A 57,671-nucleotide genomic window follows, 5' to 3' on the forward strand; every position below is an offset into this window, starting at 1 on the left:
GTAAACGGAGATTATGGGACACATCATCGAACTTTAGCAAATAATGCGCCAGTTGATTGGCTTTTTCGTTTAGTTCTTTATAGCTTAATTCGTTGTTTTCGAATACAACGGCAATATTATTTGGGGTTTCCTCTGCTTGTTGTTCGAATAAATCGATTATGGTTTTATCCTGCGGATAATCTACCTTCGTGTTGTTGAAGCCATTTAAAAGTTCTTCTTTTTCTACAGCTGTCAGGTAATCTGCCTGCTGAATTGGCTTGCCCGGATCCTGCATGAATACAGTGAGAAGGTTTTCAAAATGGGCAAAGATTCTCTCTATTAGGTACTGATCATAAATATCAGTATTGTACTCAATACTCAGGCTTAATACCGATGTTTCCACAAAAGTAAAACTTATATCAAGCTGAGAACTTTCGCTTTTAAATGCATAATCACTAATCTCAATATCCGAAAGGACTTGAGGTTTAAAGCGGTTTAACTGGCTCTGGTTCTGTAATACCACCAAAACATCAAACAACGCCGAACGGCTTGTATCGCGCTTTAAATTCAGCTTCCCTACTAAAGCATCAAAGGGGTAATTTTGATGATCGTATGCTTCTAATAAAGTTTTTTTCTGAGATTTTAATACATCTACAAAATTACTTTCTTTATTTATTCGGCTGCGAATGGCCAATGTGTTAAGGTATAAACCAATCTGGTTTTCTAACTCTGGATGTTCCCTTCCTGCTATTGGGGTTCCAATAATGATATCATCTTGTCCGGTGTAACGAAACAACAAACTGTTAACTGCACTCATTAAAAGCATAAAAAGAGTAAGGTCCTGTTGTTGTGAAAACTCCTTTAGCTTTGTTAGAAATTCTTTTGTAAAAGTGTGGCTGATTGTATTTCCGTTGTAGGTTTGAACAAAGGGACGTGTTTTAAAGCCAGGGAGATTTAGTACTGGAATTTCTCCTGAAAATTGCGCTAACCAGTATTTTTCAGACACTTTGTGTCCTTCCTTTTCTAACTCATCATTAAGCCATACAGCATAATCTTTATACTGAATACTTAATTTAGCCAAGTCAATTTCCTTACCTTGTTTGAGGGAATTGTAGATTTGTATAATCTCTGAGATTAATATTTCTATCGACCAGCCATCTCCAATGATATGGTGCAGGGAAAGGAAAAAAACGTATTGATTTTCTTTATACTTAATTAAAGATGCTCTTATAAGATTTCCTTGTTCCAGATTGAAAACCTCATTGTTTTTTTGCTGTAAATATTTTAAAATCCCCTCTTGTGGATTCTCAATACCTGACAAATCTTTTTGGTCAATCCTAAAATTAGTTTGTTCAGTCTCTAAAATATATTGACGGATTTCACCTTGCTGGTTTATTTTAAAACTGGTTCTTAAAATTTCATGACGATCAATCAGTAATCTGAAAGATTCCTCAAATAGCATGGCATCAATTATTCCTTCTAACTTAACTGCAGCAGGCATATTATAAGCCAGGGATCCTCCCTCTAATTGACTCAAAAGCCATAATCGGCTTTGGGATGCTGTTAAGGGGTACGAAGTTGTTAATAAACATTTTGGAATACTTTCATATCCACTATCTTCTAATTGTAAACTTATACCTGATATGGTTGGGTTTGCAAAAAAGTTCTTAAACGAAACTGTTCTGCCAAGATTCTTATGTATGGTATTGATAACTTGGGTAATCGAAAGACTGTGGCCTCCCAGTTCAAAAAAATTATCAGTAGTGCCTATTTTCTCTATTCCAAGTACTTCTTCCCAAATAATAACAAGCTCTTTTTCCAGTGCAGTGGCCGCAGACACGTATTGCCTCTTTATAAGATCGTCATTCGTAATGTCATTAAGGGCTTTACGGTCTATTTTGCCATTTGGGGTAAGGGGTAATTTATCCAGCAATACATAAAATGCCGGAACCATATAATCCGGTAATCGTGTCAGTAAAAAATCCCTCAGGTCTGATTTATCAATAGCTGATTTACAAACCAGATACGCCACCAGTACTTTCTGCTGGTTGTTTTCTTTTACCTCTACCGCCAATTGCTGAATGTCATGACCGTATTGCAATATCGTATTTTCAATCTCTCCCAGTTCAATCCTGTAACCGCGAATCTTGACCTGTTGGTCCTTTCGTCCCAAAAACTCAATATTGCCATCAGCCTGCCAGCAGCCTAAATCTCCGGTATCGTAAAGCAGGGAATCCGCATTGAAGGGATTGAAAATAAATTTCTCGCGCGTTAATGCCTCCTTGTTCAGGTAACCGCGTCCTACCCCGGCACCACCCACATATAATTTTCCTGCAACTCCTACAGGCAAAGGCTGCAGTGAATCGTCTAAGATGTAAATCTGGGTATTGGCTATAGGACGTCCAATGGGAATGGCCGATTTCTCAGCATCTTTTTCACTTACTTTATAAACCGAAACACAAACTGCGCATTCGGTAGGTCCGTAAGCATTGAAATAGGATATGCCTGCCTTGGTAATGGACAGTGCATGCGCCGCATTGGCCGGTTCTCCTGCCGTAATAATACATCGAAGTCCCAAAAGGTCATCCCCGGTCATCAATCCAAGGTAACTTGGAGGAAAGGTCACTACGCTGGAGTGGCTTTCTTTTAAGAAAACCGTAAATTTATCTTTGTCTTTTATGGTATCTTCATCGGGAATGCATAATGCCGCCCCGCTGTAAAGGCTCATCATGATCTCTGAGATCGAAGCGTCAAAAGCCACTGAGGCAAACCATACGATCCTGTCTTTTGGGGTGATCCCAAAGCTGCGGATCTGGTCCAGGGACATATTTATATTACTCGTGTGGGCAATCATGGCTCCTTTGGGCTGTCCGGTAGAACCTGAGGTATAAATTACATATGCCAGATCATGGGCATGAATGTTTTTATTGATATTGGCAATCTCTTGTGAATCAACCTCTGCGTTTTCCAAAAACAGTACCTGAACACCGGATCCAAAAGAATGGCTGTAAGAAGTGCTGCTGATCAAAAATTTAAGTCCGCTGTCCTGTATCAGGTAATCGATTCGTTCTGCGGGATAATTAGGATCGATGGGAAGATAAACCCCGCCCAGCTTGACTATCGCCAAAAGTGAGATAACACCATTGGCTGATTTAGGCAAAAGAACTCCAACGATATCCCCTGTCTCAATAGCATGGGTGTGGGAAATATAACGCGCCAGCTGATTGGCTTTCTCGTTGAGTTCCCTGTAAGTTAACTGGGTGCTTTTAAATATTAAGGCTATATTATCCGGAATTCTCGCCGCCTGATGTTCAAAAAGGCTAACTATGGTGGCATCGGTCGGATAAGATATCGCTGTGTCGTTAAAGTCGTATAAAACCTGCTGTTTTTCATGTTGGGACAGCAAGGGAAATTCTGATAAAATGCACTGCACGTTGGCTTCGAGATTAAGGATAAAATTCCTCATACAGTCCGCAAGGCGCTCTACAAGTCCTTTATGTACAAAATCTTCCAAATAGTAAAACTGAAGTTCCAAATCTCCGCCTGCACTGATTGCCGCATTCAGGGTGATGCCTCTGCAGGATGTATCTAGCGAGTTAAAATTGATTCGGTAAGGGGACAAATGCTCAAAACCTCCTGCAAATGAGCTTCCCGAAAGATTGGCGTGCTGCAGGCTTTCAAGTACTTCTTTTCTGGAATATTGAAGGTAGTCCTTAAAAGATGGATTAAGGTCGGTTGAAAAAAGAAGCAGCAGCGAAGCATAATCACATCCATACCCCAAGACCATAAAACCGTCAAAGTCTGAAGTGAGTCTTTTTAATAAAAAACTATAAACTGAACTTACAACGGTAAACTGTGCAAGCTCATTATTACCGGTAAGTTTATGAAAATATGCCCGCGTTTTAAACAATTTACGTACAAAACCTTTTCAATATTNGCCTGTAACGTATCCAAACGGTCAATATGAATATTTAGGAATTACGGTTCCCACAAATGAGTTAAATGGAATTTTTCCGGAGAACTATAAAGAGTTATTAAAATTAAAAGGTGTTGGCAAACCGTCAAAGTCTGAAGTGAGTCTTTTTAATAAAAAACTATAAACTGAACTTACAACGGTAAACTGTGCAAGCTCATTATTACCGGTAAGTTTATGAAAATAACCTAAATTACTAAAATCAATACCCGAAGACATAAAAGATAAAACAGCATGCTGCTCATGTGGTAAATCCTCTCGACCAAAGGTTTTTTTTATCCAATATTTCGAAACCACATTAATAGTACTAGAAACACCCTCTTTATTCATAAATTTAAAATTCTCATTTTGGCCATTACCAACAGTGTAAATAAAATAGCAAGTACAAAAGAGGAGCGTTTTTTTTAATTTTAAATAAATTTTAAATACGCTGTTATCTCCTCTAAATCCTTTATCATACTTATTCTATGGAGCCAAAATAAGAACAAAAACATTTTAAAAGTTACGGTGTTTTATCGTAAAAATTACGGTATTTGTATGAAAATTACAACATAGTAAAAAAGCAATGTGCAAAATTGCCTCTTATTTTTATGCTTTGAGATTTGAAAACTGCTTTAACATGCTTTCACACTAAAACAAAAACAAACTGCAATTTTAATTATGCATGATCATTTTGTAAAACAAAATAAGCTGCAGAAAATTTCCGCAGCTTATTTTGTTGATAGTAAAAAAATAAATTTAATTCTTTTTTTTAAGACAGGACTTCAGATATTACATTACGGTCTTTTAAATCAAAAAGCAAAAGTGAAATAATTTCATTAGCTACAGCTTCTATCGATTTTCCTTCAGTACTAACTGAAATATCCATATTTTCAGGTTCTTCATAAGGATATTCATCATGAAGTCCTATCATGTTGGTAATAGAACCTTCTAAAGATTTTTTATACAGTCCTTTTACATCCCTTTCCATACAGGTATTCAGCGATGTTGAAATATACAACAGAGTAAATTGCTCTTCGCCTATAATGTTTTTTACTTCTTCGCGGATTTCTGAATACGGAGAAATTACAGGAACCAATATATAATCATACGCTTTAAGGTAATCTGCACATAAATTAGCAATAAGAGTATTATTTTCTCTTATTTCATCTTTAGTAAATTTGTTTTTACTCTTTGTTTTTTCCCTTACATCATCTCCGTCAATTATTTTTACTGTATAGCCTGCTTCCCTTAATTTTGTCTGAAGAAATTCTGCTATACTTGTTTTTCCTGCTCCGGAAAGACCTGTAAACCAAATTACTTTTGAATTAGATTCTTCTTCAACAAAAACTGTTTCTTTTTCTAAAATTATTTCAGAGATTTCAGAACGAATTAGCCAATCTGGAGGAAGCTGTTTGTTTTTTATCATATCCCTTATAACAGTTGCCGATATATCTTTTTTATGACTTCCGCTTATATCTTCACTTGAATGTGTATTACTTTCAGGATAATAGGCAACATCAGAATATTTAATTATTTTTATTCCGATATCCGGAATCTTTTCAAAAATATCATGAGAAGCCAGATTTTGATAATAATTGCCTACACCGGTATGATCTCTACCTACAATAAAATGATTGCACCCATAGTTTTTACGACAAATAGCGGTAAAAACTGCTTCACGCGGTCCTGAATATCGGGGATAAGTAGCCAAAACACCAAACAAAACTTTTTCTTTTGGATAAAAAGTATTGATTAGTTTTTCGTACGTTTCAACAATAATTTCAGACAAAAAATCGCCTGTCTTTTTCTTACCGGTTACGGGCTGAATAAAAAGACCATCACAATCATATTTTTGAAGAGCATCTAACTGAACATGTTCATGCCCGCGATGAGGAACGTTTCTGGTATGAAACCCAACAATATTTCTCCAGCCTCTTTCATCAAAAATTCGTCTTGTCTGCATAGGTGTTAACTCATGCTCTTTCAGCTTATTTTCGCTGCGTTTTAAAAGATGAATCTCTCCACCAATAAAGGTATTCTCCATTTTTTCGACCATCAAAACGCCCGGATGATGAATATCATCGGTACCAAACCATTTTACTTGCGTTTCTTTCTTGTCATAGACATAAATATCCTCAACTTTAATTAAACCAACTATTCCGCTGTCACCTTCTAATGCAATGGTTTCTCCAACATTAATCTCATCTGCTGTTTTTTTATCAATATCCAATACAATAGGAATTGTCCATACTGTTTTTTTATCTGAAAGGGTCATATTATCCAGCACACTATCAAAGTCGGCTTTATTCATGAAACCTTTTAAAGGGCTATATCCACCAACTGCAATCTGCTCGAGATCCATTTGCTTGGATGAATCTATTTTTATTTTTTTCAGAGAATTTACATATTTCTCATTGGTTTCGATAATTTTATTGATCAGTTTACCTCCGTGCGGTTTAATCAATAAACTAAAGTTGTAATCGTCGTTCAGATAATTATCAGTTATCAGTTTTTCATAGGCATTATTGCAAAAACTTTTCCCTACAAATTCGTCTAATGAGCTTGCTTCATTGATCATCTTCGAAAGTGTGTTGATAGCCTCTATCGGGTATTTTCCAATTGCTGTTTCTGCACATAAAGCCAAACCGGAAGCGCCATCAAGTAATGATGTCATGACATCATTTAGCTCTGCCCTTGTTGGTTTACTATTAAAAATCATTGATTCAAGCAAGTTGGTCGCTATAAAAGCCGGTGTATTAAGTTCATTTGCCTTTTTTAATACTAATTTCTGAATAAGCGGAATTTTCTCTAATGGAATTTCTTTACTTAAATCTCCTCTGTCGATCAATATAGCATCAGACTTTGTGATAATGGAATCTAAATTTTTTAATGCATCACTGGTTTCTATTTTCGAAATGATTTGCATACGTCCTTTAGTTCTTTCACGTACATATTCTACTTCTTGGGCATTGTGCACAAAAGATGCAGCAATATATTCTACTCCATGCTGTAATGCCAAATCAATCGCACTAATATCTTTTTCTGATAAGATTGAAAGTGAAAAATCTGATTTTTCGGTTTGATTTATTACTGCAGATTTATTTCTTCCCAGACTTCCGGATGTTACCACTTTTGCAGTTATAAACCCTTCTTTTGTCAGGGTATCCAGATTATCAATGCGTAACATTAAAGAGTTAAAATCTAAAAAGACCAAATCTCCTCTTTTTAGTTTCTCAACAACATTATGCGGCTTGAAATTTATATTATTCTGATCTCCAATAACTTCCTTATTCCAAAGCTTAACAATAGTTCCCTGTTCAATAAAAACACTTTCCTGACTAAGATTTCCTGTACGAATTTGAGAGCCTTCTGTATCTAATATAAATGGTATATCGTATTTTTTGGCTAATACTATCGTTCTTTCTAATTCCTCCAGTCCTGCATGAGACATATTTACACGAACAAAACTCGTATCTGTACTGCAGATCTTACGAAAAACCTCTTCGGACCTGGTGGTTGGTCCTATCGTTACAATAATTTTTTTCATTTTCAGTTTGTGTTATTTGATTTTATTTCTAATATAATAGTTCCGTATCATGACCCCTAAGGATAAATTCCCGATTTTTAATTTCTTCAAGAAATCGTTATTTTTTTTAAATCGGATAACATCTTCATTAAAACTTTCTCCATACTGGGCTGTTAAAGTCTCAAATCTGCGCAAAGCATATTCATGAAATTTAATGTCCAAATGATTGGTTTCACGAATTGTGTCTTTGACCTCTTGTGTAATTTTAATGTCTTTAGAATTTCTACCTTGATTTTGTATACTATAATAAGGTGTAGGAAAATTATAATATTTACTAAGTACCAACAGGGATTCATCATATTTATCAGTCAATCCAAATACAGGATAATACTTTTCTAAATTATCTATTGCTTTTTCAAGCATTTCTTCATTACATTTTCCAGGTTTAACTCCTTTTATTCCTGAAATTTGTCTCACTTGTGCATTATCAAATTCTGCACTTAATTTTAATTTTAAAAAACTATTTATATCTAATCGATTGTCGTTTACAGTTTTATAGAGATAATGCTTTTCATTATTCGAAATAATTCCGTAATAAGATGCAATCCTGCTTATTGGGTTTCTAAAAAAAGTAAGATAGGTACAAGGCTGTTCATAATATTCATGAAGCCCAAAATTGATGTGTCCTGTTAAAAATAAAAACTTATCTTTTTCTGCCTGTGGCATCTTATCAAATAAGGCTAAGGGTATTTGTGTTGTACCATAATAATCTGCTATTTCGAACTCTAATTGCTGTGACAATGGAAAATTATTTTTGAATATTCCATTCAATGTAATACCTCCACTTCTTGGGACGTGAGTAAAAATTATAGGATAGTTTATCTTATTCATCTTTAATACATTTATTATTGATACTTTCAAAAATTTCAGCAAGCTCAATTGAGCTGTCTCTTAATAGAAAATGACCTGCTCCTTTTATTTCTATCAATTCTACTGTCTGGGCATATTCACGCCATCTTTTGTATTTTCTTTTGTATCCTTTGGTGACAGGATCTTTGGTTCCAGTTAAAAAATAAAAAGGAACTCCAAATTTTGTAAAATTAGATTTTCGAACAGCATGTAGATAATAATTTAATCCTGAATAGGCAAAATCGCTATCATACCTGAAATTTCTATAAAACGTTTTCCTGTCAGAATCATTTTCAGGAATATTTCCATTTATTCTTGTTAAAAACTTAACGATCTCTTCGTCTGACTGATTTCCAAATGTGATCACTTTTTCTGTTGGAAAAAATGAACTAATACAAATAGCTCTCAGGTCTACAGCATCTTCTTTTTGAAGAAGTTCTATCGTTTTCATTATAAGTACACTTCCTTTACAATGACCAAATAAGATAAGCGGACCTTTTACTTTTCTCTTGATTTCAGCATATAATATTTCACTCAGGTTATCTATAGCTACATCCATAGTCTCATTCTCTTTTGGATCTATTCTAGGAAGATCAACGCAATAGAAATTAAATTCTGTTTCTTTTTTCCCTAATTCTATGCCTAGATCTTTAAAATTAATAGGTTCTCCTCCAGAATTAGGAACTCCAATTACAGAAACTGCCTGCTCATTTTTAGCTTTTAAAAGATGAATTAAAATACTTCCATCACTTACTACCTTATTCATTTTTATAAAATCTGCCATCGTTTTGATAGTAGTATTATTATAGAAATCAATGATAGAAAATCCATATTTACTCTTTGATACTAATCTGATAGCTTTAAAAGAATCACCTCCTAAATCAAAAAAATCGTCATCGACATCTATATCATCTCTTCCTAATACTTCTTTCCATTCTTCAAGCAGCTCTAGCTCTAAAGGACTATAGTTTTTTGTAGTCGTCTCTTTTTTCTCAGAAGTTTGTATTTTCCAATTTCTTAATTCATTTCGATTAATTTTTCCATTTGAACTTAGCGAGAACTTCTCCAGCTCAATAAAAACACTTGGCACCATATATACCGGCAGTAATTTCTTGAGTACTTTTTTAAGTTCCTGCTCAGTAATTTTATTTTTTACAGTATAAAAGGCCGCCAGAAAGGTTTCTTTCTTTTCATTCTTCAAATCAAGTACAATTGCTTCTTTTATTTCCGGAATGAGATTGAGTTTTGTTTCTATCTCGAGTAACTCAACACGGTGCCCGCCTACTTTTATCTGATAATCTTTTCTACCCAAAAACTCTAAAGTACCATCATGGCTGTACCTTCCTAAATCACCTGTACGATAAATTCTTTTTTTCTGTGTAAGTCCTTCTATAGGTCCCTGAAGGAAAACCTTATTGGTTCTTTCCTTATCATTTAAATATCCTCTTCCAACTCCCTGTCCTGCTATAATAATTTCACCGGTTACTCCTATTGGAACTCTCTTTAAAAAAGGATCTACAACATGTATTTCTAAATTTTGAATTGGACGTTTCCCTACAGGCGTAGTTTCTGATGTAATACTTTCTTTAATAATAAAATGAGATAAATCATCTGATGTTTCTGTTATTCCGTATGTATTAACAATAGGAATATTTGGATACAATTTTATCCATTGATTAACTACTGAAGGAAATAAGGTTTCTGCATTTAAAATAAGAATATCCAGATCTTCTAATGGAAGAATGTCACTATACTTATCAAGATAATATAACATTTCTGAAAAATAAGAAGGAACAAGTTCCAGAACTTTAATTTTATCTTCCTGAATAGCATTACAAAATTTAGGTATATCTAAAATAGTATTATAGTCGTAAATAACCGTTGTACCTCCTGTAACAAGTGCCGAGAACATTTGCCAAACAGAAATATCAAAAGTATGGGGGGCATTCTGAGCAACTATACTGTTTTCATCCATGCCCATCTCTACTATTTTTGATCCAATATGGTTCAGCATTCCCCAATGTTCAAGCATAGCCCCTTTTGGTACACCTGTTGATCCCGAAGTGTAGATTACATAGGCAAGAGAAGAAAGGCTAATAGATACTGGACAGTATTCATTATAGATATCTTTATTCTTAATAATAATATCCGCATTAATGACAGGAATTATTTTAGACAATTCATCAGCAATAGTATCATCAATATCTGAATCAATGAATAAAGCTTTTAAATTAGAATTAGTGATAATTTGTAAAATACGTTCCATTGGATAATTTTTATCGATTGGAACATAAGCTGTTCCCGATTTCCAAACACCCAGTATCGTTTCACACATTGTTACAGACCTGTCCATCATAACTCCGTAAAGATTATCAGGTGCCGGAACAAACTTATTCATTATGTAGTTCGATAATCGATTACTCGATAAATCAAGTTCTTTGTAGGTCAGTTGTCTTTTACTGTCTTTTACTGCGATCTTATCTTCTTGTTTTTTTACCTTTTCGCGGAAAAGACTAACAATATCCCTGTTTAGATCAAAATAAGGCTTTACATCATTAAAACTATCCAATACATTTAATTCTTCTAAATCCATGTATTTGATTTCTTTCATTGCAATATGAGGAAAGTCAATAAAGGATTTTAGTATAGAAAAATAAATAGAGGAAAGTTTTGCTAATGAAATATCTCCTTTTAAACTACGGGTAAGACGCAAGCTTACTTTAAAATCCTGATTTCCGGTATTAATATCGATATCTAAATAAGAGTTCGAAAATGCTTTGGCTGCGCCTTTTTCTATATTTTCTAATTCTTCTTTGTCTTGAAAATCATCTATTTCTATATCTTCCAGTATATGGAAATCTATAAAATTGAATGCCGCATTAAAAAGAAGAGTTGTGTTTTTTGACTCTTTTCCTGCCACCAAAGCAGATATATCAGGCAAAGACATTTGGTCTGGTCCTTTAAGCAAAGTCATTTTATCCTGAACGGCTCTAATAAAATCAATTATTTTGGCATCTTCGCTTGAAGGAGTATTGATTTTAAAGGGAGTTGCCGTTAAAAAGCATCCTAATAGCTGTTCTGAGTCATCTGCAACTGGTCTATTACTGCCAACCAGTCCCAACACAACTTCATTATCATAATTTAAGAGCCATAACAAATAAGAAAAAACACCCAATGATATAGCTTTTATGCTTATACCCGATTCGGTTGAAAGTACTCTCAAACGATCCTGATAGTTTTTTTCAAGCGTATTAGTTAATTCTTCGTATATGTTTTCTCCTAATTCATCAAAAATATCGAGCCTTGTATAATCCAAAAGTTCTTTTCTCCAAAATTCCTGAACTGTAATGTCGTTTTGAACTATATCATTTTGAATGATATAATCTTTATAATCAGATTTCAGGGGTGAAGGAATATAATTTGGATTTTTATTTAACTCACTATAAGTATTGTTAAGTTCTGTAATAAAAGAGGCATTGCTCCAACCATCAAGAATACTATGGTGAAACTGCCAAATAAACGAATAACAATTCTCATTTTCCTTAAATATTGCCATTCTCCATAATGGCGCAGCATAAAGATCAAAAGGTATTTCCAGTTCTATAGACAGATATTTTTCTAAATAAACTGTTTGTTGTTTTTTATCAAAAGAAGAGATATCCTCATAAGATATCGTGGCAGGAATTTGTTTGCGTATAATTCTAACTTCAGATCCAAAATCCTTAACGTTATATTCCGTACGAAGTACATTGTGCTTTGTAATCAATAAACTTAAAGCTTTTTTAAATACCTCAATTTTAAAATTATCAAATTCGCGACGGTATAAGGATTGATGATGAACTCCTGTAAGATCAGGGTAACGAAGGGAGGTATACACCATTCCTGTTTCGATAGGACTCATTGGATAAATATCTTCAATATTTTCCTTTTCAAAAAGTTTATCTGAAAGTAAAATTTCATCTTTCAACTTAGTGAACTTGTCCAGAACCATATTTCTTCTTTCGTCTCCGGCAAAATTATAATCATCAGAACGCGCTATATTTAATAATGCCGACAGTTTTTCTATCGTATAGTTATTATACACGTCGCTTACGGAAATCATTATATTCCAATGCTTATTAATCCTGTTGACTACTTTTAGTACACGAATAGAATCTCCACCAATAATGAAAAAATTATCAGTAATACTTATTTTATCTATTACTAAAACTTCCTGCCAGATATCTGCTAATTTCTGCTCAGTATCATTTCTTGGAAGCAAAAATTCTGTTCTTATTAAATCTTTCTCAATAACATCCGGCAGTGCATTATAATCAACCTTACCATTCGAATTTAGTGGGATATGCTCTAATTCAACAAAAAAAGCAGGTACCATATATTCCGGAAGCTTCGTCAGTAAATATTTTCTAATCGAATCCTTCTCTATAGCTTCTGTTTTGTCTGTAGTATAATACGCTATTAATATTTTATTACCTTCTACATCCTTAGCAGTTGCAATAACATTTTTGATACCACTATTAAATTGTGCAAAATGAGTTTCGATTTCTCCCAATTCTATACGATATCCCCTTACCTTAACCTGAAAATCTTTTCGACCAAGAAATTCTATTGTACCATCAGGCAGCCATCTGGCTAAATCGCCTGTATCGTACATTTTTGAGTTCTCTATAAACGGATTAACTACAAACTTTTCTGCTGTTAACCCGGGCTTGTTGAGGTAACCGCGAGATAATCCTGTTCCGGAGATATATAATTTTCCAATACTTCCAATTGATGCTAATTGTAAATTTTGATCCAGTATATAAACTTCGGTATTAGCAATTGGGCGCCCTATAGAGATTTTACCTTCTGAATAAAGTAACTCAATTGATGTTACTGTTGTTTCTGTAGGTCCATATTCATTATAAAAAGAAAATTTTTGATTTTTAAATTTGTTTGCTAGTGTTTGTGTACAGATATCGCCCCCTGAAACTAATCTTTTCAAAGAGAAATTATCATCAAAATCAAGCTGTTCTAAAATGCTTGGTACAGCATGAAAATGGGTAATCTTATTCTCTTGCAGATAATTTTTAAGAGTATTATGATCACCAATAATACTTTTTGACGTAATATGTAAAGTAGCCCCGTTTAAAAGTGTCAAAAATATTTGTTCTACAGATGCATCAAAAGTATAATTAGAGAATAACAAAACAGATTCATTCTCTCTAAATTTAAATTCTTCGGTTTGCGCTAAAACCAAATTCACTACACTTTTATTTTCAATCATCACACCTTTGGGCTGTCCTGTAGTTCCAGAAGTGTAGATGATATACGCCAGACTTTCTGGTGCATTAATTTGAATTAAATTGGTATTGGGATAATTTTCTTTTGTATTTGTAAACCCTTCTAAAAATGATTCATCAATTATAATCCTGGCTTTAAGATCATCCTGTATATATGCTATTCTTTCCTTTGGATATTCAGGATCGATAGGTACATATGCAGCCCCAGATTTAAGAACTGCTAATATTGCTATTAATACTTTCTCGCTTCGATCAAGTTTAATAGCAATCAGATCGTCAGATTGTATTTTATATGCAGATCGCAAATGATGACCTAACTGGTTTGTAAGCTCATTTATTGCTTTGTAAGTTAATTGCGTGTTTTCAAAAATAACTGCGACATTATCCGGTGTTTTCGCAGCCTGCTCTTCAAAAAGATTTATAATTGTTTTGCCTTTTCCCTTTTCAGTCTCGATTTTTGTATTGTTGAAATCTGATAAAAGCTGTATTTTTTCTTTTTCTGTTATGAATACAAGATCTTCAATAGCTGTATTTTCATTTTCAATAGCTAAACTAACGAGGCTTTCAAAATGATTAAACATTCTGGTTATCAAAAATTCATCATAAATATCAGTATTGTATTCAATCGTCAATGCTAATTTTTCTGCTTCTTCCTTAAACGAAAAAGTAACATCAAATTGAGATGTCTGTTTGTCAATTTTTTCGAATTCAATAGAAAGTTCCGCTACATTTTTAGTTTCCGTTTTGATGTGATTTTGGTTTTGAAAAACAACTAAAACATCAAACAATAAAGATCTTGAAAGATCATAATTTAAATTAAGATTATTAATCAATTCATCAAAAGGATAAATTTGATGTTGATAAGCTGATAAAAACGAATCAGTTTCTTTTTTAATTATAGTCGAAAATGTGTTTCTATCTTCAAAAACAGTTCTTAAGGGAAGCGTGTTAATAAATAATCCTAATTGATTTTCTAAGTCAGGATGCTCTCTTCCTGCTACGGGAGTACCAACAACAATATCATTTTGATTAGAATATCTGTACAATAATGATTTAACACCGGCTTCTAAAACTGTAAATACCGATGTATGATATTTTAAAGAAAAATTTCTAATTTTATCAAAAAATTCTAACGAAAATTCTTTTTGAAGGCATTTACCATTGTAGGTTTTAATTTCAGGTCTTCTTTTAAAGGATGGGAGTTCTAACACAGGTGGTATGGTAGTAAATTGACCTAACCAAAAATCCTGTGCTTTTTTATATTTGCTACCATATTTTTCTTCCTGAAGCCATACTGCATAATCTTTATATTGAAAAGGTATTAATCTATTTGAAAATGAATTATTTAGTATATCAAAATAAATAGTAAATACCTCTGATGCCATTAAATTTGTCGACCATCCGTCGCTAATTATATGATGCATAGAAATATAAAACAAATGAACCTCTTCTTCTGTTTGAATTAAAGATATTCTAAACAACGAAGGTTTTTCCAGATTAAAAGTATAAACATGCTGCTTGTCTATATAATCTTGAATTTTTTGTTGCTTATTATCATCCAGAGAATAATCTAGGAACGAAAAATCTAATTTCGACTCTTCAGAAGAAACTACAAATTGCTTAACCGATTCTGTAAGCTGATCAAACATAAAGTAAGTCCGTAATATTTCATAACGATTTACCAAAATTTGAAATGCCTGCATTAAAGCATCAATTTCAAGAGGTCCGGAAATTTTGGCCGAAAAAGAAATATTATAAGCCGAAGACACATTATCCAACTGACTCAGCATCCACATTCTGTATTGTGATGAAGTAACAGGATAACCTTCCTCTGATTTATTGACAGGAATAATAAATCTGTTTCCTGACAAGTAATCTAACAAATCTTTTTTCTTTTCTTTTATTGATTGTATAAGATCCTGAGTTGGCAAGTTTTCATTTTCATACTTCAATGATAAATCACTGCCTTTAATGGATATCTCGATACCATGATTTAATAATTCTTCTATAAATTCTTTCATTTATTAATTTACTTACTTTAAATTAAAATCTTTTTTCAGCCTTTTTTATAAAATTAAATACCTGTAATTTTACTTGTAAATATTGTTTACATATACACCACCACCATCCGGAGATATAAAAACGATATTTTTATTGCTAAGTTTTTCAGGATACTGCTCATTATATTTAATAACTGCCTGATAACATGCACCAGAAGATCCTCCCAAGAAAAAACCTTTTGCTAAAAGAGACTGACAGCCTTCAATAATTTCCTTTTCATCTAATATTATGAAGTCATCTATATCACCGAGCTCTAGAAAATCTGATTCTTTACTGGCTCCAATTCCGGGAATATTCCTGCTGCATTTTTCAGTAGAAAAAATCATAGAGCCACGTATATCAACAGCAATAATTTTAATATTCTTATTTATTGCTTTAATGATGGTTGAAACCCCTTTAATTGTTCCTGTTGTACTAACAGCTACAAAAATGTAATCGACATCCTTAACGCTTTCAATGATCTCATTTGTAAGTTCTGAATATGCCAGATAATTATTAACATTAGCATATTGATTTGTCCAGAAATAATTTTCATTCTGGCTTACTAAACTTTTTACAATTTTAATCCTGTTAAGCAGGTATCCCCCAGTTTCGTCTTTCTCAGTAATTTGAATTACATCGTGGCATAATGATTTAAGTTTTTCATACATAATCGTATTAATATTTAAATCTACTACCGCAATAAATTTAATTCCGAGATACTTGCAATGAAGAGCTGCAGAATAGGCAAAATTTCCTGAACTGGATTCTATAATTACAGTATCTGAATTAATTTTATTTTCAAGAATTCCTTTTTCTAAAATATGATTCACTGCTCTATCTTTTACACTTCCGGATAGATTATACTGCTCCAGTTTTATGTATAAATTAAATTCATCTTTCTCTAATTTAATAATAGGTGTATTACCAATTAAAGTTTTCAATTGTAAATTTTTTGTAATCACTTTTTTAATATGTATAAAATTATTTAGTCGTAATTTGTAAAGGAACTTCGTTATTTTTAGTTTCTTTCTCTGATATAAAATAAAACCAATATCCTGATATCAATGATGTTATAATTGAAGTAATAACCAGTGTGGTAAAGAATATTTCATTAATAATTCCTGCATCAAATGCAATCGTTGCCAACACTATACCGGGACCGCCCCTGGTATTCATTGCAATCGAAAAATTCATTGAGGTTTTTATATTGAACTTCAGGAAGGTCGAACAAACGTAGATACAGAAAATTTTAATGAATGAACTCATCGCTAAAAATCCAAGAAAATAGTAGAGATCAAAATTGTGTATCAGGTTAAGTTTGTAACCTACAATTCCAAAATAAAGTGGTATAAATGAGTTTAATGCAATTTTTTTTAAATGCTTTTTGAATGTCGTAAGTTTAGCTCCAAATAGATTATTTACAATTACTCCTGCCAAAAAAGCCGATAAAATTTTATTGGTATTAAAAAGATAAACAATAACCCCAATTATATAAAAACTTTGTATCAGGATTAAAAACAACAAATTCTTATTTACCACAGTCTTTCTATTTTTTAATAGTACAGATAATCGTGGCAAAACAAATAATATCCCAAATAATAATAACGGTGTTACTATTACTACCTGAATAATATTCGAATATAGAGAAGACAATCTATTTGTTAACGTTGCCAGCATAATCCATAAAATCATATCCTGAATTGTAGCTGTAGTGATAACTGTTGTCGAAAATCTGGTATGCAACAAGTTAAGATCTAAAAAAATTCGTGATATAACCGGTATCGACGTTACGGATACAGCAATTGCAAAAACAAGTTTTAGTGAAAAAAGATCTCCCTTTACACCTATAATTTGTTGAAATCCATAAAAATTTATAGCAAAGAAACCCAAAACAAAAGCTACTAAAGTACCTGCAAGTAAATAAGAAACTATAGCTCTCTCTTTACTTTTATAGGTTGTTTTTGTTTCCATTCCTGAAATAAACATTAATATGATTAATCCCAAATTATAAACAACATCAAGAGCCGGTTTTTGATTAGCTTTTAGCATGAAATGATTTTCGAAAATTTCCGGAAAAAAGATTGCTAATACAGTTGGCCCTAATAATAGCCCACCTAATATCTCACCTATAACTTGAGGAAATTTTATTAATCGTGATACTTCACGCATTAGCAATGAAGAAGCAAGTATTGAAAATAGTATAATTGTCAGTGAAAGCATTTGATTATATATTTATTGTTTATAATGATTACTACCCGGAAATTAAATCTTGAACAGCCATCAGATTATAATTTCATTTTTATTACTTGTTTTTTGTTCATTTTGTATTAATTGAGATAATTTATTTATAGAACTGTTTTTAAAGAAATCCAATATATTGATCTCAATATCATAGTTATAGTATAGTCTAGATAAGATCTGGGTTGACAATAATGAATTACCTCCCATTTCAGAAAAATCACTTTCTGTATCAATAAATTTATCTCCCAGAATATTGATATACATTTGAGTTAGGATATCTGCCCATTCCATATTTTTATTGTCATACTGCGATATAATATGCTCTTTGCAGAAATAAGAAAGATTGGAAACTTGTAATGCTCTATACACGTTTGAATGGAGCATTTTGGACTTATCATATTCTAAAATATCGATCCATTCTAAATCTTCAAGATCTGCTATTTTTTGAGAATCACTAACAACATTTGAAAAATGTTCGTTTACAGTAAAATCCAGAGTTATAGATAAATCATTATTTGATGCTTTTTTTAAATCGATACTATGATTCGTATCATTTACCAGCTTGTAATCTCCCAAATCTTTGTATCCCAGCAGCACAAAATTTTCCTTAGCTTTTGATAGATTATTTGTTAAAATTTCTATACTCCTATAAGTATTTTTTACTGCCGAAAAATCAAAATCAACATCTTCTAATAACTCAATTATACCAATATTTTGAACATATAGAAATATTACTTTTTTATTATTAAATAAAATAGCAGCTCGCGAAGATCTGATAACATCATAAGCAATATTGTTGTTGGTAAAAAATTGTAATGTTTTATCAATATTTTTTATTCTGTAACAAATATGATAAGGCAAACCACTAACCGTTTTAATTCCTTCAATAATGTCAGTATCATAACCTTGTACAAGTTCGATATCATTATAATTTTCATGTTTCCCTATTGTTAAATAACAATTTTGTAAAGGATCAAAAACTACTTCATTAAAAGTAAATCCCATAGAAGCATAATTTACTTTCGATTCTTCTATATTTTTTACTGCAACTCCTGTGTGATCAAAATAAAAATCGATAATATCTTTTTTAGGAATATCTTCTTCAAGATACACTGTGATATCGTTGTTTAGTTTTGTTTTTTCAAGACTTAATTCATAAATGTTTATATTATCTTTTTCGTAAAATGTTACATCTGCTCTTTTTGCCAAAAATTCCTGGAAATAATCATTCTTAAGCGTTTTTTCAAAATTTAAGATTACCCCTCTTTTGGTGCTTTTTTTAGCAACATTTTTGATGCATTCCAGTATGCAATTTTCAATTTCTTTCCCTAATATTCTGCAGCTTAAATTGAAACTTTCAACGATTAAATTATCATTAGTTTCATCAAAAATGACGATGCCTGTTAAACCATAATCCCCAAATCTGTCACTTACATGAATAACATAACAGTAGTTTTGGGCAATTTTATTAGAAACATCACTATTATTTTTGGCAACTTTATTTAGAACAAATTGATTCGTTCTGATTAAAAGCTGATATACTCGCTCTGTTTCTTCTTTTTTTGCCAATCTAAAGATTACCTTTAAATTAAGACCTTTAATAAATTCTTTTTTACTTGTATTAGCCGAAAATATTTTTCTCTCATGTTCTTTTTTATAAAGAATTGTTCTTTGTCTGTCTTCCTCCGATATCTGAATTTTATCAAATGCTATAACTCTGGCTAAAAACTGGCCAAACAAAACTTCTTTCTCCGGCAATAAAAGTGTTAAAACTTCCGGATTTTCAACCATCATTTGCTGACACTCCCAAGGGTTATCATCAATAAATATAAAACTGTTGACATTTAAATTTAATTCTTCTGCTATCTCAATTATATTTTCGGATTTACTGTTCCAATTAATTCTTGAAGTCAGAATATGTTCCCTTTTTAGAATCATATTCGGGTGATTATCAAGAACATTAAAAACGTCTTCTTCATTATTTTTACTAATAAGTACAACAAGAAATCCTTCTTTATATTTTTGCAGCACAAACTCCTGTAGATGTTTGTAGCCTCCTTCAATAATAATCTCATTAAGAGTAGATTCTCCACAAATTCCTTTCCATAGCGTATTATCACAATCCAGGGCTATCACCTTTAAAGGATTTGTATTTCTAAGTGTCAAAGCAGTACGCACAACCTGAAGAGATATGATATGAAAAAATTCGTCTGTAAAGGGTATATGTGCCAAATCATTTTTATAATCATCAAAAAGACTGATGTTTGGATATACATTTTTTGTATTACGAAAATCTAGTACAAAACTATTTGGTATTCTTTTTATTTCATTAATTGTCGACTCATTGTATTTTTCTATAATTGAATGAGATTTTTTATTTTCATCAGCAGGAAAAATACCTATAAGCTTAACAAGGTTTTCAGGTAGTTCTTTTAATTTGGTTAAAAAGATATTTTGAATATAAATGATATTTTCTTCGTCATAACTTTCATTTTTATTCCAATAATCTTCATATCTGTTAAAAACAATTAAATAGTCTAACTGATCTGAATTTAATGTTTCTTGTGATAGTTCGTTTATTATTTGATTATAAGCCCCAAAAGAAACTGTACTTTTAATATTAAAAGTTTCAAAAGTTTTTATAAACTGATCCTTAATCTGTTCGCTTGTAAAAGAGGAAATTATTTTTGCCTTTATTTTATCATTCGAAACAACTGGCAATGAAGTTAAAATATCAATAGATTTTCTTGGCTCTATTTTTCTTTCACGAGTTAATCGATTTTTAGCGTCCGCCATTGTAAGTCCGAAATCATCTGATACATGATTCAGTAAAAACATTAAATTTTGTGATAAAGTCTCGATTGTAGCAGCCTTAAATAAATCAGTATTATACTCAATAGTTACAAAAGCTTTGTCGTTTGCAAAATTAATATCGAACTTAATGTCTAGTTTTGATTGGTAATCATTAGTTAAAGAAACATTGTATTCTTCTATTTGTATTTCATCCACATTTTTAAGGTGGTCATCATTGTTCTCATCTTGATGAAATACAATTATTATATCAAAAATGGGATTCTTTAAATTATCATCAATTTTAATAAAGTTTTCGACCATTAAATCATAAGGGTAATTTTGATTATTATAGCAATCAATTAACCCTAGTTTTAAATCTGAAAAAAAGTTTTTTAATGACTCATTTTCTTTTAAATTAATAGTAATTGGTATGTAGTTTATAAAAGAACCAACTATATTTTCAAGATTTAAATGATTGCGGCCAGATGTTATTGTCCCAATTGTTACGCTGCTTTGATTTGTGTATAGATTTAATAATATGCCTACAGCTCCTATAAAATAATCCGTTAAACTGATGTTTACTTTTGTAGCCTCAAATTTGAGTTGATTTAGGTGATGGGCCTCGATAGTTGTTTGAAATAAAGTTCCTTTTTTGGTTGTCGTTTTAGATCGAGGAAAATCCAGAGGAAAATCCAGAGGTGCATATTGATTATCAAAAAATGATTTCCAAAATACTTCCTGCTCTGTTAACTTTGTTTCATGCCAGTATACATAATCTTTATAGCTTAGCTCTAAGGGATCTATATCATAATTTTCTTTTTGTATCAATTTCTCATAAATAGAAACGATATCCTTAAATATAATACCTTTTGACCAGCCATCATAAGCAATATGATGAATGATAATTACTAATATATCATCTGAATTGTTTTCGCTTTTCAGCAATTTAATCCGAATAGGAATCTCTGTTTCTAAATTAAATCCTATATTAATTTCCCGTTGGATATAAGCATCAATATCAGCACAATCCTCTATAACATCCATTACATTTTGCACACTATCCATGGGTTTTACATACTGATAGAGCGCTCCTTTTTCAAACTTAAATTGTGTTCTTAATACGTCGTGTTTTTCAAGCAAAACTTTAAAAGTTTCATGAAGTACATTAATATCAATTTTACCTTTTAATTTAAAATGAATAGGAACATTATATAAACTTGAATTTTCTTCTTTAAGAGAAACCAACCACATTCTTTTTTGAGAATTAGAGCACAAATAACTTTCCTGATGCGCTCTTTTTACGATGCCCTCAAAATACTGTACCTTTTCATTATCTAAAAATGCTGCAAATTGCTCAATTGTAGGATAACTGTAAATATCATTTAAGCTGCATTGGACATTAAATTCTTTGCTTATTTTATTAAGTAGTTTAAATGCTTTGATACTATGGCCACCCATAGAGAAAAAATTATCTCTGATACTTATTTTATTCCATTCCAGTATAAGTGTCCAGATAGTCAGTAATCTTTCTTCTGTGATGTTAGAAGGTGCAATTATTTCCTTTTTTTCTGAAATGTAATATTCAATATTACGTTTTAGATGATCCACATCTATTTTACCATTGGCATTGGTAGGAAAATTTTCTATTTTAATAATAAGAGGTTGCTCATAAACGCTAAGGAATTTAATACAATGTTGTTTCAAATCTTCTTCTGAGAGTATCTGAGACGAAAAGAAACAAATTAACCTGCTATCATTATTTTGCTCATAGAGAACGCATTTGACCATTTCAACTCCTTCAAAATCAAATATTGTGCTTTCTATAGAATTTATATCAACCCTTACTCCATTTATCTTTGTTTCACCATCTTCTCTTCCAATAATTATTAAATTTCTTTCATCATCATATCTTCCTAAATCACCTGTATCATAAATTATATCTTTATCTGTATTTAACGGATTTTGAATAAATTTTTTGTTGGTGTTTTCTAAATCACCAAAATATCCTTTTGAAAGAAATGGCGTTTTTATGTAAACTCTTCCTTTTTCATTGATTTTACACAACGATCCTTCTTCATTTAATATTAATATTAATGTGTTTGATATAGGATGTCCAACCGGAATGTCATCATAATTAAGCAGCTCAGCGTGTCTTTCTATTTTATAAAATGTTTTAACCAGTGTTGATTCTGTAGCACCGTATAAATTATAGAAAACAGTAGTGTTTCCAAATAATTTTCTCCATGTAACAATGTCTTTGGCATACAGTTTTTCTCCAGCAAGTAAAATATACTTTAAGTCTATTAAATTGATGCTTTCAGTATCTGAATACTCCTTTGCATTCATAATCAATCTTAATACTGTTGGTACACAATGCAGCAGGTTAATTTTTTTATGAGATAACCAATCTGCTAATATATTTGGATTTTCTCTTGTAGCCTGATCTGGAATACATAATGTGCCTGCGGTTATAAATGCTACAAAAATATCCCTAAGAGAGGCATCAAAAGAAAGAGAGGTAATTTGCGACACGCGAATAGGATCAACGATATCGAGTTCTTTTATTTCCCAATGTATAAAATGACTTAAACTAATATGACTTCCTAAAACTGCTTTTGGTTTGCCTGTAGTTCCTGATGTGAAAAATATATAATTTGAATCAGTATTTTCAATCTCTATATTTACATTTTCATCGTATGTATCCTCAGCTTTCAAAATTCTTGAATCATCACTATCCATAAAAAATTCTGAAAAACAGAACTGAGAATTAATCATTTCCAGAATTATAACTTTTGGTGAATCTGTCTCAAATAAAGAGTGGTGTTTTTTTAATTCAGATATATATTCTCTGCTTACAAAAAACACTTTCGGTTTTATTCTATCAAGCAGCACATCCCAGTGATTCTGTCCAAATTTAGTGTCAAATGGCAAATAGATATTCCCTGACTTAAAAATACCAAGCAAAGAAAATATCTGTTGCATTTTATCATTTAAAAATACCGTAATAACAGATCCTTTTTCTAATTGTAAGGAAAGCAGTAAATTAGCAATATAATTAGCCTTATTATTTAGCTCTTGATAAGAAATCGATTTTTCATCACATTCTATAGCAATTCTAGAAGGGTTATTAATTACAACGTTTTCTAATATATTTGTTAAAATTCTACCGCTCATTTTCAACTGTATTATAAATTAAATCAATAACTTCACCTACCAAAAGATCTACAACATCTATATAAGGGATGTTTATCTTTTTATTTGCCATTCCAAATTGAGTTTCCGTACAGGCCCCAATAATTAAGTCTGCACCAAGATCAATTAATTTATCTACCGCATCAGAAAACAATTCATGAGCTTCAGCAGTGGTATGAGAAGATTTAAAACCTCCATTCATGTAGACAGATTTCATGAACTTCTCTTCCTGATAATAACCGTCGAGAGTAATTATTTCAAATGGCAGGTCTTCAAATACCCTTTCAAACATCTTTGATTTTAATGTTCCGGTAGTGGCCAGTAAGCCTATTTTTTGAACTTTGGGAAAATTATTTTTTAATTGTTCTATTATCAATTCAAAAGGATTGATCAGGTTTCCGCTATAACTATCCTCAATCTGGTTTAAAAAATGATACGATGTTATGCAGGTCGATACGATATAATCTACTCTGTAATCTGAAATTAAACTCAGGGATCTTCGTAGTTCATCTATTGGTGATGGCCCAATATTTAATATCGATTTTGTTCTATCCGGAATACTGCTGTTATTATGAAAAATAAATTCCGGAAAATCCTGATCATTATCTGCACTTATCCTGGAAATAAATTTATTCAAAAATTCAAGTCCAGCCTTAGTTCCCATTCCTGATATAATACCTATTTTCTTCATTTTTATTAAAAGTCTGTATCAATTATATTATTTAAACTTTTCAAAAAATTATTGTGTTCTTTCGTCACACTTTCATCTGTTATAGAATCGATGCACGTTGCTACACTATCAGCTATCTGAATGTTTTGAATTAAAAAAATAATTTCGTTAAAAAATGATTCTATCGATTCCTTGCTAAAAATGTCAGTGTTGTAATCCAGATTGCATAACAATTCATCGCCTCTGACTAAAAAGTTAAATGACAAGTCGTATTTGTTTTGTTCGTTCTGTACAAATGGATCTGAAAATAATTGGTTTGGAGTAAACGTATACTCTGTGTCCAAATCTTCTAATAAAATGACAGATACATCAAAAAATGAGCTTCGGGAAGGGCTTGTAACATAACCTATGTCTTTTTTTAAGCTTTCTAAAGAAAAAAATGAGTTTTCAAAACTTTCAAAAATGTCATTCCTTACCTTATTGAGTAAATCCGAATACTTAAAATCATCCTCGATATTGATCTTTAAAGGAACTGTATTTACGAAACACCCAATTTGATTTTCCAGATCTGAAGATTCTCTTCCGGAAATCGGACAACCAATAATAATTTCTTTCTGTAATGAGTTCTTGTACAGAGCCAAAGAAATAATAGTAAGCAAATTAGAATATAAAGTGCTGTTTGTTTTTTCTGTAAGATTTTGAAGTTTTTTTAAAACTGATTTTTCAATTTTATTACAAATAGCAGCTCCATTATAGGTTTTAATTACGGGTCTTTTTCCTGCAAATGTTAGTTCTAATTTTGGTATAACATCCCCGGATCTAAATTTTTCTTTCCAGTAATCTTGGTGTTTTTCATGCATCTTATTTTGATACATGATTGTTACATAATCTTTAAACTGCCAGGCAAGATCGTTGGCAACTATTTCCTGTCCTTTACTTAATAATGTATAATAATGAAAAAGCTTTTTCTTTAGGATACCTAATGAAAGTCCGTCACAAATTATATGATGAATACTAAAATACAGGAAGAACTTGTTCTCGCTGATTTTAAACAATATACATTTAAATAGCGGTCCCGCAGCTAAATCAAAACGTGTATTTTTATCATCATCCAGATATTGTGTTATGAACTGGTAAGGATCATTTTTCTGGCTATAATCAATTTCTATTATTTTTGAAATTGAATTTGTTTTATTATTAAGCCACTGCTGTACTCTACCCTCTTCATCTTCCTTAAAAGTTGTTCTAAATACTTCATACTGATCCACAATAAGCTCGTAAGCTTTTTTAAAGAGTACTACATCTATATTTATTTCTTCAAAAAAAGAAAGCTGAAAAACTTTAGAATTTACATACTTATCAATCTCCCACATGCTTTTTTGTGTTGGAGTTACAGGATAATAAGGCTGGTTGGAAACTTTTTTAATTTCAAAATTATTTTCGCTTCCGTCTTGTATCAGTTTGATATGTTTGGTTATATCTGCATTTTTATATAGTTTGCTTATTGCGATGTCTGCATTAAAAACTTGTCTGTATTTATTAGACAAACTGATCAATTTTAAGCTGTTACCACCTAATTCAAAAAAATTATCATTAAGTCCAATTTGGTCAACGCTTAATACCTCTTCCCAAATATTCGCCAGCTGCTGCTCTGTTTTGTTTCTTGGCGCGCTGTATTCTTTTTTTATAACATCTTGCTCTTTTACTTCCGGCAATCCTCTGCGGAATATTTTTCCATTGGCTGTTAAGGGAATAGCATCTAATTCTACAAAAAAACCGGGAACCATGTATTCCGGAAGTTTCGTTGCTAAATAATCTCTCAACTCCGTCTTATTTATAGCATCTTTTTTGTTAGTGGTATAATACAATACCAAAACCTTATCATCATTTATTTTTTTAGCATCTGCTACTACTTGTACTATATCAATACTGTATCCTAATGAATGGGTTTCTATTTCTCCTAATTCTATTCGATATCCTCGTATTTTTACCTGAAAATCTTCTCTTCCTATAAACTCTATATTTCCATCCGGCAGCCATCTCACAATATCACCGCTGTCATACATCTTCGTGTTTTCTGCAAATGGATTATTTATAAATTTCTGCTCTGATAATTCTGGTTTATTCAAATACCCTCTGGAAAGCCCGGAACCGGATAAGAAAAGCTTTCCGCTTACACCAATAGGTACCAGTGATAAATTTTCATCCAATACATAACCTTGTGTGTTGGCAACTGCCTGACCAATTGGAAGAAATGGAGTATTTGGTTTTTCGTCTATCTTAAAAAAAGTAGACCATATTGTATTTTCAGTCGGACCATAACCATTTATAACTTCGGCAGTTTTCAAGAAAAATTCAATAAGTCTGTACGGAATAGGCTCCACACCTATCAGCAATTTTTTAATTTGGTCATAACCGCTATTGTTCAATTCAGTACCAATGATTTCTAAATGCATTGGATGAATATAGCAACTTGTAATTTTATTTTTTATAATGTATCTGGCATAATCCAACGGAGACAAAATGGTCTCGTAAGTAGGTATAAATAATTTTGATCCTGACAGGATTGCGTTAAATATTTCCAACACAGAAACATCAAAATTATAATTACATGTCAAAGCTGTGTTATGCACTTCGAAGCGTGGATTGTAAGTACAAAGAAGGTTTATGAAACTTTTATTTTCAATCATTACCCCTTTTGGCTGCCCGGTAGTTCCGGAAGTATACATTACATAAGCCAAATTTTCAGCCTTAGTTATTGATATGATATTTTCTGTCGAATAATCTTTTTTTACGGTTTCAAACATCGCTAAAAAGGCATCGTCTATCGTTAATTTAGCCTTTGTGTCGTTTGTCATGTAAGCTATCCTTTCTTCTGGAAACGCAGGATCGACAGGTACATATGCTGCTCCGGATTTTAATATACCCAAGATGGTCAATACTAATTTCTCACTTCTGCCAAGTTTTATAAGTATGAGATCTTCCGGCTCAATATTATGGTTAAGACGAAGAAAATAACCTAATTGATTTGCCTGTTCATTTAGTTCTTTATAACTAAGAGATATATCTTCAAAAACAATGGCAATGCTCTCAGGCGATTTTTTTACCTGTTCTTCAAAAAGATCAATTATGGTTTTATCTGTCGGATATTCTGCTTTATTATTATTGAACTCATACAACAGCTCGTCACGCTCGGTCTGAGTTAAAATATCAATTTTATTTACTGTAGTATCAGGAAACAATACTACCTGCTCTAAAATAGCGTTTAGATGTTTCGCTGCCTTATTGGCAAAAAAGTCATCATAAATATCACTATTATAAGTAAGATCTAATAACAGCTTTCCTTCTTCTACATAAAAATTAAATAATAAATCGAACTTACTGGTCTGATCTTTAAAGTCTACTTTTTTGAAAATCAGATTATCCAGATTTGAAATACCGCTATCTGATTTTCCCTGTAAAGAAATCATAATATCAAATAATGGATTACGGCTTAAATCTGATTGAAGATTTAAATTAAAAACCAATTCATCAAATGGGTAAGATTGATTTTTATAAGCTTCTAACAGTTGACTGCGATTGTAATTTAGTACCTCCAGAAACGTTTTGTCCGACTCGATCCTTGTTCGAAGAGCCAGCGTATTAGCATAAAATCCTATTTGATTTTCTAATTCGAAATACTCTCTGTTCGCAATCGGAGTTCCAATAGTAAAATCATTTTGCCGGGAATATTTGAATAATAAAATATCTACCAAAGATTTTATACCCATAAACAACGTTGCTTTGTTTTGGGAGCATAAATCTGAAATCTTTGATAATTTTTGCCTGTCAAATTCAAAACTTAATGTCTTTCCGTTTCCAGTTCTGTATTTGGGTCTTTTTTTATAAGAAGGAAGTTCAAGAACCGGGATTTCATCCGAGAAAACAGAAAGCCAATATTCTTTAGCTTTTATAATTTCTTCACTTGTTCCTGTTCCCTGTTGCCAGACTGCGTAATCTTTGTATTGAATTGACAGCTTTTCTAAATGATTTGCATCATTATCAGGATTACTGTAAATTTTAAAAAAATCTTGTGCCAGAATTTCAATAGACCATCCATCACTAATAATATGATGCATAGCTATTAATAGCAAATGTTTATCTTCGGCTATTTTAATAAGGGTAACTCTTAGAAGGAAATCCTTAGAAAGGTCAAATGATTTAGTTACAAACGACTCAATTTCTTTTTGATATAATTTTTCTTGAAAAATTTCTTTATAATCTATTTTAAACAATGGGATATCCTCAATATCTATAATAATTTGGACAGGATTTCCGTCGTTATCAACGCGAAAAATTGTTCTCAAAGATTCATGACGTTTCAATAAAGATTCAAAAGTTTTTTGCATCTTTTGCACTGTAATATTTCCTTGAATTTCGAATAAAACAGGAATATTATAAGCTGTATTTTCTGGATTCATCTGATCAATTAGCCACAATCTTTTTTGAGCAGAAGAAAGTGGGTAATGGTCACATACTGCCGTTTTTACAATTGATTGTACCGGAGTAAGGCTTTTTAAATAAGAAACAAGTTCAATTTTATTGTTTTTAATTTCTTCTAAAATAACTGTTGTAACAGCTCCCTTAGGAGCCTTTATATCCAAATTATCGTTATTAAGAATTAACTTTATATTGAGTTGGTTTAATTTTTCTAAAAATTGATTCATAGAATAAAATAGTTTGTGGTTCTGCACACTTTTTTTCCGGACTTTTTAAGGAAACCAAAAAAATTGAATTGATAATTATTAGGGGGATAATTTTTCAATCAACTTCATTATTATTAAGCTCAAAATCTCATCTATAATATTTCACAGCAAAATGATAAATACATACTTATTTAATCAATAACCCATTATTCATAAAAAATATATTAATAATGTGCTAACTTTATTAAGATCTTTCACAAAAATAGTATAGACTTCAATAAATAATTACGGACTTTTTACGTAAAATTTACGGCTTCTTATAACTCTGTTAACATAATCCAGAATTGGGATTAAAGACGTATTGAGATTAAAACAGAGATTATATTTCAATTAATACCTGATAAACTATAGCGATACAGTAATCTTGATGTATTAAAAATGGTTACGGAAAAGATTTCAAAGGAAGAAAGACGACTATTTTTTTGGATAGAATACATTATTTTTTGCCAGACATCTTTTCAAAATAACCTATTTAGAAAAACTATAACTTCTGGCAGTGCAGAAGTTACAGTTGAATATGATAAAATTTCTTTATGCAAAAAATCCCCAATAATAAAAATAAACACAAATAACAAACAACGAAAACAAAATTGTTCCCATAATACTTGCATTAGAAAGTGATTTAATGGTAAATGCGAAAAAAACCAGGGAGATAATCGTTAGCGCTATAAATACCCATTGTGCCATAAACAAGAAATCAAAACTGGCCGGCAATCCAAAGGCTAGTATGTAAAAATTATCCTGAACAGTTGAGTTAATTGCATAAACAAACCCAAAAATCAATAAAAGCCCTAATAATGAATTGATTATAATCAGATATCTTAGAACTTTATCGTATACGCTAATTTTTTCATTTTTAAATATCTTATAAATAAAGAATAAAAATGAGATTAAAAGTATCGCAGCAGCCAGAAATAAAGGAAGAAAAAATAATAAGTCAAATTCATTTAAGCTGTTGGCAAAATTTGAAACCCCTCCACTAACTATAACATTTGTTATAAAACGCACTTTAGCATTAGACTCAAAGTCTTTTACATCGAGCTGCTTTTTGGGATTCTTTATAAAATCAGTTAAAATTTTAGAACCAATTTTAGAAAGACTTGGACAATGACCAAAAACAGGGGCATTTACCAGAAATCCATTTTTAAATTTTTCGACAGTGCTTTTACCATTAGAATTGGGCGTAATAGGGTCAAATTCACCAGAAAACACTAAAACTTGTGCCTGTAAATCTGACAATCCTGATAAATCGTTTACAGTCTGTGATGTTTTAAGTCCCGAATTCCATTTATCACAAACAAAAAAATCTGATTTATAAAAAGATAGCCCTCCTTTTAGTTTCGGAAATTTTAAAGCATCATTATTAAATTCTGAAATTGAATTATTTGGAATTGCTTCATTACAGCTCATACAATAATAGACCCCATAATCAAGTCCCAAAGATCCTGCAAAAGAAGCTACAAGTGCACTTAAGGTATTACTGTTTCTTTTATCAAACTCCGTTATTAATAAAGGTAGGACCTCAATTAATTTTTTTCGATATAAGGATTGCTGGATTGCAATTTTAAAATCTTCGGCATTATATGTAAATTTACCTGTCGAAATTATTTTCTTCTTAACATTAACTGTAAATGGCTTTTTAGTTAGATCTTCTATTATCTTAAAATAAGTGCCTTCTAAATTTGGATATTTCTGGTTGCAGTCAGGATCATTTTTACATTGATCAAATACTTTTTTCAGACTGCTCATATAATTTGAAGTATTATGATTGTAATACTCCTTAATATCTGAAATTGAAGAATCTAAAATTAATGTTTTAATATCCAGAGGGAACAAACTTGCATAAACCTGCGCTGAATAAGTTCCATAAGAAAGTCCATAAACATTCCAGTTTGTATATTTTAGTGCTATTTTTAAAGCATTTAAATCCTTTGCTATTGAAGCGCTGTTATAAGAAGTCAGATCAATATTTTGATTTAACAGATTTTGCCTGCAAGACATTGCGGCAATTGTTTTTTGCTGTTCATCTAATGTACTGCTTTGATTTTTTGCTAATATTTCTAAAAATTTCTCTCCTAATTCAGGACAAAATTTTGGCAAACAATTCCCTGTTCCTCTTACATCTACAAACACAATATCGCTATTTTCCCTTACTGCATGTTTTACCCAGTTCCCTATGCTTTCTGTACCTCCTGCTCCTGGCCCACCTTCGATATAGAGAACCGGATTTGGATTACTATTATCTTTTGAAAGGCTTTTTAAAACCGCAACAGCAATTTTAATTTTTTTGCCTTCGGGCTTTTCCCAATTTTCAGGAACCTGTAAATAGAAATATTCTATATTTTCTTTTTTTAGATCTTCATTACCGGAAAAGAAAGTAGTTGTTTTTTCTAACTTAGAAAAGCTATTTTGAGAAAACAAACAGTTTGGCAGTAAGCATAGTAATAATAACAGTCCAAGTAAATTTTTCATTTTTATTCTTTGATTAAATTATGCGTTTTTATCATTTTTTTTGTTAAACGAATTTCATTTGTGTTTTGCCTGAGAGCGATATAACATTTATATTTTTTATCTACTTTTATTTCTTCCAAATAATAATTTTCGTTACTTATTTTAGTATTGTTATTTATTATTTCAAATGATTTTAGAGGAATAGACAATCCATGACCATGCGCTTTTATAACAGCTTCTTTCTGAGTCCAGTATTTAAAAAAAGAAGCCTTTTTATCGTCTGCTAACTGTACTTTTTGCCATTCATTTTCACTCATCTGAATTTTAAAATCATCGAATGTTATCGACGAAAGTATCTCTATATCAATTCCTATTTCTGAAGCATCGCTTATGGCGCAAATCACTATTTCTCCGGAATGAGAAATATTAAAATGAACTGTATTATCTTCAAAATAAGGTTTACTAAAAGCAGTGTGTTTTATCGTTTTATCGTAACCATTTATTTTAAAAACTTCTTTAATTCCATAGAATAATAATATCCTTCCAAGAATTGATAGCTGCGCATCCTGCCATCTTCTATATCTTCTGATTTTATCCTGATAATCATAATCAAAACGAGGCAGATAAATCCGCAATAAATCTTCATGATTTTCCTCAGACAGATAGCAATAATATATATGAATCAAACTATTAGGGATTTTAGAAATCAAAATCAAAAGAAATAGTGTTTTCTAATTCTGATTTTAATGTGATTAAATCTAGTTTTCTAAACGGATCAATGCTAATTTCTTCTAAAAGGCTGCAAAATTTTGAAGCAATAATGTCGATAGTACCCAGTTCAAACAGATCACTGTTATAATCTATAATTCCTTTTAGTTTGTTATCGTTTTCAAAACAGTTTATTACAATTGGCATCCTGCTAAATTTTTGCTCAATGGCATAAGAAGTAAGCTTGAAATCTGCAAATTCATTAATGCTTTCAAAAGAAAATTCCGGATTTTGATACACTAGCATTAAGTCAAAAACGGATCGTTTTATTTGATCAGCTGCGCCTAATCCATAATGATCAATTTTTAATAAATCTTTTTGCGTATCTTTTAAAAGATCACTAAAAGTCTGACCCGTAAAAATTTGTGTTCTTAAAATAGCTGTTTGTGCAAACATTCCAATAGGATCATTCAGCGACGGAACATTCCTTCCAGAACTTACTGTTCCGATACAAATATCCGTGTGTCTTGAATATTTATAAATCAAAACATTCAAAACAGTTACTAAAAATGTATATAAGGTTACTTGCTGTGCAAGAGCCAGTTCTTTTAAGACTAAAGTTAAATCTGGTGTTAATTCAAATGAATACTGATTTAGGGCATGCTTATTCTGCTGCTTTTCAAAATCTCTGTCAAAAGAATCTTTGATAGTATAATTATGAAGATAATTGTTCCAGAATAATTTATTTTCTGATGCTTTAGTTTCTATTTCCTTATTAAGCCATTCTGAATAGTCCTTAAACTGAAAATTAAATTCTTCTCCAGCTGTTCTCTCTGTAATATTTTCATTATAATGCGTAATAAATTCTTTTATAAAAATCTCTAATGATAATCCGTCCATAATGATATGATGAACAGAAAAGAGTATTATAAATTCTTCTTCACCAAATTGCAATAGTTTAACACGGAGCAACAGATCTTTTTCAAGATCAAATTCAGTATTAACAAATGCATCTATATGCTGCTTTATTTCCTGTTTTTTTATTTTAGAAAGTGAAATATCGAATTTTTCTTTATCAAAATCATTAATTTTCTGATAAGGAATTCCTGCAATCTCAATAAAATTAGTTCTTAAAATTTCATGCTTTTCAATTATATTGTTTATTGATTTTCGAATTTTATCTAAATTTAATGAACCTTCTATAGTGTAAGCCGCAGACATATTATATGCAATCGAATAGTTTTTTTGCTGCGACGCCAGCCATATGTTATACTGGGATGGCGTTAACGTATAAAATTCTTTTAATTCTGCTGATGGAATTGTGATAAAATTACCCGGCTTTAATGCTGACAAATATTGGGCTAATACTTCAATTGTTGGATAATCAAATATTGTCTTTAATGTAATGGTCAGAGAAAGATTTTTACTAATTAAACCTGTTAATTTCACCGCATTTAAAGAGTGTCCTCCTAAAGAAAAGAAATTACTGGTTACACTGAGTAGTGTATTAATATTTAAAACTTCTTTCCAAAACTCAGCTAATTTTTTTTCCAGTTGCGAAACAGGAGCTTTAAAATCATCTTGTTTTATATTTTTATCAATGTCTCTCTGAGTCAAAGATTTTCTGTCTATTTTTTGATTTGGCGTAAGCGGAAATTCTTCTACCGGAATCACTGCCATGGGAATCATATAGTACGGAAGATGCTTTTTTAATTCTGAAATAACATCTTCGGTATTAATTTTCTTTTTATGCTCTAAAACATAAGCAATTAGAAAAGCTTCCTGTTGATCCTGTTTTTTAGCAACTACTACAGCATCAACAATCTCTTCTATTTGGTTTAACTGAAACTCTATATCGCCCAGTTCAATTCTGTATCCTCTTATTTTAACCTGGTTATCATTTCTTCCTAAAAACTCAATTTCACCGAGTTCATTCCATTTTCCAACATCTCCTGTTTCATAAAACAATTGATTGTTAAACGGATTATGAACAAACTTTTCTGCAGTCAGTTTACTGTTTTGATAATATCCTTTTGCTAAACCATCGCCACCAATGTAAATAGCGCCAATAGAACCTATCGGCTTAGGATTTAAGAATTTATCGACAATATAAAATTGTGTATTATGTATTGGTTTGCCAATATTACCGGATTCTTTAGCATATGTTATTTTTTTCGCACTTGACCATATCGTTGTTTCTGTTGGTCCGTACATATTCCATGATTCTAAAGAATGATTCAATAACTTTTCAGCTAATGCTTCACTTAAAAGATCACCGCCACACAAAACTTTTAATTTTTTATCTCCACTCCAGCCTGCATTAAACAACATTTGATAAAAACTTGGTGTTGCTTGAATTACGGTTGGTTTTAGAGCTGCCAATTTTTCAATTATAAATTCAGGATCAGATAGCGTTTTTTGGTTCGCTACATATACAGCGGCTCCGGAAATTAACGGAACAAAAAATTCTAAAATAGAGATATCGAAAGAATAAGTGGTCACTGAAAATAACAAATCCTGCGAATTTATTCCTGGCTTATTTCGTATACTGATTAAAAAATTAAGCAGCGACTGGTGACTAATTTCAACTCCTTTGGGATTTCCTGTTGATCCGGATGTATAAATAATATAGGCTGTATCTTGTGAAGAAACTGTCTGAAGTTTATTTGAATCCGTATTTTTGATTTTATCCAGAATTGTATTCAGATCTATTACATATTTTCCTTCAATTTCATAATCCTTTTTCTTAATTATAATGTTCGCCTTACTATTAGCAACGATATAATTTAAGCGCTCCTTCGGAAAAAAAGGATCTAATGGTATATAAGATCTACCGGCTTTCATTACCCCAATTAAAACCGCGACCATAAGTGCAGAGCGATCTAAAAGAACTGCTACCGCAGATTTATCTTTTGTTCCATAATCATTAATAAGAATTTCTGCAATCTGGTTTGACAATGTATCCAGTTGTAAATACGAATAAGAATTGACATCATCAAATAAAGCCCTTTTTTCAGGAAATGTCCCGGCGTGTTCCTTAAAAAGATCCAAAAAAGTACTGTTTTTTGAATATTCGACTTTTGTCTGATTAAAATCTAAAACTAGCTTTTTTCGCTCTTCTTCCTTGAGATAGTTTAAATCTTTTATTTTTTTATCTGAGTGTATTAATACATCATCCAACAAACATTCAAAATGATTTGCAAACTGATCAATCTTTACTTCATCAAAATAATTAAGATTGTAATCAAAGTCGATTATAACATCTTCCAAATCATCAAATTCCCTTATATAGACTGCTAATGCAACACGTTCTGATTCATGACTTAACGGAATTACATTGGTAATTGTATTAATGAAATGGCTTGCATAATTTTGCTTTTCGTAAGAAAGTGTCAGATTAAAAATTCTTTCTTTTTCTCCATAAGACTGAATTTCCTGAATTAGTTTTCCTAAAGGCAGTCTTTGATGGCGATAATCTTTTTTTAGCTCATTTTTTATTTCAACAATTAAATCATGAAAAGTGGTTTCAAAATCTATAGCTATTCTTAATGGAGAAACCCCCATAAAAAGACCAACCGTCTTTTTATAGGAAGATTTACCTCTATTTAATACCGGTAAACCAATAGTCATATCATTTTTTTCATAATTTCTTGCAAAATAAGTGTACAAAACACCTAATATTAAATGAAATGATGAACACTTATAATTTAATGCTAAATCGTTGATTTTGTTATAGACCTCTCTTTTAATAATTATTTTTTTTCGACTGCTTTTGTTTATCTGAAGGCTATCATCTAATTTATCGAGTAGATTTTCCGGTAAGGTTTTAAATTTTTGTTTCCAATAATTTAAATCTTCTGTAAAAGATGATGAATTCTGATAGTTACAATCATCTTCTACAAAATCACTATAGGTAAAAGGATACAGAGTTTGAACATTTCCGGACTCAGCAATCTCATTATAATTTTGAACCAGCCTTTGAAACATCAGTGAAGTTCCCCAGCCATCTGTTATAATATGGTGATAGACAGAGAACAAATAATGAAAATCTTCCTGTACTTTTACTAATGTAAAATTATATAAGGGACTTTCATTAAATAAATCAAAAGAAGTCTTAAACTGCTTTTGCATGTAAAAGGCAGCTTCTTCAAGAGGTTTTTCAGAATGCGAAAAATCAATAAATCCCAATTTAGAAATCTGTCCTTCGGTAATTTTTACTGACACGTCCTCATCATTTTTTACGAGAACAGTTCTGTAAGCATCATGCTGATCAATTAATGCCGTAAATGCATTACTAAATATTTCATTATTTATAAAACCTCTAATCTCAATTTTTGCACCAATATTATAAATTGGCTCATTGGGATGTAGAATTTGATCAAAATAAATATCTTGTTGAGGTAATGTAAGTTTCATAAAAACTTTTTCTTTTATATTAGTTCCACAATTTATCGGGAACCAAAGTATCAGTTACCTTTTTGTCCATAATAATCTGACCGTAATCAAATTTGATGATTCTGTCGGCATATTTAAAATAAGCATCATCATGCGTAACCGCTATAATTGTCTTACCTTCTTCTTTTAGTCTTGGCAGTAAATTTTCATAGAAATATTTACGGAAATGAGGATCCTGATCGGCAGCCCATTCGTCTAAAACTAAGATTGGTTTATTTTCTAAGAGTGATAAAATTAATGACATTCTTTTTCCTTGTCCCTTTGAAAAAGCTCTTCTGGCAGATTCTTCTTTATCATCGATGACGACATTGTCCAGTTCCATCGTCTCTAATAATTCCTTATATGTTTTGTTTCCTTCAAGGTCATAATTATCGTAATTATGAGAAAAAATGTGATTATCTGTGAATACTGCAGCGATTAAATTTTTTAAAACATCGCTTTGTGTGACGTTGTTTTTATCATTTAATGATATTTTTCCAGAAGATGAAGTATATAAACCCGTTAAAATATTAATAAAAGTACTTTTTCCACTTCCGTTTCCGCCTATAATAAATATTGTTTCACCTCGTGTAATAGACAGGTTTATTGGGCCAATTCCAAAATTCTTACTCCCTTCATTATTTCCGTAATCAAAATGAATATCATTAAAACTTAAAGACTGAAATTCGTTACCCTCTACATTAATTTCTTTATCGGTTACTACTATGGAATCAAAATCGCTCAAAAATTTCTTAATTCTTCTATTTGCAACCATTAATCTGGTATAGATATTTTGTAAATTTATAAGATTGTTAATTGGTCCTGAAATGAATAACAAAATCACTACATAAGAAGTAATACTTTCACGGTTCAGAATTCCTAATATTGGTAATAAAAAAAGAATAGAGCCAATAACAAGGTATAAACCGTATTGGCTTATCAGATTGATCGATAAAAACACAAAATTTATTTTAAAGTCTAATTGTTTTGCACTTTCTCTATTGGGAGATAAATGCTTATCCATTAAATTAAATCTTCTTTCTCCGCTAAGCTTAAATCCTTTAAACCCTTTAACAACATCATTTACATATTTGAAATAATCTTCATTATGTTTTCTAAGTATAGCTACTTTTTCTGACATCGTATTCATTACAAAAAAATAAATAACTGCTATTAAAATTATTAAGGCAACGACAACTAAAGCTGATGTTACAGACAGCGTAAACAAATAAGCCATACAAAGCAGTAATGTCAAGATAGAATTAATAGAGTGTGTAAGGACTTCCGGAAAATTTGAAAAAACCCTTAAATCTTCTATAGCAGTATAAAATCGCTGCATGCCTAGTTTTTCAAAAGTAAGAAGAGGCGCTTTTAGTACTTTATCGAATATCCTTTTTTCATTTTCATATAAAATATAAAATGAAAACTTATTAAGCCTTTTTTGAAAAATTATATTCAATAAATAGGTGTAAATGATAAGAGCTACAAATACTAATCCAGTGTAGTCTGTTATGAAATCTTTTCCCTGAGAGAGGGATTTATTGATTATATATACAATTACAAAACTTAGCAGAGTATTTGGAATTGCATACAGAACAAGATAAAAAATATTTTTAATCGAAATTTTAAACATCGGGTACAGATAAAATTAAATTTGTATTCAGTTTAAAAAAAGCAACAGTTTATTGCATTCCTTTCTTTCTTAACTTCCCAAGAAAGGAAGTTTTTTAAGATAGCTACACCACTTTTAAATTACTGATTGAGACAAAAATAATATTACTATCTATTTAATAATTACGGGCTTTTTATGTAAAAATTACGGACTTCTTCTAAACAGCACGATTTGTGCTCCTGCATTAAAAAACCACACTATAACACCTCCTAATCAACATATTAAAAAAACAAAAACCAGCTATAAAAGGAGACTCTTACAACTGGTTTCATACCCATATATTGAGCAATACACAATTTATTTTTTTTTTAAATTATGAGCTATTTTATTTAATAAATCCTATTTTCTTTTTTTAGGATTATAGTATACGGTTCGATTTATTTTATCAATATGATAATCCGAAGTTCAGTTATCAGAGTGGTTATGTTTTTGAAGAAATGGTTGTGAATAATGCATTATTATATTGACTAATTTATCGACATGCTGATATATAAAAAAATGATCTCCAGAGAATACTTCTGATGTGAAATCATTTTTAGTGTAATTTTTCCAATTATCAATTTCAATAGATGTCTTTTCTTTATCTCCCATTATGGCATGTATCGGAGTATTGATCTTTATTTCTTTTTCATAATGCCTCTGTTTTTCCAATATTTCAAAATCTGACCTGAGTATTGGACTAAAAAAATCAAACAACTCTTTGTTCTCTAGAACCTGATCAGAAATTCCGTTTAATTTTCGAAGTTCATTTTTAAAATCTATGTCAGAGAGCAAATATCTGTCAACAACTATCTCATCTCCATTATCGTCTTTTTCTACTATACAAGGTCCTGCGTTACCTGTAACAATTATTTGAAACGGAGGATCGTTACTTTCTTCCATTTTATGTGCTACAGAAAGTCCTAAGGTTGCTCCCATACTATGACCGTATATAATGTAGGGCTCACTGTTTCTAAGCTCATTTATCTGAGCAACATAGTCAGCTATAGCATCTGTTTTGTTAGACACAAAATCACTATTCAATCTTTTTCCACGACCAGGAAGTTCTAGAGAATGAATATCAATTCCTGAATTTCGAAGTTCTACTTTTAAAAACTCAAATGAGTAAAAACCTCCTCCTGCAAAAGGCAGCAAAAATAACTGCATAAAATTTATTTTTAATTAATTAAACCAATATTTATTTTCCATAATTAGCAACCTAAAGTGCCTCTCGTTTTGCGTAAATAATATTTACCGGTATTCTAATGTTAGTAAAAGAATGAAATGTTTTTTTAATAAAGTTTCCGCATCAAAAATATTGGGAGAATGAATTAATCTATTACGGAGTTTTTACATAATATTTACGGAGTGATAAATGAAGATCAATAATCTGAAAATAGCTTTTCTAAGCATTGAATAAATAAAGAGTAATAATTAATATCCTAAGAAAAATTTAGAAATCTTACATTCTAAACATATATATATCATCAAATATAATTTCAATTATTGTTCCCAATCCTTTTGCAGATTTTATACTAAAATTACCTTTTAAATGATTTACTCTTTCGTTTATATTTTGTAATCCTATACCGGCAGTATTTTTTTTAGCATCAAAGCCATCTCCATTGTCAGCAATAATAAGTTTTAATTGATCATCAATAACGATCAATTCAATAGAACAATTTTCTGCATTAGAATATTTAATTACATTAAAACTAGCTTCTTGAATGATGCGATATATATTAATTTTAAAAATATTTTGAATATTTGTCCAATCAAAAATTCCTTTACTTATATATTCAAAATGAGTATTGCTTAATGCTGTCTGACCTTCAATTAAGTTTAACAATAGTAAATCAAAATCATTATTGTCTAAAAAATAATTTTTATTTAAGTCATGTGATATAGTTCTTATCTCATTCTCTATATTTTGTAATTCATAGATATATTCTTTTCTTTTTTCAATTATCTTTTCATCAATTTTAGAATTAAAAAAACCTAAATTCATTCTTACAGCATATATTTTATTCATTACACCATCATGTAATTCTTTTGATATTCTTGATTTTTCACTATCTTTTGCTCTGCTAATTTTTTCATTTTGTTCCATTAACAAAAAATAAATCTCTTCATTAGCCTTTTGTTGATTGATTAAAAACTGCAGCTCTTTGTTTTTATATTTAAAATATCTTAAAACAAATATTACAACCAATAATAAAATTAATCCAAATGAAATAATCAAAATATAAAAGTTTTTTTTAGTCAAAATTTTATTCTCGTTCTCTATTCTCGAGGTTTCATATTCAATTCTTGCATATTTCTGATGTGCATTTTTTTGAACAATATTAATGCTATCACTCAAGGTAATATAATCATTTGCATAGGACAAACTGTTTTTTTTGTCTATACCTGAGAGCAATTTTAATGATGTTAAAACTTCATTACTATTCTTAATTTGAATAGCCAGTTGATTGGCTTCTTTAAGAATTTTAATTGCTCTAAATGTATCTTTTTGTGTTATGAAATATTCACCAATATGAATTTTTTTATATAAAATATCTGATTCGTCTCCACTATTTTTTAAAATTTCTAATGATTTCGAAAACATAGCATAAACATTATGATACTCTTTGTTTTTCATCTTAGAATATGCCAGATTACTTAAAACATTGGCATATAATCTAGGCCATTTTTCTTCTAAATCTTTAGAAAGCAAACCTTGTAACCTTATGATAGAATTTGAATATTCTCCTTTTAAATCATACAGATTACAAATATTAATCATTGACGCTACATTGTAATTATTTACTTCATCTTTATCAATATTATTAAGCTTCATCTTTTCTAAATTATTCAAAGCCATCTGGTGATACCATAATGCCTTATCATAATTAACCAATTTTTCAAGACAACTACCCATTAATGCATTACAAGAATAAAGTAACCGCTGATCTTTAGAATCTTTTAAAAACTTTAAAGCCTTAGAAATTTCAACTTCACATTCTATATAATTTCCATCATAAAATAAAACACAAGCTTTATTAAATAGCATCTTTGCTGTATTATCATAATCTGATAATTTATAATATACTTTCTGCGCTTGCAAATAATAAAAATAGGCACTATCTTTTTTTACACTTCCATAACTATCCCCAATATAGTAAAGTGCCTTCGCAATTCCCTGCTTGTCATCAACCTCACTTGACAACCTGAAAACCTCTAAACTAGCATTTAAAGATTTTTTTAAATTATTATTATAATAGTATTCTGTAGATAATTTAAAATATAAACTTCTAATGACAGAATCATTTTTTTGAACCTTCAATAAATCAAATATAGAATCTAAATACTTTTCCTTATTTTTTCCTTCCAGATGTTTATTATCTAATGAAATATTAGTTTTAATATGAGAATCAGTAAATTCAGTTTTCTTGCATGAAAAAATAATCATTACAAGAAATAAAAATATTATTTTAAAAGGTGTCGCCAAAAGTTGAAGTATTATTTTATAATTTCAAATATAGCGTTTTGAAATAAAAAGACTATAAAATTTAAACATAAATGAAATAGTCTTTTTTTTTGAAAAATAATAAAAACTAACTAATCTACTCTAATTGGTCTCACAATAATTGGATCTCCTTCTTCCTCATTTATTATTTCAGGGTCTGTACTTGCATTAATTGTGTCGTTAGCCCTAGCGTATACATTTTCATTAATATATTTTGGCATCTCTTTTTTTAAATCATTACTGGTCGATTTTGTTTCTTGGTATATATCATCTGTAGAACAAGAGATGAAACAAAAGGAAAAAAATACACATGCAGCAATAAAAAATCTTGTTTTCATAATAGTTTTAATTTAATATATTTATACAAAAAAAAGACTACATTTTATATTGATATTACGGTATATCCGTAAAATTTAATTTACATTTAAAAAAAACGGAGAAAGAGTTGTTTTTTTTTAACAGGAAATAAGCTTTTTATTTAAATACTGAAGAAAGCTAAAAATATAAAAAACAATTTTAATTTAATAAAAAATAGTAAAAACCTTATAAAAATATATTTTACTATAAATTAATGTTAAAATTTACAACTAACCTTACATTTTTACGGGATCACGTATTAGACATATAAAATTATTAACTAATATTGAGAGAAATTTAAAATATGATTTATGAGTTATAATATTTTGATTGTAGATGATCATCCTATGACAGTTGATGGATATATAAATCTTCTAAGTAATATCAATTATAATGACAAAAAACCTAATTTTTTAAAAAGTTATAATTGTGAAGATGCTCATTACAAAATAAGTAGACAATTAAAACAAAACCTGAAAATTGATCTCGCTCTTTTAGATATCAATCTTCCACCCTACAAGGAATTAAATATCGAGAGTGGTACTGATCTTGCTATGCTTCTTAGAAAAAAAAACCCTACTTGTAAAATAATTTTACTTACAATGCATAGCGAGCCATTGACAGTAGATAAAATTATTAAAGAAATAAATCCTGAGGGGTTTATTGCTAAAAGTGATATAAATTTTGAACTATTTCCTGTAATATGTAAAAAGATTATGGATGATGAAATATATCGCAGCCCAACAATAATACAATCACAAAGAGACTTATTTAAAAAGAATATTAATTGGGATAATCATGACAATAAAATATTAACATTAATATGTCAAGGCGTCAAAACTGTTAACCTTCCAAACTATATACCTTTATCAATGAGTGCAATAGAAAAGAGAAAAGCAAATATAAAAGGACAATTATTAATGGGAAAAGGAAGCGATAGGGATTTAATTGGAAAGGCTAAAAAACTTGGTCTGTTATAATTACTACAATAAATTTAAGGCATCTGCCGTACGCACTGCCTCAATAGAATTATTTACATTCAGTTTTTCCAGAATATTTTGTCTGTGCCTGTTTACTGTATTAATACTAATATTTAGCTGATTAGCAATTTCCTTACTGATTTCGCCTTTGCTGATTAGTAATAAAATTTCTTTTTCGCGAGATGTCAATAAATTAATACAGTTTACGTAGGTATCCACATAAAAATTCTCCCCGGTTTTGGTATTAACGATTCTTCCGTCGATACCTCGTACACTTCCGGATTTTTCAAAAGAGTAATTGTAGAGACAAACCGCAAGCCACAAACCACCTTCTGAACTATTTTTGACATAAAAACTGCGATGCAGTATATGCTGATATTCTTTCTTACTATTGAGTGTTCTTATCTTGCATTTGGTGCTATAATTTAATCTTTCTTCCGGTTCCAGTACTTTTAAAAAATTAAAAAATTCAAGTTCGAGAAGATGTCTTTCAAAAAGATCTTCGGGATGAATGCGGTTGTAGATATCTTCTTCCCAAATAGAATCAATTGTTAGATAACCGGAAATATCCATTTCGAAAAAACTCCCAAAATTACCCGTAAAAATATAACTTTTGTTGGCGGCAAGATCTGATAATACAGCTACCGAGTGATCAATTTTTACATATTCTTTCATCCTATTAATTACTTCCTTCAACGCTTCTTCGCGTTTATCAGGACTGTCAACAGATTCAAAAGAAAAATGATCTTCTAATTTGGTGATGGGATTCATAACACTATTTCATTTATTTTCTAATAGTATTGAATTACCATATAGATGTATAAAAATAGAAAAAAAATGCGGTTTTCTAAAAAATGGTTATAAATAACTATTGCTGTAAAAATAATGAATCACCTACTTTGTAAATTATTAATAAAACTCAAATTACTAAATCATGAAGAGAATTCACTTAGTTCTAATCTTTTTACTTATTATCTGCGCAAAAGGAAATGCTCAAAAATTAAACTCAATGAACTGGCTTAATGAACCAGCTGATTGGGAAATAAAAGACAACAAACTTATCATGCAGGTTACACCACAATCTGATTACTGGAACAAAAGCCATTACGGATTTACAGTATACGACGGACCTTTTTTATATACACAAAGAAGCGGTGAGTTTGAAGCTGTTGTAAAAATGAGCGGAGTTTATAAAACCAGATTCGACCAGGTTTGCCTGATGCTTAGAATTGATGAAAATAATTATATCAAAACCGGAGTAGAATATGTAGATGGCGTATATAATATAAGTACGGTACATACTATCGATAAAAGTTCATGGAGCGTAATGGGGTTAAAAGAGAAACCAAAAAATGTCTGGATGAAGGCGGTACGCAGACTCGACGCTGTAGAAATTTTTTATTCTACAGATGGTGTAAATTACACGATGACTAATACGGTATATTTTCCGGAACATAAAACCGTACAAGTGGGTATGATGGCTGCAAGTCCGGACGGAAAAGGTTTTACTGCTACTTTTGAAGATTTTAAAATTACACATCTTCCGGATCAAAGACGTTTAGAGTGGTTAAAAAACAATCAATAACCAATTTAATATAACATTTGTACAATCTTCAATCTTTCCTGAATAGCTAGCATTAAACCAGCACTAAATAAATTCTGATTATGAAAACAAAATTTTTGTTATACTTGTTATTGCTGCTAATCGCTGCTTATCAAAAGGTTTTTTGCTAACCAAAATATCATGAACAGCAAACAGTTAATATACTCTTTAGTAATTAAGACATATACATTCAGAAAAAAGATAAAAACAATGAGAGATAAAGATAAATTTCTTGAAGCTTTAATAAAAAGTAACGGACATCATAATGTGACAGATCTTGGGGCACAAATTGGTCTTGATGAAAACGCGACAATGGAAATAGTGACTCAGCTTCTCGCTGAATTCAAAATAGAATATGTCTCAAACGGTTTTTGTGATTACAGTTTAATGAAGAATCAAAACAGGACTAAAAAATATAATAGGTAAAGATTTACAAACCAACGGATGTTAATTCAATAACATATACAGATTATCATGTAACAACAACCTAGGCTAAAGACTTAATTTTGAGCTCAATACTTAAACAATCAAGTCATGAAAAATTCAAACAGTTTCAACAGTGATAGCCTTAAAAAATGCCCATACGAAAGTCAGGTTTACAAGGCAAACAATATTGATTTAATATATGTAAAGTCATATAAAGGAGATTGGGGACATTGGGATGATAAGTGCGAAAGTGCGCATTTAGATAAAAGCAGCTATGAACAAACAGATAACGAAAGTATTACAGATCCGGAAAACAATATAAATGGTGCGACAATGTAGCACTTTTTTAAAGTCATAAAAAAAACTCCATAATCATGGAGTTTTTTTTTATGTTTAGAATATTTAGCTACATACTAAATCATGTTCTAATTCTTTTTCTGTTTTTGAAACTTGTACATTTCTAAGATTTCGCATAACTCCCCATTTCAGGCAAGTTGCGCCCCAGGAAAAACCAGCGCCAAAAGTGGTAATCAATATGTTTTGCCCCGCTTTAAAATCAGCTGCAAAATCCCATAAACATAACGGGATCGTTGCCGAAGTTGTATTACCGTATCTGTCTATGTTTACTTTTACTTTTTCGGTTGCAATATTCAGGCTTTCGCTTACTGCATTAATAATTCTTAGATTAGCCTGATGCGGCACAACCCAGTCAATATCGTCTACAGTTAATGCATTACTCACAAGAACATCTCTTGAAACATTACTCATAGATTCTACCGCTCTTTTAAACACAAATGCACCTTCCTGATTTACAAAATGTTTTTTGTCCAGAACAGTTTCCATAGTTGCCGGAAGTTTAGAACCTCCTGCAGGTACTAAAAGTGCAGATGTTCCGCTGCCGTCAGTTCTCAGGATACTTTTCATCATTCCGTATTCTGATTCTGTCTTCTCTAAAAGCACCGCTCCTGCCCCGTCTCCAAAAAGAATACAGGTATTACGATCTTCATAATCTACGATTGAACTCATTTTATCAGCTCCAACTACGACAATTTTTTCGTAACGTCCGCTTTCGATCATTGTAGTAGCCATTTCCAGCGCATATAAAAAGCCGCTGCAAGCTGCATTAAGATCAAAACCAAATGCATTGGTAAATCCGCTTTTCTCACAAACTTTACTTGCTGTTGGTGTTAAAAGATGGTCTGGCGTTGCAGTTGCCAATACTAAACCATCAATTTCTGAACGATCTATATCATAAGTTTCTAATAAATTTTCGATTGCCGCACAAGCAAGATCAGATGTTCCTTGATTTTCATCCTTAGCCAATCTACGCTCTTTTATTCCGGTTCTTTTTACTATCCACTCTCCAGTGGTTTCAACCATTCTTGAAATCATCTCATTACTAAGTATAGAACTTGGTACAAAGCCACCTATAGCTGTAATTGTTGCCTTCATTTGTTTTAGTTTTTGTTATTTTGATTTTCTTTTTTCTATTTTATATATATAGTTAAAAAAAGATACTACAAAATAACGTCAGAAATTTGTAAAAGACAACAATGCCGGGACTAAACCTGTCATGATTATTAAGGCTTTAAGTTTATGCTCCAGAATTTTTAAAACTCTATTTTTAAAGCATTAATAATAAGATATCAGCACAATAACTGTTAATTTACTTCTTATCCTATTAACGAAAACGTCAGGATTTACTGTTATAAATAGATTTAAACTCAATAATTATTTTTATTTTTTTTAATTCAACACCAATTTACCTTATTATAGTTTAATTTCTCCTGTTTTTTCATCTCCTACAAAAAAACATCGCATTGCTCAATTAACTTTTTATTTTGGTGAAATTTCCTAATTTATGATTTTAAAAGTGATGCATTCTGTCATAGATTCTGTTTTTATAAAAAAATGCGTTAAAAATTTCAACAAAAAAGACTGCCATAAAAAAAACCGCTTTTTTTCTAAAGCGGCTTTTAATTCTAAATCTTTATGTTTACTTCTTCAAAAGAAGGTTGATTATTTTAGTATAAATTTCGGTGTTTTGATAGACTCCCATAAAATTTTCGGCTCCAGGTCCGTAAGCAAAAACCGGAACAGGAACTGCGGTATGATCGTTAGTACTAAAACTACCATGTACAGAACCTTTCTCTATATTTCCATCTATTAATGAAAGTCCGCCAGTTTCGTGATCTGCCGTAACAATCAAAAGTGTTTCAGGATTCTTGTCTACAAATTCCATTGCCTGACCAACCAGTTTATCAAAATCAAGCATTTCGCGAACCACATATTCCACATTATTCTGATGTCCGCCATAATCGATTTGTGCGCCTTCAGCCATGATAAAAAACGGATTTTTTGTTTTAGCAAAACTAGAAGTTGCTTTTGCCAAAGATTTCGTTAAAAAATCCCCTCTTCCGTTTTTCATAGAAACCACCGAAGCATCATCCAAAACAATAAACTTATTATTTTTAATCGTATCTAGTGAACCGAATTTATCCGAAAAAGTATAACCTCTTTCAATCAATATTTTAGATAAGTCTTTACCATCTTTTCTTGATGTAAATTCTTTTGTTCCTCCACCAATTAAAATATCCGACGGATTACTTAAAAAATCATTTGCTATAAGTTCGTTATAACTTCTTTCCGGCTGATGTGCGTAAAAACAGGCAGGCGTAGCATCGGTAATATTTCCAGCAGAAATGATTGCCGTTTTATAGTTTTTCTTAGCTAATTGTTGGGTAATTAATTCCAGTGGTTTTCCGTTTTCATCGACACTTATAAAACGGTTATTGGTTTTATGTCCTGTTGCCATTGCCGTTGCTCCTGCTGCCGAATCTGTAATGTAACTGTCTGAAGATTTCGTGATCGAAAATCCCTGTATTGGAATATTAAACAAACTCAACTGCCCTTTATTAGCCGTATATCCAGAATAAATTTGCGCTAATCCCATTCCGTCACCAATTAGCAGAATCACATTTTTTGGTTTCTTTTTAGAAAATGTTAATCCGTTTTTGGGAACGTATGCTTGGTGAAACTCGGTATTTTGATAAAATGTCGATTTGATATTGTTGATGAAATGGGTTAATTCCGGAACATTATCGGTACCAATAAAATCAACTTTTAAATTCATCAGCGTCATCCAGGTATTTACATTATCCTGCGTAGCCCAAAAACGTACTTTTTTGTTCTGATCGTGTACTTTTTTAATAATAGCCTGTACTTTTTCTGCATCTGCTTGGGTCATTACGCCTTTACCATTCCAGATTGTGATTTCTTTCAAATCCTCGCTGATCATTTCTACACGCGATAATTGTTCCGGAGAATAATTTTCGTTGAGTCTTCCGTCAAAATAAATAAAATCAGGATAATCTTTCCAGTTTGCCGGAGAAGGTCGGTTTCCAGAAATTACTACTTTTAGATTTTTATTCGAAATTAAATCGGGATATGTTTTTAATTGTTGTGCAATTAATTTTAAAGTAGGCTCAGCTTCTGTTTTAATATCGATCATTAAAATTAAATGTTTATTGCTAGGGTAAGCTTTTCCTCCTAAAGATTTTAACTTATTTGAAAGTGGATCCAGATATTGGCTTTTAAGCGTATTCTGAGGCGTAATTTCTTTTGAGGTATGCGCCACAAAAAGTTCATTATTCACGATAAAAACATCGGCTTCGATAACACCGGTTTCGTTAGAATACGCTTCGTAAAAAGGAAGTTTACTCGCATAATCATTGTGCGAATGAATGTTAGATGAACTGTATTCCTGTGCTTGCGCAAACAAGAAAAACTGAAGGCAAAAAAGGGTGATTATTTTTTTCATTGGAAAAATTAGGTTTATTGTTTTCTAAAGTTGTAGGTCACTTTATTTATTATATTCTTTTTTTTTTAGGAGCTAATCCCGCTATGCGTTTCAATCTTTTGTTGCGAACACCGCCACAAAAGGATTTCCACTTCTATCGGGGCTAGGACAACCATTTTTCATAATAATATTTTGTACAGTTTGTCATTTCGACGGAGGAGAAATCTCACACGGAACTCGACAAAGATTATCGATATTGTTTGCGGAATTTCTAATGTGATTTCTCCCTTCGGTCGAAATGACAAGATTGGGGTTATTTTTTTCATATTATTAAAGCTCCAGCGGAGCGTAATATTTATAGCATTTATATATTTCCCCTCATTAAAGCTCCAGCGGAGCGATATATATACCACCCCGATGGGCTCTTTTCATCTAAAATTGAATTGCAATAAATATATCGTCCCGCTGGGACTTGTTTATTTGTAACTATATCTTTTTTAATCGAAATGACAAAATTGGGGTTATTCTTTTCCTATTTCTTTAAACACAAACCAGCCTTTTCCTAAAAAAAGACTGGCTTATTATTATATTAAATTCATTTATTTTTTTCTTACCACTGCAAGCTCCGACAAGCTTGCAGAGTAGAAAAAAACTAAACAAACAAAATGAAACTACATACTACCAACCTTTATTTTGCGTAAGCGCTCCTTTGCTCACTGCGATTTCATCCGGTGGTATTGGCCAAACGTGGTGAATTGCAGGGTTAAAATTACGAGCAGGATAAATTACGGTTCCGTTATAATGGTGCAAAGGTTTTGCGTAGGTTGTCTGAGCATCGCCCCAACGTACTAAATCGAAATGACGGTCTGTCCATTCTCCTGCCAATTCGCAACGTCTTTCTCTTTTTAAATCTGTTAATGTTGCTCCGGCAAGGTTTCCTAAACCTGCACGATGGCGAATCATATTAATTTCGGTATCTGCGTTTAGGCCTTTCATTAATTTGGCTTCTGCCAACATCAAAATCACATCAGCATAACGCAAAAGTGGCACGTTTAAAGCCGTTGAAGGTTTGTCTCCGTTAGCATTTACATAACGAATATCGATTCCGCCCGACGTTGTTTTGGCATAACCAAAAGGCTCCATATATTTATTAAACTGATATCCGGTTCTGTTACTCGAACTTACCTGATATTTTCCTTCGTTAAAAGTTACTAATTCACCAAAATACATGAATTTATCTCCTTTTTGCAAAATTGTTGCGCTGCGTCTTTTATCTGTTGGATCGTAGGTATCGAACAACTCTTTGGTAGGATAAAAATTTCCCCAACCGTTGTAAACTCCCCAACCTTTATCCTCCAGACAAACTCCAGGAAAAATAGAACCCAACGATGTGTTCTCTGCACTTGATGTTACAGACCAGATATATTCTGATGACCAGTTGTTTTTAATTTTAAAAACATCTTCAAAATTATCCAGCAACTTGTGTTTTCCGCTGCTTACGATCATATTGGCATACTTAATCGCATTGTCCCAATCTTTTGCATACAAATAAGTACGAACTAAATATCCCCAGGCTGCTGTTTTATGTGCGCGTCCGTAATTATCAGGCGTAAGTTCATTAAAATACGGCAATAAATCTGCTGCTTTTACTAGATCTGCTGCGATGTAGGCATAGTTTTCAGCTACATTTTTTGCTCTTGGAACATAGACGTTTGTTGGATCTTCACGATCCTGAATAGGGATTCCGGCGCGATCATCTCCGTAATGATATGCTACTTCTAAGTGCATTACAGCATGATTGAAATAGGCTTCTCCTAACATCATGTTTTTTGTTTTTTCGTCTAGAGTGATCTTCGGGATATTACGAATCACGTCGTTACAGCGTTTCATTACTTCATAATGTAATCTCCAGATATCCTTGGTATCAGATTCTGCACCATCAACAATAAAATTCTTGATACGTTCTGCGTTTTGTCTTGGTTTTGTACCAATATCATCACTAGCATTGTTGAGCCAGAAAAAACCACGACCGTACATATTATCATCAGAATATAAAGCATAAATAGCGTTTACCCCAGCTTTTGCATCAGCAGGTGTTTTCCAGAAATTTCCGCTTGACGGCGCTCCTTGCGGAACCAGATCAAGTTCACTTTCGCAAGCTGTTGCACCAAACAAAAGCACAAAACTCAATACTAAAAGACTTAAATTTTTCATTTTATTTGTTTTATATTTTTTAAAAAGTTGCATTTACACCCGTCATATAAATACGGGAAAGAGGATATTTTCCTAAGTCCATACCAAAGTTGTTCAAACCAACTTCAGGATCCATTCCGGAGTAATTGGTAATTGTAAAAAGGTTTTGAGCTGAGACAAAAAATCTAAGTTTTGCTTTTCCGTTCAGCCATTGGTCTTTTACTGTATATCCCAGAGAAAGGTTTCTTAATCTTACGAAAGAAGCATCTTCGATATAAAAATCAGAAATTCGTCCGAAGTTATTGTTGTTATCTGTTGATGAAAGTACCGGAATATTGGTATTTGTATTCGTTGGTGACCACGCATTTTTAGATTCTGCCAATAAATTATATCCTGGAAATGAACCATTTAAACCGGTGTGTTTTACAGCATTAAAAACACTGTTTCCTGCTGCTCCGCTAAAGAACACGTTCATATCAAAACCTTTATATCTAAAGTTCATGTTTAAACTAAAGGTCGTTTTAGGAAAAGGACTTCCTAATACTACTCTGTCGCTGTTATTGATTACACCGTCTCCGTTTACATCTTTAAATTTAATATCTCCGGCAACGGCATTTGGCTGGTAAACTTCTCCTTTTGAGTTTACATATGCTTTTGCCTCGGCATTACTTTGAAATAATCCATCTGTAGAATATCCGTAAAAAGAACCAACCGGACTGCCAACCTGATAAATATTGGCCAAAGGCAAACTACGAACCCTGCTTAAATTTAAAGGTTCCAGAGATGTTAAGTCATCTTTTATAGACACAATTTTATTGCTTAAAAAGGCAGCATTTGCCGTGACATCAAATTTAAATTCGCCACGTGTTTTCTGGTACATTAAACTGGCTTCGATTCCTTTGTTTTCAACATCTCCGGAGTTAACAATTCTACCAAGCGGGGTTCCTGAAACACCCGGTAACTGATCCCGAACTAACATGTCTTTGTTTGTTTTTACATAAGCATCTAGAGATCCTGATAAAGCGTTGTTGAATAAACTAAAATCTAATCCAATGTTTGTTTGCTCAGAGCTTTCCCATCTTAAATTAGGGTTTGATAACTCACTTTCAGAATATCCGTAATTAATTACCGGACTTGAACCTATTAAAGCCTGAGTTTGGTTCAAAGGAACGCTAAATTGGTATGGTCCAAGGTTTCCTAAATTTCCTATTTGTCCCCAACTTGCGCGTAATTTTAAATTATTTACAATTGGATTTATACTTTGCATAAAACCTTCTTCAGAAATTAACCAACCTGCAGAAACAGACGGATATACTTTCCAACGGTTTCCTGATGTCAGTTTTGAAGTTCCGTCGCGACGAACAATTCCTGAGATTAAATATTTTTGATTAAAATCGTAATTTAGTCTTCCTACATACGATGAAATAATTTCTTCAGACAAACCTGCGCCTAATTGCTGAACTAATTTTGCATTTAATAAATAACGCTGCGATGCATCTTCATTATCAAAACCTGTTCCTTGTACGGTATAAAAATCTTTCTTGATTTGCTGGTATGTATATCCTGCGAGGGCTTTAAAATTGTGCTTGCCTAATGACTTTTCGTAAGAAACTGTTTGCTCACTCAACAAGTCAATAGTGGTTGAAGTAGTTTGTGTTAATCTATTGAAATCAAATATTTTACCCGGTTCAGTAATTTTTGTAGCAAACTCAGTCGCGTTGTTCTGAATTCTGGTATAACCCCAGTTAGATTTTAATTTTAAACCCTGAATAATTTCCCATTCTGCATAAGGATTTATCAAAATAGTCGAGATAGGATTTCTGTTGTCTAATCTTTTTAAATACGCCACCGGATTAATTACGTCTCCATATGAACCAATGTATTTTTCAGGAACTCCACCAAATTGTCCTGAACCGTCTTCTTTATAGATCGTAGCATTTGGCGGATAAAAAATCGCAGCCAAAATTGCTCCCGTATATGCATTTGAGGTATTAGCAGATTGTCCGTCTGTTAGTGAATACGACATGTTTTCTCCTACGGTAAAATTTGGTGCCAGTTTAAAAGAAGAGTTGGCTCTTGCAGTATATCGGCTTCCAAAAGTATTCAATAAAATACCTTCGTTTTTTCTATAACTTCCTGATAAAAAGAAATTAGATTTTTCTGTTTTTCCGTTTACAGAGATGGATAAATCCTGAATTTGTCCTGTCTGGAAAATTTCATCCATCCAGTTTGTTTTTGTCGTTCTTGCTGTTGGTTCAAACGCTGTATCAAAAGCGGGAATTCTTGGCATTCCGGCATTATCCCTGGCTGTGTTCATAGCATCAGCATATTCGGCAGCATTTAGAACATCGAGTGTTTTAGCCACGCTTTGCACTCCGCCCTGATAATTTACATTAATATTAATACGGTCAGAAATTCCTTTTTTAGACGTAATTAAAATTACACCTCCAGAAGCTCTTGCGCCATAAATTGCAGCAGAAGCCGCATCTTTCAAAACACTGATCGACGCAATATCATTTGGGTTTAATGTGTTTAAAGATCCGCTGTAAATAATTCCGTCAAGAACGATAAGAGGTGTTTCTGCATTCAGGGAACCAATTCCACGAATATTAATTGTAGGTTCTGCCGTAGGATCTCCCCCACTGCTAATTACCGTAACACCCGCCACAGTTCCTTGCAATAATTCGGCTGCACTATTATAGGTTCTGCTCGAAGTTTCTTTCATAGAAACAGTTCCAACAGCTCCTAAAACTTCATTCTTTTTTACGCTTCCATATCCCATAACTACAACTTCCTGTAGTTGTTTCATATCGGCTAATAGTTTAACGCTTATGTTTTTATCTGAACTTGTTACTTTTACTTCCTGCGTAACATAACCTACGTACGAAAAAATAAGTACCGCTTCAGATGAATTGATTTCCATCTTGAAAGTTCCGTCAAAATCAGTTGTTGCAGTTGCATCAGAGTTTTTATCCTTAATTCCTACTCCCGGCAAAGGCATTCCGTCATCACCTCCAAAAACAGTTCCTGAAACATTGATTTTTCCTTGTCCGGAATCTGTAACTTTTTGATTTTTTTTGATGACAATATTGTTGCTTACAATTTCATATTTAAGAAAAAAATTGCTGCATATTTTATCTAATGCCTGCTCTAAGGTTACGTTGTTTAGTTTTAAACTGATTTTTTGGTTGGTATTTACCTGATTGGTTTCGTACATAAAATGTACGTCGGCCTGTTTTTCTATTTTCTGAAAAACAGTTTTTATACTTTCATTCTCAACTTTTAAGGTTACTCTTTTGCCAATGTCTGCTCTTGCTGCATTCATTGTGAAGCCAATAAAAAATAAAGCAATAAAAAGCAAGGCTTTATTTAATACAGATTTTTTAATGCTTTGACAGTTTACGACATACCGCATTTGTTTTTGATTCATGTTTTTGGAGTTTTAATTTGTTTTTTGATTATTGCTGGGTTTCTACGTAGAGGAATGATTGATTTTATTTATTTTTAAATTTATGTGTGTGTTTAAAAAACAGAGATTCTGTGATTTTCAAATTAAATCTATGTTGTGTTTAATTTTTTTTTGCCACAGATTAAAAAGATTATTATGATTTTAATTCGTGTAACTTGTTTTTTATTTTTTTGCTTGCAGATTGAGCAGATTTTTAAAATCATTTTAATCCTTTAATCTGTGGCTTTAATTTAAAACGCATAGTATGATTTCTATATCTGTTTAAATCTATTTTACTTATTGTATGATATAAGTTCCTGATTCGATTTTATAATTGGCATTAATGATATTGCATACCAAAGCCACCACCTGATTAACGGGTAACTCTTTAAAATAAGCACTGATTTTTAAGCTGTTAAGATTTTTGTTTTCGATTTGAATCGCTACATTATAATTTCTGTTTATTGTGGCGATTACTTCCGGTAAAGGAGCATCTTCAAAAACAATGATGTTTTTTCGCCATAGCGAAATAGAATTCACCGGAATATCTGTAAAAGCTTGTATTTTATTACTTTGTGATTTAAAAACAACTTTTTGTCCCGGAGTTACATACACGTTTTCTTCTGTGGCAGTCGACTTTACATTGACTCTTCCGGTGAGAACCGAAACTTCCTGTGTCACATGATCCGGATATGACTGAACATTAAAACTGGTTCCTAATACTTTGGTATCCATTTTATCTGTATGAATAATAAACGGATGTTCTTTGTCTTTGGCTACATCAAAAAAAGCTTCACCTGTTAGGTATACTTCTCTTGTTGCTCCTTTAAACTGGATTGGATATTTGAGAAGACTTCCTGCATTTAGCCAAATCTGAGTTCCGTCGCTCAACGTTATTTTTGCATGTTCGCCTAATTTTGTTGCATATTCTTTAGAGATTATTTTTACAGATGAAAAATAAAAGAAGCAGGACAATCCCATTAAAAAAATTAAAGAAGCTGCTATTGCCCATTTTCCGGACTGAAGAAATATAACTTTGTTTGTTTTCTTAATTTTTCTGATTTCTTGTTTTAATTTCGAACGATCTGATTCTATAATTGCAGTAAGATCTAAAATTTGCTCCGGATGATCGTACCAGTTATTCCATAATTCTTCTCCTTTTTGAGATGGTTTCCCTTCTAAAAAAAGTTGTATGTCTTGATGTAATTTTTCAGGCATTATAATTTGTTTATCTCTTTAATAGTATGTCTTGTAAATGTTGTTTTCAGGTAGGTTGATAAGGTTACGCTTGTGTTAAGAAAAATACTTATCTCTGGTTTTTGGAAAATAATTATCAGTTGAATTCGCCTAAATAGTTTCGCATAAATTTTAACGCATAGGCAATATGATACTTTACGGTTTCGTGCGACACATTAAGTTCTTCGGCAATTTCTTTGTTCGAATATTGTTTGATGCGGCTTAGAATAAAAACTTCTTTAGATTTTTTTGGCAGTAATAAGGTTGCTTTATCTACGGCTTGCTGGAGTTCTTTGTAATAAATAGAATCTTCGGTAGTGTTGCTATTATTGTAATCATTATTACTGCGATCCGAAACTTCTTTTATATACTGATCTGTAATGGTATGTGATTTGATGTAATCTAAAGTCACATAACGAACTGAGGTATAGATATAAGCAGAAAATTTCTTTTGAATAACCAATGTCTTTCGACGTTCCCAGATTGTAGTAAAAACTTCCTGAACGATTTCTTCGGCAACGGGAATCGATTTCATTCTCATATATACAAACCGAACCAATACATCCCGATATCTAAAATACAGTTCATCGAACGCTTTATCTTTTCCCTGAGTCAATAATTCGACAAGCTGTTCATCATTAAATGCTTTATACATAATAAGTCACTTTTGCATTATTTAGCGAAAAAATGGCAGTTGCTAAAACACCATTATTACTTCTTTTTTTGCGATGTATTCTTAATTTTAAAAATGACATATACTACATTGTTTTGTTTTATAATATGTCTCCAAAATTAGAAATGCGGGTAGGTCGATAAGGTTACGTTTACATTAATAAAAAGGTCAGTTTATAAAACATTGTATTAACATTTGGTCTCGTAAATGTTATGGCAGAATTTAAATTTGAATGCACGAAACTATAAACTAGATTTTACATAATCCTCATCTTTAAGGTTGTAATTTTGAAATAAATGCGAATTGAAGTATAACAATACGGGCTTTATTTAGCATTAGCTTCGTAGAAATTAAAACTATCTCCCCATGTACGATAATCTATTGCTTCTAAAAGACATTGTAGACAATGCTCCATTGCCAATAGCGGTATATGTAGGAAGCGAATTGCAAATAGAATTGGCTAATCCGGCCATGATTAAAACCTGGGGTAAGGGTGATGAAGTTATTGGAAAAAAATATATCGAAATTGTTCCGGAAATTCTGGATCAGCAAATATTTGATCAGGCGCTTAATGTACTTAATACCGGAATATCTTTTCATGCCACAGATAAAAGGGTCGATTTGGTTATTGATGGTATCCTGAAACCACATTATTTTAACTACAGTTTTATACCGTTATTTAATAGTGAAGGCAAAACATACGGCGTCATGAATACGGGTACAGAAGTTACAGATCTACATTTGGCAAAGCAGGATATGCAAAGTGCCGAGGAAAGACTTAGAATAGCAATTGAGGCTTGTGGTATGGGAACATACGAAATTGACCTGACTACAAAAAAAATAAAAACTTCTGGTAATTTTAATGCAAT

The 57,671-nt window shown here is 31.5% G+C and carries 28 protein-coding genes (1 of these 28 running past the window's edge); 5 read left to right on the forward strand and 23 right to left on the reverse strand.

All coding sequences use genetic code 11. The annotated features are described in order from the left end of the window. The 16 genes from ASF10_RS07565 to ASF10_RS07645 all read right to left on the reverse strand — a co-directional run. Positions 1 to 3,889, reverse strand: a 3,889-nt coding sequence (locus ASF10_RS07565) for a non-ribosomal peptide synthetase (RefSeq protein WP_117611357.1), incomplete at its 3' end; no start/stop codon positions are given. Between the two features lie 814 nt (positions 3,890 to 4,703). Further along, the gene (gene sat, locus ASF10_RS07575; protein WP_056247316.1) at positions 4,704 to 7,481 is read right to left on the reverse strand and encodes a sulfate adenylyltransferase; all 2,778 of its coding nucleotides are present in this window, start codon (positions 7,479 to 7,481) and stop codon (positions 4,704 to 4,706) included. Between the two features lie 12 nt (positions 7,482 to 7,493). Further along, complete coding sequence (locus ASF10_RS07580; RefSeq protein WP_056247318.1) at positions 7,494 to 8,351, reverse strand: hypothetical protein; 858 nt, start codon at positions 8,349 to 8,351, stop codon at positions 7,494 to 7,496. After that, entirely contained in the window at positions 8,344 to 15,672 is a 7,329-nt protein-coding gene (locus ASF10_RS07585; protein WP_056247320.1) for a non-ribosomal peptide synthetase, read from the reverse strand. Before ASF10_RS07585 ends, ASF10_RS07580 begins: the two co-directional genes overlap by 8 nt. A gap of 69 nt (positions 15,673 to 15,741) precedes the next feature. Further along, positions 15,742 to 16,635: a pyridoxal-phosphate dependent enzyme gene (locus ASF10_RS07590; protein ID WP_157849051.1), complete on the reverse strand. Its 894-nt coding sequence runs from the start codon at positions 16,633 to 16,635 to the stop codon at positions 15,742 to 15,744. A gap of 40 nt (positions 16,636 to 16,675) precedes the next feature. Then, on the reverse strand, positions 16,676 to 17,914 hold the full coding sequence (locus ASF10_RS07595) for a cation:proton antiporter (RefSeq protein ID WP_082472397.1): 1,239 nt from the start codon (positions 17,912 to 17,914) through the stop codon (positions 16,676 to 16,678). Between the two features lie 60 nt (positions 17,915 to 17,974). Next, positions 17,975 to 23,902 (reverse strand): HAD-IIIC family phosphatase, encoded by a 5,928-nt coding sequence (locus ASF10_RS07600; RefSeq protein ID WP_056247325.1) that lies wholly within the window; start codon positions 23,900 to 23,902, stop codon positions 17,975 to 17,977. Then, entirely contained in the window at positions 23,892 to 24,611 is a 720-nt protein-coding gene (locus ASF10_RS07605) for an aspartate/glutamate racemase family protein (protein ID WP_056247328.1), read from the reverse strand. Before ASF10_RS07605 ends, ASF10_RS07600 begins: the two co-directional genes overlap by 11 nt. A gap of 5 nt (positions 24,612 to 24,616) precedes the next feature. Next, on the reverse strand, positions 24,617 to 29,296 hold the full coding sequence (locus tag ASF10_RS07610; protein ID WP_056247329.1) for a non-ribosomal peptide synthetase: 4,680 nt from the start codon (positions 29,294 to 29,296) through the stop codon (positions 24,617 to 24,619). Positions 29,297 to 29,866: 570 nt separating this feature from the next. Then, positions 29,867 to 31,807: an alpha/beta fold hydrolase gene (locus tag ASF10_RS07615; protein WP_056247331.1), complete on the reverse strand. Its 1,941-nt coding sequence runs from the start codon at positions 31,805 to 31,807 to the stop codon at positions 29,867 to 29,869. 2 nt (positions 31,808 to 31,809) lie between these two features. Then, complete coding sequence (locus tag ASF10_RS07620; protein WP_056247416.1) at positions 31,810 to 32,472, reverse strand: 4'-phosphopantetheinyl transferase family protein; 663 nt, start codon at positions 32,470 to 32,472, stop codon at positions 31,810 to 31,812. Positions 32,473 to 32,485: 13 nt separating this feature from the next. Then, positions 32,486 to 36,910, reverse strand: a complete 4,425-nt coding sequence (locus ASF10_RS07625) for a non-ribosomal peptide synthetase (protein ID WP_056247333.1) — start codon at positions 36,908 to 36,910, stop codon at positions 32,486 to 32,488. A 19-nt stretch (positions 36,911 to 36,929) separates the two neighbouring features. Next, entirely contained in the window at positions 36,930 to 38,561 is a 1,632-nt protein-coding gene (locus ASF10_RS07630) for a cyclic peptide export ABC transporter (RefSeq protein ID WP_056247335.1), read from the reverse strand. Between the two features lie 444 nt (positions 38,562 to 39,005). Next, a complete protein-coding gene (locus tag ASF10_RS07635) occupies positions 39,006 to 39,746 on the reverse strand; it encodes a thioesterase II family protein (protein ID WP_056247337.1) in 741 nt (246 codons plus the stop codon). A 295-nt stretch (positions 39,747 to 40,041) separates the two neighbouring features. Next, positions 40,042 to 42,069 carry an ATP-binding protein gene (locus tag ASF10_RS07640; RefSeq protein ID WP_241774927.1) on the reverse strand — a complete coding sequence of 676 codons (2,028 nt, stop codon included), beginning with the start codon at positions 42,067 to 42,069 and terminating at the stop codon, positions 40,042 to 40,044. 110 nt (positions 42,070 to 42,179) lie between these two features. Then, positions 42,180 to 42,425 carry a hypothetical protein gene (locus tag ASF10_RS07645; protein WP_056247339.1) on the reverse strand — a complete coding sequence of 82 codons (246 nt, stop codon included), beginning with the start codon at positions 42,423 to 42,425 and terminating at the stop codon, positions 42,180 to 42,182. Positions 42,426 to 42,755: 330 nt separating this feature from the next. Between ASF10_RS07645 and ASF10_RS07650 the strand changes: the two genes are divergently transcribed. Then, positions 42,756 to 43,424, forward strand: coding sequence for a response regulator (locus tag ASF10_RS07650; RefSeq protein WP_056247341.1), 669 nt, complete (start codon positions 42,756 to 42,758; stop codon positions 43,422 to 43,424). A gap of 3 nt (positions 43,425 to 43,427) precedes the next feature. On the opposite strand, the gene ASF10_RS07655 is transcribed toward ASF10_RS07650, so the two are convergent. Beyond that, entirely contained in the window at positions 43,428 to 44,195 is a 768-nt protein-coding gene (locus ASF10_RS07655; protein WP_056247343.1) for a helix-turn-helix transcriptional regulator, read from the reverse strand. Between the two features lie 163 nt (positions 44,196 to 44,358). Here ASF10_RS07655 and ASF10_RS07660 point away from each other — a divergent pair, with 163 nt between their 5' ends. From ASF10_RS07660 to ASF10_RS07670, 3 genes are all read left to right on the forward strand, one after another. Further along, positions 44,359 to 45,009, forward strand: a complete 651-nt coding sequence (locus ASF10_RS07660) for a DUF1349 domain-containing protein (protein ID WP_056247345.1) — start codon at positions 44,359 to 44,361, stop codon at positions 45,007 to 45,009. 228 nt (positions 45,010 to 45,237) lie between these two features. After that, the gene (locus ASF10_RS07665; protein WP_056247418.1) at positions 45,238 to 45,453 is read left to right on the forward strand and encodes a hypothetical protein; all 216 of its coding nucleotides are present in this window, start codon (positions 45,238 to 45,240) and stop codon (positions 45,451 to 45,453) included. A 108-nt stretch (positions 45,454 to 45,561) separates the two neighbouring features. Next, entirely contained in the window at positions 45,562 to 45,792 is a 231-nt protein-coding gene (locus tag ASF10_RS07670) for a hypothetical protein (RefSeq protein ID WP_056247347.1), read from the forward strand. Positions 45,793 to 45,855: 63 nt separating this feature from the next. Here ASF10_RS07670 and ASF10_RS07675 read toward each other — a convergent pair whose 3' ends face one another. The 6 genes from ASF10_RS07675 to ASF10_RS07700 all read right to left on the reverse strand — a co-directional run bounded on the left by ASF10_RS07675 (position 45,856) and on the right by ASF10_RS07700 (position 56,784). Further along, positions 45,856 to 46,905, reverse strand: a complete 1,050-nt coding sequence (locus ASF10_RS07675; protein WP_056247348.1) for a beta-ketoacyl-ACP synthase III — start codon at positions 46,903 to 46,905, stop codon at positions 45,856 to 45,858. Positions 46,906 to 47,449: 544 nt separating this feature from the next. Beyond that, on the reverse strand, positions 47,450 to 49,273 hold the full coding sequence (locus tag ASF10_RS07680) for an alkaline phosphatase (protein WP_056247349.1): 1,824 nt from the start codon (positions 49,271 to 49,273) through the stop codon (positions 47,450 to 47,452). A 657-nt stretch (positions 49,274 to 49,930) separates the two neighbouring features. Then, the gene (locus ASF10_RS07685; protein ID WP_056247419.1) at positions 49,931 to 51,466 is read right to left on the reverse strand and encodes a RagB/SusD family nutrient uptake outer membrane protein; all 1,536 of its coding nucleotides are present in this window, start codon (positions 51,464 to 51,466) and stop codon (positions 49,931 to 49,933) included. Positions 51,467 to 51,485: 19 nt separating this feature from the next. Beyond that, positions 51,486 to 54,875 (reverse strand): SusC/RagA family TonB-linked outer membrane protein, encoded by a 3,390-nt coding sequence (locus tag ASF10_RS07690; protein ID WP_056247350.1) that lies wholly within the window; start codon positions 54,873 to 54,875, stop codon positions 51,486 to 51,488. 315 nt (positions 54,876 to 55,190) lie between these two features. Further along, positions 55,191 to 56,111, reverse strand: coding sequence for a FecR family protein (locus ASF10_RS07695; protein WP_056247351.1), 921 nt, complete (start codon positions 56,109 to 56,111; stop codon positions 55,191 to 55,193). A 115-nt stretch (positions 56,112 to 56,226) separates the two neighbouring features. Continuing rightward, a complete protein-coding gene (locus ASF10_RS07700) occupies positions 56,227 to 56,784 on the reverse strand; it encodes an RNA polymerase sigma-70 factor (protein WP_056247353.1) in 558 nt (185 codons plus the stop codon). 384 nt (positions 56,785 to 57,168) lie between these two features. Between ASF10_RS07700 and ASF10_RS07705 the strand changes: the two genes are divergently transcribed. Continuing rightward, positions 57,169 to 57,671: the 5' end (the start) of an ATP-binding protein gene (locus ASF10_RS07705; protein ID WP_056247354.1), read on the forward strand. Its footprint extends 1,006 nt past the window's final position; only the first 503 of its 1,509 coding nucleotides appear in the window; the start codon lies at positions 57,169 to 57,171; its stop codon lies beyond the right edge, outside the window.

Source organism: Flavobacterium sp. Leaf82, from assembly GCF_001422725.1.
Classification (GTDB): Bacteria; Bacteroidota; Bacteroidia; order Flavobacteriales; family Flavobacteriaceae; genus Flavobacterium.

What these genes read in the sequence shown, in the direction of transcription:
- ASF10_RS07600 (WP_056247325.1), bottom strand. Translation starts at nt 23,902, where the DNA reads ATGAGCGGTAGAATTTTAACAAATATATTAGAAAACGTTGTAATTAAT.
- ASF10_RS07680 (WP_056247349.1), bottom strand. Translation starts at nt 49,273, where the DNA reads ATGAAAAAAATAATCACCCTTTTTTGCCTTCAGTTTTTCTTGTTTGCG.
- ASF10_RS07655 (WP_056247343.1), bottom strand. Translation starts at nt 44,195, where the DNA reads ATGAATCCCATCACCAAATTAGAAGATCATTTTTCTTTTGAATCTGTT.
- ASF10_RS07645 (WP_056247339.1), bottom strand. Translation starts at nt 42,425, where the DNA reads ATGAAAACAAGATTTTTTATTGCTGCATGTGTATTTTTTTCCTTTTGT.
- ASF10_RS07615 (WP_056247331.1), bottom strand. Translation starts at nt 31,807, where the DNA reads ATGAAAAATTTACTTGGACTGTTATTATTACTATGCTTACTGCCAAAC.
- ASF10_RS07580 (WP_056247318.1), bottom strand. Translation starts at nt 8,351, where the DNA reads ATGAATAAGATAAACTATCCTATAATTTTTACTCACGTCCCAAGAAGT.
- ASF10_RS07585 (WP_056247320.1), bottom strand. Translation starts at nt 15,672, where the DNA reads ATGAAAGAATTTATAGAAGAATTATTAAATCATGGTATCGAGATATCC.
- ASF10_RS07635 (WP_056247337.1), bottom strand. Translation starts at nt 39,746, where the DNA reads ATGCAGTTATTTTTGCTGCCTTTTGCAGGAGGAGGTTTTTACTCATTT.
- ASF10_RS07685 (WP_056247419.1), bottom strand. Translation starts at nt 51,466, where the DNA reads ATGAAAAATTTAAGTCTTTTAGTATTGAGTTTTGTGCTTTTGTTTGGT.
- ASF10_RS07650 (WP_056247341.1), top strand. Translation starts at nt 42,756, where the DNA reads ATGAGTTATAATATTTTGATTGTAGATGATCATCCTATGACAGTTGAT.
- ASF10_RS07660 (WP_056247345.1), top strand. Translation starts at nt 44,359, where the DNA reads ATGAAGAGAATTCACTTAGTTCTAATCTTTTTACTTATTATCTGCGCA.
- ASF10_RS07595 (WP_082472397.1), bottom strand. Translation starts at nt 17,914, where the DNA reads ATGCTTTCACTGACAATTATACTATTTTCAATACTTGCTTCTTCATTG.
- ASF10_RS07630 (WP_056247335.1), bottom strand. Translation starts at nt 38,561, where the DNA reads ATGTTTAAAATTTCGATTAAAAATATTTTTTATCTTGTTCTGTATGCA.
- sat (WP_056247316.1), bottom strand. Translation starts at nt 7,481, where the DNA reads ATGAAAAAAATTATTGTAACGATAGGACCAACCACCAGGTCCGAAGAG.
- ASF10_RS07695 (WP_056247351.1), bottom strand. Translation starts at nt 56,111, where the DNA reads ATGCCTGAAAAATTACATCAAGACATACAACTTTTTTTAGAAGGGAAA.
- ASF10_RS07670 (WP_056247347.1), top strand. Translation starts at nt 45,562, where the DNA reads ATGAAAAATTCAAACAGTTTCAACAGTGATAGCCTTAAAAAATGCCCA.
- ASF10_RS07700 (WP_056247353.1), bottom strand. Translation starts at nt 56,784, where the DNA reads ATGTATAAAGCATTTAATGATGAACAGCTTGTCGAATTATTGACTCAG.
- ASF10_RS07675 (WP_056247348.1), bottom strand. Translation starts at nt 46,905, where the DNA reads ATGAAGGCAACAATTACAGCTATAGGTGGCTTTGTACCAAGTTCTATA.
- ASF10_RS07665 (WP_056247418.1), top strand. Translation starts at nt 45,238, where the DNA reads ATGAGAGATAAAGATAAATTTCTTGAAGCTTTAATAAAAAGTAACGGA.
- ASF10_RS07625 (WP_056247333.1), bottom strand. Translation starts at nt 36,910, where the DNA reads ATGAAACTTACATTACCTCAACAAGATATTTATTTTGATCAAATTCTA.
- ASF10_RS07690 (WP_056247350.1), bottom strand. Translation starts at nt 54,875, where the DNA reads ATGAATCAAAAACAAATGCGGTATGTCGTAAACTGTCAAAGCATTAAA.
- ASF10_RS07605 (WP_056247328.1), bottom strand. Translation starts at nt 24,611, where the DNA reads ATGAAGAAAATAGGTATTATATCAGGAATGGGAACTAAGGCTGGACTT.
- ASF10_RS07610 (WP_056247329.1), bottom strand. Translation starts at nt 29,296, where the DNA reads ATGAATCAATTTTTAGAAAAATTAAACCAACTCAATATAAAGTTAATT.